The following is a 43,084-nucleotide window of genomic DNA, read 5'->3' as shown; positions in this document are numbered from 1 at the left end:
CCGCCGCCAAGAATCACGCCCCGCAACGGCGAAACGTCCGAAAAATCCCGGCCCCACGCCAGACTGATGTGCTCCAACGCAGGTTGGACATTGTTGGTCGGATCGAAATCGACCCACCCCAACACCGGACAAAACACCGATACCCAGGCATGCGACGCGTCAGCGCCGATCAATCGTGGCTGGCCGGGCGGTGGCTGAGTCAGCAGATAGCCACTGATGTAACGTGCTGCCAACCCTCTTGACCGCAAACACGCGAGCATCAAGTGCGCGAAGTCCTGACAGACACCGCGCCGGGTTTCCAGGACCTCCACTAGCGGCGTCGCAACCTGCGTCGCTTCATCGTCAAACGTGAACTCGCTGAAGATTTTTTCCATCAACGCCTGTGCGCACAACAGCAGTGGTCGCCCCGGCGGGAAGCAACTGGCCGAAAAATCGACGAACGACTGCTTGAGATGGACATAGGGCGATTCAAAGCGATAACGGCAGGCTTCGAGAATATCCGCCGACACTCGCTTGGCACTGTAAGTCAGCGCGCTCTGGGTGTCGCTCCAGCAGGCTGACTGATTGAAGTCCAGCAGCGGACGCCTGAGCACCTCCACCTTCAGCCGGGCGTTGACCTGCAACTCATCATGCGGGCGCTCGAAGGCAAGGCGTGTCAGTGGGTTGCCGAACACATCCAGCTCGTCGCGACGGCTGGTCGGCACCGGGTTGATCAGCAGTTGCCGCTCGGTACATACCTGCCAAGGATTATGGCGTGGCCACAAATGCGCCAACTGCTGCGCCAGCGAAACCGGGCTGTCGTAGTGATAATGGGTGTCGTGAAGAATCAGGTAATGAGCGCTCATCAGACAGACACCGTACGTTGACTGACATCATCGACATGGGCGAAATGGCGCAACGCCAGTCGGTCGGACACTTGCCCACTGGTGTCACCAATGTCTTGCAGCAAATCAGCCAGGCCATCGAGCACGGCCTTCAGACTACTTTCGCCGAACAGCGGATTCTCCAGCGTGCCGAGATCGAACGCTGCCAGACGCTGAATCAATACCGAAAGACTGGCGTCCCGAGGGGCGCCGAAGTCTTGATTCAAGCGGGTCAGCGAACGCGACACCAACTTGAGCTGGAACAACACCGCGTGTGGGTTTTGCTCATCGAGCAGCAGCAGGTCGAGGACTGGAATCAACTGCGGCAGTGCCAGATACCGCGAGCGATAGGTAATGCTGCTGTTGCCCAGTTCCAGTAACCATTCAAGCCCTGCCTGATCGAACACCGCGTCGCTGCGCAGGAACGCCGCCAGGCTGGTGCTGAGAAATTGCAGGCGCTCGATGCGTCGACCTATCATCAGGAAGCTCCAACCTTCATCGCGCGTCATGTCATCCAGGGCGAAACCGGATAACGCCGCCAGCGACATCACCAGCCGATTGAGGAAGTCCAACAGCTCACCGAAATCCGGCGTGTCGGTTTCCAGGTCCATTGCTTCGCGCTGCAACTCTACCAGCGCCTGCCAGTTTTCCCGAGACAGCTTGCCGCGCACCTGGGAAGCCGCCCACTGCAAGCGTTGCAGATTGGCACGCAAGCTCGACGGCCAGTCCTCACCCAGCAATGCCTGTAGCAAGCGATCGCTCAGATCATCACCTTCTCCGGGCTCTTCAACCTCAGGCAACAAATGCAGACGCTCGCCCAAATCGACGGCAGCTTGCAACGCCAGCGCGTCGTCATCATCCACGTAACGCGCCAGCATGATACGCAGCAAACGTGCGCTGTCGTCGCAACGCTCGCAATAACGACCGAACCAGAACAGGTTCTCTACCACCCGCGACGGCAAATAAGGGTCGCGTCGGATCAAATCGTGAACCCCCAGCGCACGCCGACTTTTCCAAGGCTCGCTGCCTTGGGATCGCTCGCCGAGAACCCAGGTGTCTTTACTCGCGCCACCGCGCTGCATGGAGACCACGTCAGCGTCGGCGTCCGCAGCTACACGGGTCAAACCACCTGGCAGAACGCGATAACCCTCGGCGCCAGCCACCGCGTAGACACGCATGCCAATGGCCCGCGGCTGCAATTGACCATCATCGGACTGCCAAATCGGTGCCTGAGACAGCTGCGCCAGCTCTTGTGCCACGTACGCATAAGGCCGGGCCTGCATGCGTGCGGCCAAGGCCTGACGTTGTTCTGCGTTGAGATCACGACCGAACACAGGAGCGAAACTCTGTGAGGGGAATGCCGGTTTGATCAGCAGCTCAGGGAGTTTTTCCAATGCTTGCGCAAGCACTGGCGGCTCGCCGCACCACCACGTCGCAACCGATGGCAGGATCAGCTCTTCGCCAAACAGAAATTCGTTGATCTTCGGTAAGAAGCCCAGCAAGCCCGGCGACTCCAGTACGCCGCTGCCCAAGGCGTTCGCCACCAGTACCCGACCTCGGCGGACGGCTTCCAGCAAACCGGGCACGCCCAATGCTGAATCGGTGCGCAGCTCCAACGGATCGCAGAAGTCGTCGTCCAACCGACGCATGATCGCGTGAACCCGGCGCAGGCCGCTCAGGGTTTTCAGGTAAACCGTGGCATCACGGACGGTCAGATCGCCGCCCTCGACCAGCGGATACCCCAACTGCCTGGCGAGATACAGATGCTCGAAATAGCTCTCGTTGAAGCGCCCCGGCGTGAGCAAGACCACCAGCGGCGCTTCGTTGCTACCCGGAGCCTGACGTGCGAGGGTTTCCTGCAGCGAACTGAAGAAGCCAGACAAATGCTGAACCTTCAAATCGCGGTACAACTCAGGAAACGCGCGCGAGACGATCAGCCGGTTTTCCAGCGCATAACCAGCACCCGATGGCGCCTGCGTACGGTCAGCGGTGACCCACCAACGACCGTCTGGAGTACGCGCCAGATCAACGGCGTACATGTGCAGGAAAATGCCTTCCGGTGGCGTCATTCCCTGACACGGCCAAAGAAAATTGTTATGACCAAACACCAGCTCAGCGGGCAGCAGCCCTTCGGCGATCAGCCTCTGTGGACCATACAAATCAGCCAGCACCGCGTTGAGCAACCGCGCACGCTGCGCGATGCCGGCCGAGAGCTGCTGCCACTCCTGTGCAGGAATCAAATGCGGCAGTAAATCCAGCTCCCACGGGCGATCCGCACCTTTTGGGTCGGCGTAGACGTTGTAGGTGACGCCGTTTTCCTGAATTTGTCGGGTCAGCAGCGCCTGGCGTTGAATCAGTTGCGCGGGGGTGCTGCGTTGTAGGTGCTCGTACAGACGCACCCAATGCGCACGCACAGCACCGCTGGCGTCGAGCATCTCGTGATAAGTACCCGCTGATAGAGGGTAGCGGTCAAACAGGTCGGGCATGGAGGGCTCGGCAGACGACTCATTAGGGCTTCAGATTAGCGCAGGCAATGACATACGGATTTATCGCTTCCATGCAGCATTCGTAGGGTCAGGCCGCCTGAAGAAATGACACTTCAGACGGCTGCCTGGACTGGTTTCAATGCAGACGCATGTCCAGCGTCATGGGCATTTCATCGTTGATGGATGGCGGCTCGATCACCAATTTGCCGGGGGTATGGCCGACGCGGAAAAACCGCGAAAGGCGCCGACTTTCAGCTTCATTGGCGTTGACCGGCAGGGTTTCATAGTTGCGACCACCCGGATGCGCGACATGATACTCGCAGCCACCCAATGAACGCTGCATCCAGGTATCAACGATGTCGAAAACCAGCGGTGCGTGGACAGCAATGGTCGGTTGCAGACAATTCGCGGGTTGCCAGGCGCGATATCGCACGCCTGCAACGAATTCACCGACGCGCCCTGTCGGCTGCAAAGGCAAAGGAATGCCATTGCAGGTCAACTGATAACGCTGCGGCGGCATGCCATTGACCTTCAGTTGCAAGCGCTCCAGCGAAGAATCCACATAGCGCACGGCGCCGCCCGCAGCGCCCTCTTCACCCAGCACGTGCCAAGGCTCAAGGGCCTGGCGTAATTCCAGCTCGATACCGCTGACCGCGTAATCGCCAACTTTAGGGAAGCGGAATTCCAGATGCGCCTCGAACCACTGCGCACGCACCGGATAACCGGCCGCATTGAGATCGACGATGACATCGGCGAAATCCTGATTGATAAAGTGCGGCAGCATGAAGCGGTCGTGCAGCTCAGTGCCCCAGCGCGCGAGCTTCGCGGGCGCGTAGGGTTCGCGCCAAAACTTGGCCACCAGCGCCCGCAACAGCAACTGCTGCGCCAAACTCATTCGTGCATGGGGCGGCATTTCGAAAGCACGCAACTCCAGCAGGCCAAGACGCCCTGTGGCGCCATCCGGCGAATACAGCTTGTCGATGCAGAACTCGGCGCGGTGAGTGTTGCCAGTCACGTCGATCAACAGGTTGCGCAACAAGCGGTCTACCAGCCAGGGAGGGCTTTGCTCACCCGGTTTGGGCATTTGCGAAAACGCAATTTCCAACTCGTACAGCGAATCGTTGCGCGCCTCATCCACACGCGGCGCCTGCGACGTTGGCCCAATGAACAGGCCCGAAAACAGGTATGACAGCGAGGGATGATTGTGCCAATAGCTGAGCAAACTGCGCAGCAGATCGGGCCTGCGCAGGAACGGTGAATCCCCAGGCGTCGCGCCACCCAGTACAAAGTGGTTACCGCCACCGGTGCCGGTGTGACGTCCATCGATCATGAATTTTTCGGTGGTCAAGCGCGTCAAGCGTGCTTGTTCATAAAGAAACTCGGTGCGCTCGGCCAACTCGTCCCACGTGGCGGACGGCTGTACGTTGACTTCGATTACGCCCGGATCTGGCGTGATGCGAAAGTTCGACAGACGCGGGTCACTCGGCGGCTCGTAGCCTTCCAGCAATACCGGACAATCAAGCTCCTGGGCGGTCGACTCAATGGCAGCGACCAGTTCCAGATAAGCCTCCAGGCCTTCCAGCGGCGGCATGAACAGGTACAACCGCCCGCCGCGCACCTCCGCGGCCAATGCCGTGCGCGTCAGCCAATCAGCAGACTGATCAATAGCCGGCATGCGTTCAGCGTTAGCATCCGGGTTTTCCTTCAGGCCATCGACGTTCGCTTGCAGCGCATCGCGATTGGGCAGATCAGGAAAGTCCTGGTTGTGATCGGTCGGGTGGATGTACGGGTATTCTGCCGCCTTGACCCACGGTTGCGAGGCCAGCGGCAAACGATAACCCAGCGGCGAATCCCCCGGCACCAGGCGACAATGTTCATCGCGCAGGAACCACCGCCCACTCTGCCAGCGGTCATCGGCAGCGTTACGCGCCAGTGGCATCACGTATCCGATGACTTTATCCAGCCCCTGCGAAAAGACTTTATTGAGCCGCGCACGCTCCAGTTCGTCGCCCAGACGAGAGTCTTGAGCGCTGACGTTTTTCGGCAACGCGCCTTCTCGCCACAGGTAATAGAAATTGTCTTCAAAAGCTGGAAACACATAGCGCGCAGGCAGTTTCAGTCGCTCGGCGATGGTGCGCAGGAAACGTCCAGCCATATCGCTAGTGGCGCCATAATCCTCATGCTCATCTGCGATCAGCGCGGTATTGCGCCAGACTGGCTGACCGTCGCGCCGCCAGAAGCAGTTCAATGACCAGCGCGGCAGTTGCTCACCGGGGTACCACTTGCCCTGGCCGAAATGTACGAGCCCCTGCGGCGCATAATGCTTGCGCATGCGCTGGAATAATTCGGCAGACAGGATGCGTTTTTTCGGACCCAGCGCGGCTGTGTTCCATTCGGCGCCGTCACGGTCATCGATAGAGACGAACGTGGGCTCTCCGCCCATAGTCAGGCGCACATCATCGCGCACCAGATCGCGGTCGATCTGCCGGCCCAGCGCCTGAATGTCGAGCCACTGCTCTTCGGTATAAGGTTTGGTAACGCGTGGAGCCTCCCAGATCCGCTCCAGCGACATGTCATGGCTGAACTCGGTTTTGCAAGGCTCGACCAGCCCACTGATGGGAGCCGCCGATGTAGGATCGGGGCTGCAAGCCAGCGGGATATGGCCTTCGCCCGCAAACAATCCAGAGGTCGCATCAAGACCCACCCAGCCTGCGCCTGGCAAATACACCTCGCACCAGGCGTGCAGGTCGGTGAAATCAACATCCGTACCCGACGGCCCATCAAGGGCCTGGACGTCAGCTTTGAGTTGGATCAGGTAACCGGAGACGAAGCGCGCCGCCAGCCCAAGGTGTCGCAACAATTGCACCAACAGCCACGCGGAGTCGCGGCACGAGCCCGACGCGTTTTCCAGGGTGAACTCAGGCGTCTGAATGCCCGGCTCCATGCGGATCAGGTAACCGATGTCCTGGGCGAGGCGCTGATTGAGCCCCACCAGAAAATCGATGGCCGGAATGGGAGTGCGATCAATGCTGTCCAGATACGCCTGAAACATCGGCGTCAGCGGCAGCTTTTCCAGATAAGGCGCCAGCTCGCGCTGCTCCTCGCCTGCGTAGGTAAATGGAATCTTTTCGGCGTAGGGCTCAAGGAAAAAGTCGAACGGATTGAAGACCGCCATTTCGGCGACCAGATCGACTTCGACTCTTAATTCGGAAGTCTTCTCCGGGAACACCAACCGCGCCAGGTAGTTACCCTGCGGGTCCTGTTGCCAGTTGATGAAGTGGTTTTCAGGCAGGACTTTCAGCGAATAGGACAAAACCCGAGTACGGCTGTGCGCCGCCGGACGCAAGCGTACGATTTGCGGACCTAGCTCTACCGCACGTTCGTAGCGGTAATGCGTGACATGGTGCAAAGCAATATGAATCGACACGGCGTGCCTCCTGCGAGCCTGGACGGTAGCGGAACCGCGCAAGACTTATGCCATCCGGACAAAACCTGCGGCTCCTGCATAGATGCTGCTCGCTCAGCTAAGCACAGCACCAAAATCGCGCCAGCGGTGGCTGACTGTGCAAGGGTCGCACGGAAATGAGGCAGAGCATAATTCTGAAGGCATACGTACGATCTTGAGTCGCCAAGCCTCAGGGGTATTTGCCTGAGTCCAACTTGCGCAGAAGCAGCACCAGCTTCAGAACCACCGCAAAAAGGCCCACAGCCAGTAAATGAAAAAACATGGTAAGCCAATACAGCCCAAAATCATTAACTGCCGAATAATTACGCTGACGAATAAATCTGTGTGTCTCAGCAACGACTTCACTTACAAGGCCAGCATATATCAAATAACACCAGTATCCGATCGCAGACGTCAAGAAAACCAGGAGAAACAGATAAAAAAATCTCCTTATTACCAGACCTTCACTATCTAAAGCCGCAGCTTTTTCTGCCTGATCCCTAAGTCTATTATTGATGGCGATTTCTCGCTTTGAGATTTTATTCTTACGCCTTACATTCGAATTTACGTCGATGGCAAACCTACCCACTTCACCGCCCCCATACTGATGCACAGAGGCACGCTGACGTCGGAATTCTCTAAACTCTATGTAAAACTGTCTATGTCGATTGCTATTAAAGGAAAGCAAGCCTAATAACGGAAAAGAAATTGCAAATGCATACACTAGGAAATTCGGCTGATACCCCATAGCAGGAACAACGATCAAAAGGCAAAGTATCAAAATACCTATCGAAACTTTCAGCCATAGACCTCTCCCTCCTGTGATCATAAAATTACAGTGAAACACTATTGCCGCGCACGAAAAGCCTGACACCACCAGAAAACGCTCCCCCGCTGAGATCGAAAATTCCGTCAAATAGGTAGCCACCACAATCCATAGCGCGAAAGCCACCGACAAACAGGCAATAACTATATTGCAAGCACATACCGGAAGATAACTCCGACGATGCGCTTCCATTTCCAAATAATTACTCATCAGTAACTTCCTGATAAATACGGTACTTTCAATTCGATCCCTTGCCTGACTTCGTGCGACGGAAAAACCATCCCGCAGTTGTATGGAGTTCACCCTTTTTCCCTTTGTGCCTAGTCAGAGCGCAGGAGAATAGTCAGCCGCCCTACGTGACGATGTAGGAAGTTCTTCTTTGTTCCGTATGAACTGTCTCGATCTATCTTCAACGTATTGCGATCAAGCCTGTAGTACGAAAAGGTGCGCGGCGACAATTCGTCGACCACTGTTTTTCAGGGAGCGGTAATGGCAATCGATATGTTTTTGAAGCTGGGCGATATCAAAGGTGAGTCCAAGGACAGCGCTCATCGAGACGAAATCGACATCCACTCATTCCAGTGGGGTATGTCGCAGTCGGGCTCGATGCATCAGGGCGGCGGAGGTGGTGCTGGCAAGGTCAGCATCAACAACCTTAGCCTGAACAAGTCGCTGGATAAGTCTTCGCCCAACCTGATGATGGCCTGTTCAAGCGGTAAACATTATCCAGAGGCAACGCTCACGGTACGCAAGGCTGGCGGAAGCAGCCCGGTGGAATACATGATCATCACGCTAAAGGAAGTGATGGTCGCGTCCTATAACACCGATGCAGGCAACAGCGACGAAATTCAGAAAGAAGGCATCGCGCTCAACTTTGGTAAAGTCGAAGTCAGCTACCAACCCCAAAAAGCCGACGGCAGCAAAGACGGCGGAGCGATCAAGTACGGTTGGAACATCCGCGAAAACATCAAGATTTAGAAAGCAAAACGCCAGCTTGAAAGCTGGCGTTTGTTTTACCGAGTACAACAGTGCTTAACGCGGGAGTGCCCGCTGCGGGCTTTCCCTTTTTATTCGCTTTGGCAGAATCGAATTCGATTACCGAAAGGGTCGTAGACTTCCAGGACTTTTCCCCAACCCTGCTCAACAATGTCCGGACGGCCGTACCCGTAGCGCTTGGCAAGTAACTCATCACGGAGCAGCTCGATATTTTGCATGGGGACAAAAATCGTCGATCCGGGGCTCGCATCGCCATGATGCTCGGAAAGATGTAATTGGAGAGAGTTGCGTGTTATCCCCAAGTACAGCGGTAAATGCGCTTCGAACCGATGCTCAAACTCCACACTGAAGCCCAGAAAATCAAGATAGAACTCGCGCGCCTTGGTTTCGTCAAACATCCGTAATATTGGGATGGGTTTGTCGAACGTGACATTCGCAGCATTTTTTTTCTGAGGGAGTAACGCTGAAGCGGTATTCCAGTCCTTGTAACCCAATTGCTGCGCCACCAGCTCAAGAGCACCGGAGTGAGACACCTCCTGATTGCGCACCTTCAACGAGGCGCGCAGCCTGTTAGCCATTTGTTTGGCTTTCTCAATTGACAGCATCATTCCTCCTGGAGTCGAGATCGAAGCATCTTGGTGCTCGCGTTGCCAAACCTCAACTCTTAAGAGAAATGCGACATGGTTTGGGAAAAAAGATGCTTTCACCTTTCCTTTCGGGAGCGAGCGGCTGGCAGCATCGGCGCGCTGCTGATCTTACACAGCCGCTACCACGGGCGAAAGCAATCCCAGATGCCTGACTGATTCACCACGACTGCGGCCCCTAGGAACCAAAGTCACTTCATCCCCAACCGCGCTGAGCCAAATCGGCTCGTCCGATTCTAAAAAATCAGCTAATAAAAACGCTGTAGCCAATTCTTGTTATCACAACCACTCCAACATCCTATCGGTAGCCCCAAACAACGCTGGATCACCGTTGCCCGCTGCTTTTGGGGTGCAGATAGATCACATACCCATCGTGTTAGCGGTCACAAGATTAAAGTCGCCTTGAACGGGGACACTTCCCATTTATGTGCTCACACTATCTCTCTGTACATTGTTTACACATAACCACTGGAAATGAAACGCCGAGGCCAGCTCTCTAATTGAGCAGTTCAGTGAACCGGGTGCGAAAAGGTGACCTTTATCGCAGCGCATTCAAAGCCGCGCATTGATTACACCCCCTATGTTTAGCTCCCTACTTAGTAGCTGACTAGCAGTCTAAATACATATAAATCAACTCATTAGACGCTCGATTGAAATCATCGTTGAAAAATTGGTGTTTTTTGCCCCCCGGTCTATAGTTGATTCTGGCCCTGATAGCCCAAAGGTCAGATTTCAAGGAAAGGCATAATAATGGAAAACATACACAAACAGTCACTCATAGCATTTGCCGTTTTCACGACAGCACTAACAGGATGTACGAATATTGACTTCCGAGAGCCGATCACCTCATACAATCAGGGAATGTCGACTTCAGGGGCAATTCTTTCGACCTATTACTCAGGTTTAAACGATGCGGCAAGAACAACCTACCTACTACAAGCAAAGTACACAGAACCCCCACAGGAAGTTTTTGAACAAGTCGGATCACAAAGAACAGGTTTAGTGTCAGTATTCCCCCCTGAAGCCATAAAGGCCAGGCTGGACGCAGTCAGTTTAATCAATCAATATGGCTCCAAACTCGCCCAATTGGCAGGCACTAACTCTCCGGAGCGAATCAATAAAGGAGTGGTCAACATTGGTACCGCCTACACTGGCCTCGCGAACAATTTCAGTGATGCCGCGAAGCTTGGCAATAATGATACAAGTGTGAAATATATCCAACCCGTTAGCTCTATCGTTGGCGTTCTTCTCGCTAAATACGAGGACGACAATAGGGATCGTCTTCTCGCTGATGCAGTTAAAGCAGGCCATGGCCCGGTAGATACCATACTTTTGCTACTTGAAGCCGATATACCCATTATGTACTCTTTAGCCAAGTCAAATGCTAGCGCTCAACTATCAGCGGCCACGACCTACTACAATAAAAATCGGCTTAATATTTCTTTCCCTGAAAGATCTGCAAGGCTTGATGAAATTTCCTCTCTAGCCAAGACATATCAAATATTGACTATCACGCAGCCCACCGATGTAGTGATCGCCATGCGCGAAGCTAACGCAGCACTTTTAACTTATGCTGAAAACCCGAAAGACAAAAATCGCATAGTGACACTTACCTCTGAACTTGACACTTTCAATAGCCGAATCGCACCTATCGCACAGGCTTTAAATCAGTTAAGGAGCAACTGAAATGGGAAAAATAATCGTTGACGACACGTTCGACACTAGCGGTCTTGACTCCAACCAAAAGATAGATATTCCTGAATTATTTAAGGTAATTGACGCAACCTACCTTATGAACAGGGACGGACAATACACAAGTGATCAGAGGGCAGAGTTTCTGACAAAAGGCGATAGGCTTTTGGAGCAAGCAACTCAAATTGTTAAGGTGTATTTTGAAAAGGGCGTTGAGGAAATAAAAACTGCCAATAAAGAAATCAAGAAAACAAAAAACTCCATCAATCAATCGTTGCTAGATATTGAGAAAACTGCAGATACTATTGAGCAGTTAGGCACACTCATCAACTCTTTGTCTGCCGTCATTAACCTTCTCCCATAGCTATTGATCTGCCAGTAACATTAGTGGAATGACACCTACCGAAGAAAGTTTTTTTGCTGTCTTTCTTCGGATCAGCTTTAAAATATGCACAACCACTCTCTTATATTATTCGAAGCACTATTCACATTTAATTATGCTTGCTTCTATTATTTGGAGGTCAAGCCATCTATTTAACCACTCAACCATGTGCCATATGACACTGCAAAAATGGAGAAAGCCCCCTACTGCTATCGGAGTAGTTTTCTTCCTCTGTGTGATCAGTCTTCTACGGTCAGATCAAAGTCAGTTACCAGCCTCAAAAAGCCCACGGCAATAAAAACGGCAGGCCGATCAAGCATGGTTAGAACATCCGCGAAAACATCAAAATCTGAAACGCAAAACGCCAGCTCGAAAGCCGGCGTTTGCTTGACCGAACAAGACAGCGCCTAACGCGGGAATACCGGCTTACGCGCAGGCTTACCTTTACCGCTAGCCTTGCCGCCCTTGGCCGCGTCCATTCGTTCTTTGGCCGCTTGCTTGTTCCGGGCCATGGCTGCAGCTTTGGCTTCTTCGCGTTTATCCCACGGTTTGCTGCCATCGCTGGCGCGCGGCGGCAGGCCGGTGTGCTGGGTTTGAATCAGCGTGGTCTTGCCGACCTTGTGGCTGCCGGACGGCGTTGAGTTTTTGCGACGGGCGCTCTGGTAGGCGTCAGTTTCCGGCTGATACAGCGGAATCAGCTGGTTCTTGCCTGACCCGATCAAGTCGGAGCGGCCCATGCGCTCAAGTGCTTCGCGCAGCATCGGCCAGCCCTTCGGATCGTGATAACGCAAGAAGGCCTTGTGCAGGCGGCGTTGCTCCTCGCTTTTAACGATAGTGACCGCATCGCTCTTGTAGGTGACTTTGCGCAGCGGGTTTTTGCCCGAGTGGTACATGGCGGTGGCGGTGGCCATCGGGGATGGGTAAAACGCCTGTACCTGATCGGCACGAAAACCGTTGCCCTTGAGCCACAGAGCGAGGTTCATCATGTCTTCATCGGTAGTGCCGGGGTGAGCCGCAATGAAGTAGGGAATCAGGTACTGCTCTTTGCCTGCTTCCTTGGAGTACTTCTCGAACATGCGCTTGAACTTGTCATAGCTGCCGATGCCCGGCTTCATCATCTGGTTGAGCGGACCTTCCTCGGTGTGTTCCGGGGCGATCTTCAGGTAACCGCCGACGTGGTGCGTCACCAGTTCCTTGACGTATTCCGGCGACTCGACGGCCAGGTCGTAACGCAGACCGGAAGCAATCAGAATCTTCTTCACACCCGGTAATGCACGGGCGCTGCGGTACAGCTGAATCAGCGATGAGTGGTCGGTGTTCAGGTTTGGGCAAATGCCTGGGAATACGCAGGACGGCTTGCGGCACGCGGATTCAATTTCCGGGCTCTTGCAAGCGATGCGGTACATGTTCGCGGTAGGGCCGCCGAGGTCGGAAATGACGCCGGTGAAGCCTGGCACCTTGTCACGGATCTCTTCGATCTCGCGAATGATCGACTCTTCGGAGCGGTTCTGGATAATCCGGCCTTCGTGCTCGGTGATCGAGCAGAAGGTACAGCCGCCAAAGCAACCACGCATGATGTTCACAGAGAAACGGATCATGTCGTAGGCCGGGATTTTTTCCTTGCCGTATGCAGGGTGCGGGACGCGCGCGTATGGCATACCGAACACGTAGTCCATTTCTTCGGTGGTCATGGGAATCGGCGGCGGATTGAACCAGACGTCGACTTCGCCGTGCTTCTGCACCAGCGCACGCGCATTACCGGGGTTGGTTTCCAGATGCAATACGCGGTTGGCGTGGGCATACAGGACCGAGTCGTTGCGCACCTTTTCCATGGACGGCAGACGAATCACCGTCTTGTCACGGGTCATGCGCGGGCTGGCAAGGATCTGAACGACTTTGGCTTCGTTAGGGTCTTCTACCGGCCCCTTGTCTTGCTCGATGGCGCAGGCTTCGGTGTCCTGGGTGTTGACGTACGGGTTGATGATCTTGTCGACCTTGCCCGGACGGTCGATGCGCGTGGAGTCGACTTCGTACCAGCCCTGCGGCGTATCGCGACGGATGAACGCTGTGCCACGCACATCAGTGATGTCTTCAATCTTATGGCCGTAGGACAGACGCTGCGCAACCTCGACAATCGCGCGCTCGGCGTTGCCGTACAGCAGGATATCAGCGCAGGCGTCGATCAGGATCGAGTTGCGCACCTTGTCCTGCCAGTAGTCGTAATGCGCGATCCGGCGCAACGAAGCCTCGATGCCGCCAAGCACGATTGGCACATGCTTGTAGGCCTCTTTGCAGCGTTGGCTATAAACCAGGCTTGCGCGGTCCGGACGCTTGCCAGCCATGCCACCTGGGGTATAGGCGTCGTCGGAGCGGATTTTCTTGTCTGCGGTGTAGCGGTTGATCATCGAGTCCATGTTGCCCGCTGCAACACCAAAAAACAGATTCGGCTCGCCGAGCTTCATGAAGTCGTCTTTGGATTGCCAGTTCGGCTGGGCGATGATCCCGACGCGGAAGCCTTGCGACTCCAGCAGCCGGCCAATGATCGCCATGCCAAACGATGGATGATCGACGTACGCATCGCCGGTGACGATGATGATGTCGCAGGAGTCCCAGCCAAGTTGGTCCATTTCTTCCCGGCTCATTGGCAGGAAAGGTGCTGGCCCGAAACACTCGGCCCAGTACTTCGGATAGTCAAATAACGGCTTGGCTGCTTGCATGTCAGGACCTACGTGTTTGCACGTTGGAAAATCGCGGGCGCGGAATATAGCATAAATTTTGATCAAGTCCGACGGTGGTGGTCGGTTTTACCAGACCAGTTGCTAGCACAGCGCTCACTGTCATTTATGACAGTACCGGCACACAGGGCAAAAGACTAATCTGAGCACGGGCTGCTTCAAGAACCATTCACCAGGAGACACTGCCCATGCCAAGCACGATGCATGCGCATACGCCTTCGCTACAGGTTATCGACAGTCGAGGGCTGGCGGTGCGTCACACCAACTATCACCGGACCCTGGTCGGCGAGCGCGCGCAGGCGCGGGTTGAGCGACGACAATATGATCCGGCCGCAAGACTGACTGCGACCTGGGATCCGCGTTTGTCTGCCCGACTTGATGACGATCCGGCAACTCACCCCAACCTTGCCAACATATTCAGCCTTTCTGATGCGCCGCTATCGGTTGAGAGTGCCGACGCCGGCTGGCGTGTGACGCTGCTGGGCGAGGCTGGGCAGATTGTCGAAAGCTGGGATGCACGCGATAGCCATTGGCTCAGTGAGTACGACGAATTCCTGCGGCCGTTGGCCACTCGCGAACAGGCCAGCGGGCAATCCTGGCGCACCTGCGAACGCTTTCTATATGCCGACAGCTCTGGGCAAGCTGCGGCTGACAACCTGTGCGGTCAACAGGTGCGTTGCGACGATGGAGCAGGTTGCCAACAGGTACAAGCCTGCAGCATTACCGGGCAACCCTTGCAGGAGAGCCGACGCTTTCTGAATAACCTGGAACTGCCGGACTGGCCTGAAGACCTGACGCTTCGGGAGGACCTGCTGGAGCCCGGTGGCGGAGCAGCGACGAGTTTCACTTATGGTCCAACAGGCGAGACGCTCACCCAGACCGATGCAATGGGTAACAGACAGGTATTTACCTATGGCATATCGGGACGCCTGGCGAAAATAAGCCTGATACCCAAGGGCGAAGCCGAACAATTGTTGCTGCATGAGCTGAAATACAACGCTTTTGCTCAAATCGAATCACAGACAGCCGGCAATGGCGTAGCGAGTCGCGCCCTGTTCGATCCAGCGGACGGACGCCTCTTGGAGTTAATCGCCACCCGCAAAAACACCGAGCGGCTGCAACACCTGCTCTACAGTTACGACCCGACAGGTAATGTGATCCAGATTGAAGATCAAACACAGCCGACCCGACACTTTCGCAACCAGCGTATCGAGCTGGTCAGCCGCTACGAACATGACAGCCTTTATCAGCTCATCAGCGCGACGGGGCAGGAAATTGCAGGTGCAACGATTCGTCCCGAACTGCCCGAGCTTGCACTACTGCCGCTGGATACCAGCCAGTTGCTTAACTACACCCAGCACTACCAGTACGACGAGGCGGGCAACCTGACCGAACTCAGGCATGAAGGCGCGCAACCCTACACCCGCAGCATGGTCGTCGACACCAACAGCAACCGCACCTTGACCTGGAGTGAAGGCGAAGCACCACCGGACTTCTCGACGCAATTCGACGCCAATGGCAACCTCCAGACGTTGACCGCCGGACAACCGCTGCGCTGGGATGTGCGCAACCAACTGCTTGAGGTCAAGGCAATGACCCGCACAGTCGGCGCCGATGACAGCGAACGCTATGCCTACGACGCCACTGGCATGCGCCTGCGCAAAACCGCCACGGCGCAAGCGAAAACCGTGCAGCACACCCGCGAAGTACGCTACTTGCCGGGCCTAGAGATCCGCACCGACAGTGCTACTGGCGAGCGGCTCGAAGTGATTTCCCTCCAAGCCGGACGTACAAATGTGCGCCACTTGCACTGGGTCGAAGGCAAACCCGACGCAATTGCCAATAATCAACTGCGTTACAGCGTGGACGATCACCTGAGCTCAAGCGCTCTGGAGCTGGACAACGAAGCGAGGTTAATCAGTCACGAAGGTTATTACCCCTTCGGCGGAACGGCCTGGTGGGCTGCGCGCTCAGTCGTTGAGGCGAAATACAAAGTTATCCGTTATTCCGGCAAGGAGCGTGATACGAGCGGGCTTTATTACTATGGGTTGCGTTATTACGCGCCGTGGTTATTACGGTGGATTAATCCGGATCCTGCTGGCAGTGCCTTTAACGGGTATCGAATGGTTGAAAACGGACCCATGAATCGAGTAGATGTGCTGGGTCTGGAGGGCACTGATGTTACTTCTGGCCTGATTACCATCGGGGTCATTATCGCCAGCGCACTGTTCGCACTCGGTGCAAAACGATACAAAACCCACCGTGAGACGATTGAAGCTCAGTCCGCATTTCTTGCGGGCAAACAGTATCAGTACAAACTAACAGATCCCGAACTCAAGAAATTAAGCGTTTTTATAACAAAATGGCCTGCATTCGAAGAGGAGCATTTCGAATTCAGCCAAGGCAGCTCAGGCCAGATTCATGCTTATTATCTTGGAGCTCCCGAACATCACAAGGCCTTCGAGGGAAGCGGTAGCCCGTCGACACATTTGACGATAGCGAACAATAAGGGGATTCCCTACGTTGACTTGCGAGGTAAGCAGGCCGTACTCGCCACACCCCATCAAATAAAGAGCCCGGCAGCAAGAAGTCTAGATTTCACCCCTTATTCAGCACCAAGCCTTACTTCAGCCTTAGAAAGGGCTACTTACAGAAAAAGCTCTGTAGGAAATCCGAACAAAAGGGTCTCGATTGATAAAGTCCCGCAAGCCCCTTTATCAACCCATTCATCGCCTCGCACCTCGATCTCGCCCATCGCAACGATAGGTGACTTTTTCAGCTCTCGTCAATTCAAACTCGCTGAAGCCCACTACCCCAATGACGACTTGCGGGCAGCTGTCATAAAAGCGGTTGAGCGACTCAATACTCGGGGAAAACACGATAAGTCATTACACAAGGTAGGCAAAGAAGAAATCTCTCTCGACCTCCTCGGCGTAGGTGGAGGCACAGGCAGAGGCGGAATACGGTTATTGCTTACAAAAGCCAAGAAGGGACAACTTTGGAGCCCGAGTCGAATTGGAGATACCCACTAGGGACTGATAAAAACCAGAGCATTCCTCATAAACGCATTACTCATCGTCAAAGTTATAACTACCCGGCGCCAGGTTTTCAAAACGGGTGTACTTACCGATAAACGCCAACCGTGCCGTACCGATAGGCCCGTTACGCTGTTTGCCGATGATGATCTCGGCGATGCCTTTGTGCTCGGTTTCCGGATGATACACCTCGTCCCGGTACACAAACATGATGACGTCGGCATCTTGCTCGATCGCTCCGGATTCGCGCAAGTCGGAGTTGATCGGGCGTTTGTTCGGACGTTGTTCCAGGGAGCGGTTGAGCTGCGACAAGGCAACAACCGGGCAGTTAAATTCCTTGGCCAGCGCTTTGAGCGAGCGGGAAATCTCGGAAATTTCGTTGGTCCGGTTATCGCCGCCTGAACCAGGGATCTGCATCAGTTGCAGGTAGTCGATCATGATCAGCGCAATATCGCCGTGCTCACGTACTAGACGTCGAGTCCGCGCACGCATTTCCGACGGGCTGATACCTGCGGTGTCATCGATAAACAGCTTGCGGTCGTTGAGCAGGTTGACCGCAGAGGTCAGCCGAGGCCAATCATCGTCTTCCAGGCGGCCCGCACGGACCTTGGTCTGGTCGATGCGCCCCAGGGAGGAAAGCATACGCATGATCAGCGATTCGCCTGGCATCTCCAGCGAGTAGACCAAAACCGCCTTGTCGCTACGCAGGACCGCATTTTCCACAAGGTTCATGGCGAACGTGGTCTTACCCATCGATGGACGACCGGCGACGATGATCAGGTCGGATGGCTGCAGGCCGCTGGTCATGCCATCCAGGTCGGTGTAACCGGTGGACAAGCCCGTGATCGCATTATCGGTATTGAACAGGGTGTCGATGCGATCAATGGCTTTGGTCAGCAGATCGTTCACGCTAACCGGACCGCCGGTCTTGGGCCGTGCTTCGGCGATCTGGAAGATCTGTCGTTCGGCCTCATCAAGGATTTCAGCGCCGGAACGACCTTCAGGGTTGAACGCACTGTCGGCAATTTGGGTGCTGATACCGATCAGCTGTCGCAGGGTCGCGCGCTCGCGAACAATCTGCGCATAGGCCTTGATATTGGCGACCGACGGAATGTTTCTCGCCAGCTCACTGAGGTAACCGAGGCCACCCACTTGAGAAGTCTGGCCCTCTTTGTCCAACTGCTCAGCCAGCGTCACCACGTCGATAGGGCTGTTCTGATCGGCCAACTTGGCGATAGCGCGGAAGATCAAGCGGTGGTCATGCCGATAGAAATCGCCATCCGATACCTGATCCAGCACCCGCTCCCAGGCGTTGTTGTCCAGCATCAAACCACCGAGCACAGCCTGTTCGGCCTCGATGGAGTGCGGCGGCACCTTCAGGGCAGCGGTTTGCAGATCATATTGCTCAGGGGCGGAAATATCGTTCATGGCCACACAGAATCAGGGGTTTGAAATCAGGACAAGCAGAAAGACAAAAGGCACGACCTGAAAACAGGATCGTGCCCGATGTTAACCGGCTGACGCACAAGTCGCCAGACGATTGGACTCCCACACAAGCGTGCGGGAATCAAACTGCTTAAGCAGCCACCACAACAACGCGAACGGTAGCTTCAACATCGCTGTGCAGGTGCACAGCAACATCGAATTCGCCGACGTTACGGATAGTGCCGTTCGGCAGACGAACTTCGCTTTTTGCAACTTCGACGCCAGAGGCGGTCAGTGCATCAGCGATGTCGTGCGTACCGATCGAGCCGAACAGCTTGCCTTCGTCACCGGCAGTGGCAGTGATAGTCACTTCCAGCTCAGCCAGTTGGGCAGCGCGAGTTTCGGCAGAAGCTTTCTTGTCTGCAGCGGCTTTTTCAAGCTCAGCGCGACGCTCTTCGAAAGCAGCCAGGTTGGCAGCAGTCGCAGCGGTGGCTTTGCCGAAAGGCAGCAGGTAGTTACGACCGTAGCCAGCCTTAACGTTTACTTTGTCGCCCAGGTTGCCCAGGTTGGCGATTTTTTCCAGCAGGATCAGTTCCATTTGGTAATAACCTCTTAACTTTAACCTTCACCGTTCGCAGAACCGTTATCGGCATCTTTCGACGCCAACCGGCCGCGAAAATCAATCAGGCTGTCGACAATGGCAAACACCACCAGCAACGGATAGATCAGCTGCATGAACAGCAACAGCGTTACGTACAACCCCACCAGCCAGAACCGGGTCAATCGCTTTGCAGCGACCATTCCGTGAATCAAGGCCAGGCCTGCGAATACCAGCGGTACACTGCACAACGGTGTCAACATCGCCAGTTGCGGACCGAAATTCGGGCCCACCAGCATGCACACCAACAGCACCAGCATTGGCACCCGCGGGAGCTTCAGACTGCGAAATTCGCGCCCGAAACCACCAGGGTTGTACAACAACGCCTGCCAGTAACGCCCAAGAATCAGGCACAACACGCTGACGATTTGCAACAACGCCGCTATCAGGCCATTGAGGACCGGTGCAATCAGTGCTCCAAGACGCGCTCGCTCTTCTACCGACATTTGTTGGTAGATCTCACCGAAGACGTGGGGCAGGAGTTTTTGTAACTCCAGCGCCATGGCTTCGATGGGCTCGCGGAAAACCGCTCCCAGAACCACTGCATACAACAATCCAACCGCTACGCTGACCAGCAGCACACGGACCCAAGACTCGCTGGCGCGTAAAACCGCAGCCAACCCCAACGAACCGAGCAACACCATTAGCGTGCGAGGTTCACCGAAATACCACCAGACCAAAGCCGGTAGCAGAGCCCAGGCGAGGACACCAACGGCATCACTCAACCCGCGTCGCAGGAGCACAAGGCAACCTGCGGCAGCACTCACCCAGAACAACAGCGGCAACGCCGCACATCCAACCACCACAAGGATGGCTTGCATGCGGCCGCGCATGATTAAGTCAGCCAACGCGCGCATGCGATCTATCCCTTACTGCTTTGTCGACTACCTGGTCTCAGCGGCCGTGGCTGTCGGTGTAGGCCAGCAGGGCCAGGAAGCGGGCGCGCTTGATAGCGGTAGCCAGCTGACGCTGATAACGAGCTTTGGTACCGGTAATACGGCTTGGAACGATCTTGCCGGTTTCAGATACATAAGCTTTCAGAGTGTTGAGATCTTTGTAATCGATCTCCTTCACGTTTTCAGCTGTGAAGCGGCAGAATTTACGACGACGGAAGAAACGTGCCATGTAATAGGCTCCTCAAAAGGTCCGTGGATTACTCGTCAGCGTTATCGCTGTTGTCGCTGTTGTCGCCGTCATCGCCATCGGCGCTGTCGGAGTGCTCAGGACGGTCGCGACGCTCACGGCGCTCGCTGCGGTTTTCTTCAGCCTTGAGCATTTCGGACTGACCGGTAACGGCTTCGTCGCGACGGATGACAAGGTTACGGATCACGGCGTCGTTGTAACGGAAGTTGTCTTCCAGCTCGGCCAGAGCCTTGCCAGTGCATTCAACGTTCAGCATCACGTAGTGAGCCTTGTGAACATTGTTGATTGCATAGGCCAGTTGACGACGGCCCCAATCTTCCAGACGGTGGATCTTGCCGCCGTCTTCTTCGATCAGCTTGGTATAACGCTCAACCATGCCGCCGACTTGCTCGCTCTGGTCCGGGTGAACCAGAAAGATGATTTCGTAATGACGCATGAATGCTCCTTACGGGTTGTAGCCTGCCGCCAAAAGCGGTCAGACAAGGAGTGAATAACACTGGTTTGTCTTGCACAGGGACAGGCACATGAGCGCCTGCCGCCACAGCAAGGGGCGCAATTGTAGAGAAGGGTCGTGAGAGGCGCAAGGCAATTGGTGATTATTTGAGCAACGGCAGCTAGCAGGCTGCAAGCTAGGGATGGATCGCTTGCAGCTTGCTGCTTATCACTTGCGCAATGCGGCAGCCTTGACGCTGCGCTGGCGCAACGCCTCGAACAGGCACACGCCAGTAGCAACGGACACGTTCAAGCTGCTGACGCTACCTGCCATTGGCAGACGCACCAAATAATCACAGTGTTCACGGGTCAGGCGGCGCATGCCTTTGCCTTCGGCGCCCATGATCAGGATGGTCGGGCCGGTCAGGTCCTGCTGATACAACTCTTGTTCAGCTTCGCCAGCCGTACCGACCACCCAAAGCCCGCGCTGCTGAAGCTTTTCAAGCGTGCGTGCCAGGTTGGTCACGGCCACCAGCGGAATCACTTCCGCCGCCCCGCACGCCACTTTACGCACGGTCGGGGTCAGCGTAGCGGACTTGTCCTTGGGGACAACGACAGCCAGCGCACCCGCCGCATCAGCGGTGCGCAGACACGCGCCAAGGTTATGCGGATCGGTTACGCCGTCGAGCACGAGAATCAACGGCGCGCCTTCGGTTCGATCCAGCAGCTCGTCGAGCATCGCCTCGCCCCATACCTGGCTCGGACTGACATCGGCAACCACGCCCTGGTGAACGCCTTCAACCCAGGCATCCAGCTCACGGCGCTCGGCCTGACCGACAGAGACCTTATTCTGCGCGGCCAGCTCAATGAGTACCTGAACACGAGGATCGCTACGACCCTCGGCCAACCAGATCTGCTTGACCCGTTTCGGGTGATGACGCAACAACGCTTCTACGGCATGCACACCGTAGATTTTTTCCAGCTGACTCATGACTTGGCCTTAGGTTTACGCACCCCGCTGCCACTGGCAGCCGGAGCCGAGCCCGACTTTGGCGGGCCCTTACGATGTTTGCTCGGTTTGCCGGAAGCCACAGGTGTGGCGCCCGCCTTACTCGACTTTCCCGACGGCGCCTTGCTACCGCCCTTCGCTTCTGCCAACAAAGCCTTCTTCAGCTCGCGGCTTTTGCGAACTTCTGCGTTTTTCGCCGCAGCGTCGCTCGGCCGGTAGGCTTCGACTGCCGCAGGCGCCTTGGTTTTGGATGAAGAACCGCGACGGCCGGACTTGTCAGGCGCTGGGGCTTTCCCTTTTTCCTCAGGCGCAGCGGTCGGCTCGGAAGTACGACGCTTACGGCCAATCGGAGCACTGGTGGTTTTTTCCGACATTTCGAAGTCAATTTTGCGTTCGTCGAGATCGACGCGCATGACCCGCACTTCAACGGTGTCGCCCAACCGGAAGCTGCGCCCTGTGCGCTCGCCCGCCAGACGGTGATGAACCGGATCGAAATGGTAGTAATCGCCCGGCAACGCAGTCACATGCACCAGGCCTTCCACGTAAATGTCGGTCAATTCAACGAACAGACCAAATCCAGTCACTGCGGTGATCACGCCTGGGAAAGACTCGCCAACGCGGTCCTTCATGAACTCGCACTTGAGCCAATTGACCACGTCACGCGTGGCTTCGTCGGCGCGGCGCTCGCTCATCGAGCACTGCTCGCCCAATTGCTCCAGCGCAGCCTCATCGTACGGGTAGATCCGCGCTTTCGGAATTGTTGCAGCTCCGGCACGACGAACGTGCGGCGTATCTTGCTTGGAGCGAATCACGCTGCGGATCGCACGGTGCGTGAGCAAGTCAGGATAACGACGGATCGGCGAAGTGAAGTGGGTATACGCCTCGTAATTCAGACCGAAGTGGCCGTGGTTATCCGAGCTGTAAACCGCTTGACTGAGGGAGCGCAGCATCACGGTCTGAATCGGATGGTAATCCGGGCGGTCCTTGATGGTCTCCAGTAGCGCCTGGTAATCCTTGGGCGACGGGCCATCTTTGCCTTTGTGCAGCGACAAGCCCAGCTCACCGAGGAAGGCGCGCAGTTTTTCCAGACGCTCCGGCGGTGGGCCGTCGTGGACGCGATACAGCGCCGGAATCTCATGCTTTTTGAGGAATTCAGCCGTGGCGACGTTCGCCGCCAGCATGCACTCTTCGATCAGCTTGTGAGCATCGTTGCGGGTCGTCGGGCGAATTTCCGCGATTTTGCGCTCAGTACCGAAGATGATCCGGGTTTCCTGCGTTTCAAAATCGATAGCGCCGCGGGTATGACGTGCGCCGAGCAGCACTTTGTACAACGCATAAAGCTGCTTGAGGTCCGGCACCACGTCGCCGTATTCACCACGCAACTGCTTGGCTTCGGCAGTCTTCGAATGCTCAAGAATGGTGCTGACCTTGTTGTAGGTCAGGCGCGCGTGTGAATGAATCACCGCTTCGTAAAACACATAGTCGGTCATTTCGCCGGTCTTGGAGATGGTCATCTCACAGACCATGGCCAGACGGTCAACATGCGGGTTCAGCGAGCAAAGGCCATTGGACAGTTGCTCTGGCAACATCGGAACCACACGCTCGGGGAAATACACCGAGTTACCGCGCACTTGCGATTCAGTGTCCAGCGCCGAACCAAGTTTCACGTAGCTGGAAACGTCGGCGATCGCGACATAAAGCTTCCAGCCACCCGAGAACAAACGCAGTTTACCGGGCTTGGCTTCGCAATAAACCGCATCATCGAAGTCCCGGGCATCTTCACCGTCGATGGTGACAAACGGCAAATGGCGCAGGTCGACGCGGTGTTCTTTGTCTTTGTCTTCGACTTCCGGCTTGAGCTTGGCGGCTTCTTTGAGCACAGCTTCGGGCCAGACGTGAGGAATGTCGTAGGTGCGCAACGCGACATCGATTTCCATGCCGGGCGCCATGTAGTTGCCCACCACTTCAACCACATCACCTTGCGGCTGGAAGCGCGGAGTTGGCCAGTGAGTGATTTTAACCTCAACGAACTGGCCGATCTTCGCGTTGCTGTTGCGGCCCGGGGTCACCAGCACTTCCTGCTGGATCTTCGGATTGTCCGGGATAACGAAGCCAATGCCGCTTTCTTCGAAGTAACGACCCACAACGGTTTCATGCGCGCGGGAAATCACCTCGACGATCACGCCTTCGCGGCGACCACGACGGTCAAGACCGGAAACGCGCGCCAACGCACGGTCGCCGTCGAACACCAGGCGCATTTGCGCCGGACTCATGAACAAGTCGTCAGAGCCATCATCAGGAATGAGGAAACCAAAGCCGTCGCGGTGACCACTGATGCGGCCCAGGATCAGGTCGAGCTTGTCTACCGGCGCGTAGGTCCCGCGACGGGTATAGATCAACTGCGCATCGCGCTCCATTGCACGGAGTCGACGACGCAGCGCTTCGAACTGATCTTCTGTCGTCAGGCCGAACTCTTCGACCAACTGCTCGCGACTCGCGGGGGACCCACGTTCGCAGAGATGCTGCAGAATCAGCTCACGGCTGGGAATAGGGTTTTCGTATTTTTCCGCTTCACGAGCGGCCTCGGGATCGAGGGACTGCCAATCGGCCATTAGAATGAGTTCACCTTATCTGTATGCATTTAGTTTGGCATATACCCGATTGAAACGCGAAGACACCATTTGTTGGGTATTTTCGCTATTTCAAAAAAATTCACAGTTGGGGGGTTTACAGCCCCCAATCTCCTCCGTAAGATGCGCCCCACAACGACGGCAGCGCCACGTTGTAGTTGAATTCAAATGATTTTTCAATTGAAATCAACGAGTTGCCCAGATGGTGAAATTGGTAGACACGCCAGCTTCAGGTGCTGGTGACCGCAAGGTCGTGGAAGTTCGAGTCTTCTTCTGGGCACCAATTCAACAAAACCGAGCCCAGGCTCGGTTTTGTGCTTTCTGAGACTTGAAAAACATTCAACTGAATGAAACAGAGCTGAGCATAGATCAGTCTGTCGTCCTCGCCCACTCGCCTGCCTTCTCAATGCCACGTCTGGCAACACGCTTACCCGCGAGATACAACTACGCTCATCACATCTTTGACGCCTTAAAAAATAATCGCAGCTCAAAGGCACGCCCAATAGAGCATCGCCGCCCGCCCCCGCCAGTCCGCCACTAAATTTCTGTTGCAATCCCCAGATAAATCTAATTAAATCAGCGCATTGCCCAGATGGTGAAATTGGTAGACACGCCAGCTTCAGGTGCTGGTGACCGCAAGGTCGTGGAAGTTCGAGTCTTCTTCTGGGCACCAAACAAACAAAACCGAGCCAAGTGCTCGGTTTTGTGTTTCTGACAGACAGGCTCCAGAACATCAAGCGCGGAACTGGCCCAAACTGGCCTTTAGCTGCGCAGCCAGCTTATCCAGCGTCTTGCCGCTTGCCGTCGTCTCGACTACCGCCTGCGCCGCACGCTCAGCTTGAGCATGGATCACCTCCACGCGCCCCCTCACCGCATGCGCACCCTCAGCCTGATGCGCCGCAGCCTGCGTCGCCAGCCCAATTGCCGCGTGAACCTGCTCCACCGACGCCTGCACCGTCTTTTGAAGACGCGCACTGTCACGCAGCACAGCCAACCCTTCTTTGGCCTGACGCCCCGCCAGCCCAATCGCAGCAACAGCTTCCTTGGCACCGGACTGCAACGCACCGATGTGCGCCTGAATATCACCCGTCGAACTTTGCGTTTTGCTCGCAAGCGCCCGCACCTCGTCCGCCACGACGGCAAACCCACGGCCGGTTTCGCCGGCACGCGCAGCCTCGATAGCAGCGTTGAGTGCCAATAAATTGGTCTGCTCAGCAATACCGTGAATCACTTCCAGTACCACTTCAATCTGTTCGCTTTGCTGTGCCAGGCGCTCGATCACTTTCGAGCCGGTTTCGACCTGGCCCGCCAATGCTTCGATAAGACCACCCACCTGGTTCGAGGTGCGCGTGGTTTCGTCTGTAGCCTGACGAATATCTATCACCTGCCTGAGCGCTGCTTGCATCGCGTCGCTTTCCGACTGCGCTGCGTCCGCCATTTGCGCCAACGCTTTCAAACTGGCAGCCACCTCATCACGCTGCAACTCAGCCGCCACATTGGCACTGGCATTGCGCTTGCTGAGCGCGCCAATCTCCACGCCAGTCTGCTGAGCCACATCACCCGCTTCGCGCACAATGGGTTGAAGCTTGTCGACAAAACGGTTCACGGCCGAGGCCATGTCGCCGATCTCATCATTGCTGTTGAGTTTTACTCGCTTGGTCAGGTCGCCCTCACCTGCCGCCAGGTCGTTCAGCGCACTGATAAGCAGATGAAGCTTGTTAACCACTCGATACCCCAATACAACGGCCAGGGCCAGCAACACGCCCAAGCCAACCAGCACCAGCCCCACACCGATTCTCCAACGCAATGTCTCGGCCGCCTCTTGAACCGTCGCCGTGGTATTGCTAGCCATCGCCGACGCGGCGGTCTGCGCCGATTGCAGACGAGTGCGTAACGCGGCAGAACTCTCCGCTGCGGCGCCTGCCAGACTGTCAGAGACCAATTGTTCGCCATTGCCAATCAAGGCAGTGAAGCGCGTGTCCAGCGCCGCCAGGTTTGCTTCAACCGTAGCAGTGGAAACCCCCATGCGGACCTTGCCGATCTCTACGCCATTCGGGCTGATTGACGCCTCCACGTAATACACGGATGGATCGTTCTTCGCAGCGTTCAGCACTTTGTCCATGGCGCGATCACCCTCGCCTTTGGCGAGCAATGCCTTGATCGATTCGTTTTCCCGGTTGAGGTAACGGGTCAGATGCTCACCCTGAGCATCGTCATACACCACGAACAACACATTGGGATTGCGCTGGGCACGACGCGCGAATTCGGAAAGTGTCGGGGTGTCGCCATCCCACATTGCACGGGGTGCAACCGCCGCCAGCAACTCGGCCATGTCAGTCGCCGAGTCTTTGAGGTCTTTCTCAAGCGTCCCACGCAATTGTTTCTGCTCGTCCTTCAAGCGGGCAGATAATCCGATACTCAGGCGCTGACGCGTGTTTTGCGAAAGACTGTCCAAGCTCGCAGTGACCTCGCTACTTGCCTGCTCCAACTCGGACGACAAATGCTGCGAATCCACACCCAGGCGGGTCGCCAAATCAGCTTCCAACGCCGTTACCGTGCTCCGGGTCAGGGCAACCGCCACAAGCACCTGCACCAAAAGAGCGATACCCAGAGCAATAAAGACGGGCCGCAGCAAACGGCTGCGTAAAAGCGATAGGATGGCTGACACGGCAATTCCCTCACAACAAACGCCATTAAAATGGTGGCATTTTTTCTAACGGAATTTACAGCAAGTGCCGTGCCGTTACTGCAAGCTGTTTAAAGCAGATAAAACAAAGGGCCGCCTAAGCGACCCTTTGTTTGTATTTCAATAACTTATCAAGCGAACGGATGACGCAGAACGATGGTTTCGTTGCGATCCGGGCCTGTCGAAATAATGTCGATCGGCGCGCCGACCAACTCTTCAAGACGCTTGATGTAAGCACGGGCGTTGGCAGGCAGCTCTTCCAGGGTCTTGGCGCCCAGCGTCGATTCAGTCCAGCCTGGCACTTGTTCGTACACGGGCTCCAGACCGATATAGCTGTCGGCGTCGGTGGGTGCGTCGATCACTGCACCATTTTCGTTCTTGTAACCCACACAAATGTTGATGGTTTCAAGACCGTCGAGCACGTCCAGCTTGGTCAGGCATATGCCCGAGATGCTGTTGATTTCGATAGCGCGACGCAGGATCACGGCATCGAACCAACCGCAACGACGAGCACGACCCGTGGTCGCACCGAACTCGTGACCGCGCTTGGCGAGAAAAGCCCCAATGTCATCGAACAGCTCAGTCGGGAATGGACCCGAACCGACGCGCGTGGTGTAGGCCTTGGTGATGCCCAGGATGTAATCCAGGTACATAGGCCCCATGCCCGAACCGGTAGCGATGCCGCCAGCGGTGGTGTTGGAGCTGGTGACGTACGGGTAGGTGCCGTGGTCGATGTCCAGCAACGAACCTTGAGCACCTTCGAACATGATGTCTTTGCCAGCACGGCGCATGTCGTGCAGCGCAGCGGTAACATCCAGCATCATCGGTTTGAGCAACTCGGCGTATTCCATGCACTCATCGAGTGTTTTCTGGAAGTCGATTGCCGGCTCTTTGTAGTAATTGACCAGCACAAAGTTGTGGTAGTCCAGCAGCTCACCCAGCTTGGCCGCGAAGCGCTCACGATGGAACAGGTCGCCAATGCGCAAGCCGCGACGCGCAACCTTGTCTTCGTAGGCAGGGCCGATACCGCGACCGGTAGTGCCGATCTTGTGCTCGCCACGGGCCTTCTCACGCGCCTGATCCAGCGCCACGTGGTAGGACAGGATCAGCGGGCATGAAGGGCTGATGCGCAGACGCTCGCGCACCGGAATGCCTTTTTCTTCCAGCTTGGTGATTTCACGCATCAGCGCATCGGGCGCAACCACAACGCCATTGCCGATCAGGCACTGAACACCTTCGCGCAAAACACCGGATGGAATCAGGTGCAGAACGGTTTTTTCGCCATCGATCACCAGCGTGTGACCGGCGTTGTGGCCGCCCTGATAGCGCACTACCGCGGTAGCATGTTCGGTCAGCAGATCAACGATCTTGCCTTTGCCCTCATCACCCCATTGGGTGCCCAGGACTACGACATTCTTACCCATAACACTTGTCCTCATTCACGCAAACTTGGTGCCGGCAGCGGCCGGCAGGGAAACTCAAGAGGCCAGCGGCATTACCTGCCAACGCTCGCCATGCTGAATCAATTGCCGGTCGCAATCGGCCTCGTATGCGGCCGAGACCTGCTGGCCTGGCAACGCCTGAACCACTCGCTGACCTTCGCTACGCAGCTGACAAACTGTCTGCCAGAGTGCCGCATCAGTGCTATCAGGCATCCAGATACCGCCAGACGGTAGTTCGATCTGCGCCTGCCCCAATGTGACCAGGGTTTTCAAATCGGTGGAGAAGCCCGTCGCCGGACGTGCCCTGCCGAAGTCTGCGCCGATGTCGTCATAACGACCGCCCTGGGCGATGGACTGACCAACACCGGGCACGAATACCGCAAACACCACACCTGTATGGTAGTGGTAGCCACGCAACTCGCCGAGATCGAAGTACAACGGCATGTCCGGAAAGCGTGCTGACAGACGCTCGGCGATTTCCAGCAGATCATCCAGCGCGTCAATCACCGGCGCCGGCGCTTGCGCCAGCCGATCACGAGCAGCCACCAACACTTCACGCCCACCACACAGATCGACAAGTGCGCGCAACATCGCGGCCAGATCGTCAGGCAGCTTGGCCGTCAATGCGATCACCTCATCAATTGCCTTGCGCTGCAGCGCATCGAACAATTGCTGTTCCACCTCTCCCGACAGCCCGGCAGCACGCGCCAGACCACGGTAGATACCCACATGCCCCAGGTCCATATGGATGTCAGGCACGTCGGCCAGTTTCAGCATCGCCAGCATCAGGCTGATGACTTCGACATCACTGGTCGGGCTGGCGTCGCCATACAACTCGGCGCCCAGTTGGATCGGGCTGCGCGAAGAGGACAAAGCCCGCGGTTGGGCATGCAGCACACTGCCGGCATAGCACAAACGGCTCGGACCTTCGCGGCGCAGGGTGTGCGCATCGATACGCGCAACCTGTGGCGTGATGTCCGCACGAAAGCCCATCTGCCGACCCGATTGCGGATCGATGACTTTGAAAGTGCGCAGATCCAGATCCTGACCAGCGCCTGTGAGCAGTGATTCCAGGTATTCGATATGCGGGGTGACGACGAACTCATAGCCCCAGCTTTGAAACAGATCCAACACCTGACGACGCGCGACTTCAATGCGCGCAGCTTCCGGCGGCAATACTTCTTCGATGCCATCCGGCAGCAGCCAGCGGTCAACCGTTGCCATTACGCCTTCCCCTATGATCCGGGCGGCCACAACCCTTGGGCGAGCCTTGAGTGAAGCAGACAGCGGCCTACGAAGCCCACTGTCCTCGAAAAAACTGCCGCGCACGGAATACGCCACGGCCAATCAATCGTGTAGACGCAAAAAAGCCGGGAATTTCCCGGCTGCCGCATCATACACACGTTTTACCGCGCGATCACCCCGCCGGACGGTTTTGCCGCCCGGCGGCGGCTATTAATCACCGTCAGCGATTACGGCTTGGCCTTCTCCAGATAGCGGAAGAAATCGCTGCTCGGATCTAGCACCAACACGTCACTCTTGTTCGCAAAGCTTTCACGGTAGGCGCGCAGGCTACGGTAGAACGCGTAGAACTCCTGATCCTGACCGTAGGCCTTGGAATAGATCGCCGAGGCTTGTGCATCACCATCACCACGGGCCTCTTCAGACTCACGATAGGCCTCGGCCAGCAGCACACGACGCTGGCGATCAGCGTCGGCACGAATACCCTCGGCCAGTTCGTTACCCTTGGCGCGGTGCTCACGTGCTTCACGTTCACGCTCGGTGCTCATGCGCTCGAACACGCTGCGGTTCACTTCTTTGGGCAGATCGATCGCCTTGACCCGAACATCGATGACTTCGATGCCCAACTCTTTCGCGGCCATCGTATTCAACGAAGCAGTGATATCCGCCATCAACGCATCACGCTCACCCGACACAACTTCGTGCAGAGTGCGCTTGCCGAACTGATCACGCAGGCCGGACTCCAGGCGACGCGACAGACGTTCATCGGCGATTTGCTTGAGACCGGATGTCGCGGTGTAGAAACGCTCAGCGTCCTTCACGCGCCATTTGGCGTAGGCATCGACCATGACGGCTTTCTTTTCCAGCGTCAGGAAACGCTGGGTAGGCGCATCGAGGGTCAGCAGACGACCGTCGAATTTACGCACCTGGTTCACATAAGGAACCTTCACATGCAGACCCGGTGGAACATCGGACTGAACCACACGACCGAATTGCAGCAATACCGCGCGCTCAGTCTGAGAGACGATGTAAAAGCTGTTCCACGCGACAATGGCCAGCACCACACAGACGATCAATGCAACCAGAGATTTATTGCTCATCAGCGAGTCTCCCTAGTACGCGTGTCACGTTGCTGTTGCATGTCCGCTGCCCTGGAGCCTGGGTCAACTGCCGTGGCGGCTGCGCCGGGTGCAGCACCGGTACCGTTACGACTGCTTTCGATCATTTTGTCCAACGGCAAGTAAAGAAGGTTGTTCTGACCTTTGTCGCCAGTCACGAGCACCTTGCTGGTATTGCTGAAGACTTCCTGCATGGTGTCCAGGTACAGACGCTCACGCGTGACTTCTGGCGCCTTGCGATACTCGGCAACCAGTTTGGTAAAGCGGTCGGCTTCACCCTTGGCGCGAGACACGACTTCGTCGCGGTAGCCGTTGGCATCTTCGACAATGCGCTGAGCTTGACCACGGGCTTCCGGGATTACGCCGTTGGCGTAGGTTTCAGCCTGATTGCGCGAACGTTGCTCGTCTTCACGGGCGCGGATCACGTCATCGAACGCTTCCTGAACCTCACGAGGCGCAGCAGCGCTTTGCACGTTCACTTGGGTCACTGTGATGCCGGTGCGATAGGTATCGAGGAAGCGTTGCAGACGCTCCTTGATCTCGCTGGCCATCAGTTCACGACCCTCGGTAAGCACCTGATCCATCGCGGTCGAGCCAACGACATGACGCAATGCGCTTTCAGTCGCATGTTGCAGGCTCACTTCCGGCTGATCGACGTTCAGCACGAAGTCCTGCAGGTTGGTGATTTTGTATTGCACGGTCAGTGGCACTTCAACGATGTTTTCGTCTTCGGTGAGCATCTGCCCTTGCTTGCTGTACGCACGTTCACGCGTCACGTTTTCGAGGTACTTGCGATCAAACGGCGGGAAATAGATATTCAAACCCGAACCGACTGTTTCGTAATACTTGCCAAAGCGCAGCACGACAGCCTGCTCTTGCTCATCGACCACATAAATGGCGTTGTAGAGCCAGATCGCGAGAAGCACGACAAGGCCGATACCGAGCAGCCCCATGCCGCCGCCTTTTCGGGAACCACCACCGCCGCCGCCATCGCCACTGCGTTTCTTACCACCACCGAACAACCCATTCAGGCTTTCCTGCAGCTTTCGGAAGGCCTCGTCGAGATCCGGTGGCCCCTTACGGTCGCCGCCCTTGCGCTTACCACCCCAAGGATCCTGATTATTCGAGTTGCCACCCGGCTCATTCCAAGCCATAGCGCTCTCCATCTGATAAAGCAAAGACGCGCCCGCGGCGCGCCGACCAATGCTACAGAATGCCTGCGAAAGCGATACAAGCGCTTTCCCAGGCTTTTATTGCAAAGTGTGTTGCTCGATGAATTCCAGCGGCTGCAGTCCTTCGCGACTCACCAGGCGATTGAATTCAACTCGCGGTAAACGTACTGCTAACAGGCTTGTGCCGTCTTCGTCATGCTCTTCACTCTGCACGGCACCCAGTTGAAAAAACTGAGCCCGCAGTCGAGCAAAACGCTGAGACAAGCGCAAGGTGCCGATGAACAAATCGTCACCCAACAGTTCGGAAATGGCTTGCTTGAGCAAATCAAGACCGCGACCATCACGGGCTGATACCCAGACCCTCTGCGGCTTTCCATCAGGATCGCGCTGAATCTGAGGCTCGACCCCTTCAAGCAGATCGAGTTTGTTATAGACCTCTAGTATCGGCAAGTCCTGGGCCCCGATCTCACCCAACACCGCCATCACCTGCTCGATCTGCTCCATGCGTTCAGGCGCATGAGCGTCAATCACGTGCAGCAGAAGGTCCGAGTTGCTTGACTCTTCAAGCGTCGCCCGAAAGGCCTCGACCAGTTTGTGTGGCAGATGGCGAATGAATCCCACCGTATCAGCCAGCACGATTGGCCCGAGGTCATTGAGTTCCAGACGACGCAAGGTCGGATCAAGGGTAGCGAACAGTTGATCAGCCGCGTAGACGTCAGAGTCGGTAACCGCATTGAACAGCGTCGATTTACCGGCGTTGGTATAGCCCACCAGTGAAACCGTAGGGATGTCAGCGCGTGAACGGCCGCGACGGGCCTGGTCACGCTGGCTGCGGACCTTCTCGAGACGACTTTTGATCTGGCGCACGCGCACCCGCAACAGGCGACGGTCGGTTTCCAGTTGGGTTTCACCGGGACCGCGCATGCCGATACCGCCACCCTGGCGCTCAAGGTGAGTCCAGCCGCGAACCAGACGCGTACTCATGTGGTCAAGCTGTGCCAGCTCGACCTGCAATTTGCCTTCATGAGTACGCGCACGTTGCGCGAAGATATCCAGAATCAACCCCGTGCGATCAAGCACGCGACACTCGAAAACGCGTTCGAGGTTGCGCTCCTGACTGGGTGTAAGGACGTGATTGAAGATGACGATATCGGCCTTTTCGACTTTGACCAGATCGCGTAACTCCTCGACCTTGCCGCTGCCGATCAGATACTTGGCCGTTGGCCGATGCCGTGGCACGTTGATAAACGCGACGGTATCGGCGCCTGCCGATGAAGCAAGTTCCTGGAACTCCTGCGGATCTTCGCGCGCCTCAGGGTCCTGACCATCCAAGTGAACGAGGATAGCCCGCTCACCACCTCCGTGGCGCTCAAAGAACAAAGCAGACTCCTATCAGGCGTTACCTGGCTCACCATCGCCCGCTTCGGATTCGGTTGCGCTAGGCAGACGAATTGGACGAACCGGTACAACAGTAGAGATGGCGTGCTTATAAACCATTTGGCTGACAGTGTTTTTCAGCAAAATGACGAACTGGTCAAAAGACTCGATCGTGCCTTGCAGCTTGATACCGTTTACCAGATAGATCGAAACCCCCACTTTTTCTTTACGTAAAGTGTTCAGGTAAGGGTCTTGTAGCGAATGCCCTTTTGACATGTGCCGCACTCCTTTAAGGATCAATAGAATAATTCGAAAATTTAGCTTGGGCCGTTACCCCCCAAGGATAGACGGCTATTGCAAGGACTCAGCTCAATATGGAGACCGATCCCAGGTATTTCAAGGTGCGTGGCAGATTGTCGCAAGCCAGGCTGTCCAACCAGTGTAAATCTTCCCAGCTTCGCAACCAGGTGAACTGCCGTTTGGCTAACTGTCGAGTGGCGATGATGCCTCGTTCCTGCATCTCGTCGCGGGTCAGCTTGCCATCCAGATGGTCCCAGACCTGGCGGTACCCTACAGCTCTTATAGACGGTAAGTTCGAATGCAAGTCACCCCTCGAACGTAACGCTACAACTTCTTCTACGAATCCTTGGTCAAGCATTTGCGTGAAACGTTGCGCGATGCGGTCATGCAATACCTTGCGATCCACCGGAGCGATCGCCAGATTTGCGACAGTATAGGGCAATTGATGACGGCCCGAAGCGGCTGCTTCAGTACTTTGCGCACTTTGTTGCTCACGATGTGTCGTCATGCTCAATCCGCTCACCCGATACACTTCCAGCGCACGAGACAATCGTTGCGGATCGTTAGGATGAATACGTGCCGCCGACACCGGGTCGATGGCTGCCAATTCATCATGTAGCGCCTGCCACCCCTTGCTTGCAGCCTCCGCCTCCAATTGAGCACGAACCTCTGGGTCCGCCGCTGGCATGTCCGCCAAGCCCTCCAATAGAGCCTTGAAATACAACATCGTGCCACCCACCAACAGCGGAATTTTTCCGCGCGCGGTGATATCCGCCATGGCGCTCAAGGCATCGCTGCGAAAATCAGCAGCCGAATAGCTTTGCGAGGGGTCGATAATGTCGATCAAACGGTGCGGAAACTCGGCCAGAATCGCTTTCGACGGCTTGGCGGTGCCGATGTCCATACCCCGATAAACCAACGCCGAGTCAACGCTGATCAGCTCGCAAGGCAGGACTTTGGTCAGCTCGATGGCCAGATCGGTTTTACCCGCGGCGGTCGGCCCCATCAAAAAAATGGCCGGAGGCAAAGCACTCATCAGCGACCGCGCAAGAATAGTTTGTCCAGATCATCCAGGCCTAGCTGGGTCCAGGTCGGTCTGCCGTGGTTGCATTGACCGCTACGTTCGGTGTTTTCCATGTCGCGCAACAGGCCGTTCATTTCCGGGATTGCCAAGCGCCGATTAGCTCGGATCGCGCCGTGGCAAGCCATGGTACCGAGCAGTTCGTTCATGTGGGCCTGCACTCGGTCACTGGTGCCGTATTCCATCAAGTCAGCCAGCACGTCCTGGACCAAACGATTAGCCTCGGCCTGCTTGAGCAACGCAGGGATCTGCCGGATCGCCAGGGTTTCTGGACCAAGACGCTGCAGTTCAAAACCCAATTTCTGGAAGGTTGCGAGGTGCTCTTCGGCGCAATCGGCTTCACGTTGACTCACCGCCAACGATTCAGGCACCAACAGTGGCTGGCCGCTCAGGCCTTCGCTGGCCATGGCGACCTTCAGGCGTTCGTACATGATCCGCTCATGAGCGGCGTGCATGTCCACCAGCACCAGGCCATGGGCGTTCTCGGCAAGAATGTAGATACCCTTGAGCTGAGCCAACGCATAACCGAGCGCAGGCACGTCGCCATTGGACTCGGGCAACGTAACAGGAACAGCACCATCAACCTGCACTGCACTCGGCAGCGGCGCGAAAAACTCTCGATAAGCAGCCTGCGCCTCGGCGGCGGGCAATACTGCCCCAGGACGCGGCGTGTACTGATATTGATAACCGGCACCGCTGCCCGACCCCGCAGGTCGGCTTGAAGCATCACCTTGTGGTTGCTCCAGCAGACTATTGGCCAGCCCCATTTCGCCCTGGGGGCCGAACTCACCCGCTTGCGGGCCGGTCGGGCGCACCAGCGCAGTTACAGATGTCGTACCCGCCAGTTGATCTTCTGGACGCACATCACCGAGCGCACGGTGCAGCGTGCCGTAAAGGAAGTCGTGAACCGTACGCCCGTCACGAAAGCGCACTTCGTGTTTGGTCGGGTGAACATTGACGTCGACCACTGCCGGATCAACTTCAAAGAACAGCACAAACGTTGGATGGCGGCCGTTGAACAGCACATCGCGATAAGCCTGGCGCACGGCATGGGCGACCAGCTTGTCGCGAACAGCCCGGCCGTTAACGAAGAAATACTGCAAGTCGGCTTGACTGCGCGAGAAGGTCGGCAACCCGACCCAACCCCATAGTTTCAGGCCATTGCGCTCAACCTGGATCGGCAGCGCCTGCTCCAGAAAGCCCGACCCACAGATAGTCGAAACACGCCGGGCACGGGCGACGTCATCATGCGCTTCGTGCAGGCTGAGAATGGTTTTACCGTTGTGCCGCAGATGAAATGCCACATCGAAACGCGCCAACGCCATGCGCTTGATGACTTCCTGCAGGTGGTCAAATTCGGTTTTTTCGGCCTTCAAAAACTTGCGGCGTGCCGGCGTGTTGAAAAACAGATCGCGTACTTCCACCGAAGTCCCGACCGGATGCGCGGCGGGCTGTACCCGGGATGCCATGTCCCGGCCTTCGGTCTCCACCTGCCAGGCCTGATCGGCATTACGCGTGCGAGACGTCAACGTCAGGCGTGCGACCGAGCTGATCGACGCCAGTGCCTCCCCTCGAAAACCAAGACTCATCACGCGCTCAAGGTCTTCCAGGTCGCGAATCTTGCTGGTGGCGTGTCGCGCCAGCGCCAGCGGCAGATCATCCGAAGAGATACCGCCACCGTCGTCGCGCACACGCAGCAACTTGATGCCGGCTTGCTCGACGTCGATATCGATGCGCCGTGCGCCGGAGTCCAGGCTGTTTTCCAGCAACTCCTTGATCACTGACGCGGGACGCTCAACCACCTCGCCCGCAGCGATCTGGTTTGCCAGACGTGGGCTGAGCAGTTCAATGCGTGCGGTTTTGGCCTCGGGATTGTCTGGTTGCATGACCGCAGCTTCGAATCCAGATTCATCCAACAACAAATCGGTCACGGCTCACCCGCCAGGTCCGTGCTCGGAATCTTCAGGTCCTGGCCGACTTTCAGCTCATCGGACTTAAGCTCGTTGGCATTGCGCAGGGCCCCCGCACTCATGTCGTAGCGCGCCGCCAACATGGCCAAGGTTTCGCCCGGGCGCACCACGTGGTTACGCGCGCCCATCGCGAGTTTGCCAGTATCGCGAAGCCAGGCGATGTAAGTGCCTTGCGGCGGATTCTGCTGGAAGAACTGCCTCACACCGGCAGTGATCGAACGGGCCAACGCTTGCTGGTGGCTGGCGCCTTGCAGCTTATTGGCCTCGGCGGCATTAGAGATGAATCCGGTTTCGACCAGGATAGACGGGATGTCCGGCGATTTCAGCACCATGAATCCGGCTTGCTCGACGCGGGACTTGTGCAGCGAGGTTACTCGACCGATGTTGCTCAAGACCTTTTGACCGACATTAAGGCTGGAGGTCAAGGACGCGGTCATCGACAGGTCAAGCAACACACCTGCAAGCATCCGGTCTTTATCGTCCAGGCTCACAGCGCCCGCGCCACCAATCAAGTCGGAACGGTTTTCACTGTCTGCCAACCAGCGAGCGGTTTCAGAGGTCGCCCCGCGTTCGGATAGCGCAAACACCGACGCGCCGAATGCCGCAGACGAAGGCGCGGCGTCGGCATGAATAGAGACAAACAAATCGGCGCCCTTGGCCCGAGCAATCTCGGTGCGCTTGCGCAGCGGAATGAAGTAGTCGCCGGTGCGTGTCAGTTCGGCGCGATAGCCTTTCTCGGCGCTGATCTGGCGCTGCAGTTCCTTGGCGATCGACAGCACCACGTTTTTCTCTTTCTGCCCTTGCCCGCCAGAAGCACCAGGGTCTTCGCCGCCATGACCGGCGTCGATGACGACAACGATGTCGCGCTTACCGTTCGGCACAGGCATCAGCTTGATTTCAGGCTTGGAAGGGCTTACAGGCACAGCAGGTGCGGTGTTGGCAGCGGTGTCCGGGATGGTCGAGATAGGCGTCGGATTGGCGGCCGCCGCGCTATCGAACAGGTCAACGACCAAGCGGTTGCCGTACTGCTGGTTCGGCGCCAGGGTGAAGCTTTTCGGGATCACGGCCTTTTTCAGATCGATGACCACGCGCAAACTGTCCGGCGTGCGTTGAGCCGAACGCATGCTGGTGATCGGGGTGTTAGCGCTGGAAACGTTCAGCGAACCACCCAACGTCGCGCCATTGATGTCGATGACCAGGCGATCAGGCGATTCCAGGGTGAATACGCTGGCCTGAACCGGACCAGAGAGGTCGAAAACCAGCCGTGTGTTATCCGGTGCGCGCCATAAGCGGACACTTCGTACCTGTGAAGCAGCCAACGCATCGAGAGCCAATGTCGTCAGCAACAATCCCATCACAGTAACCAGCGCGCGCATGCGCATACCTAACCCCATATCTATTTGAATTTCAACGCCAAAGCGGCACACCACGCCTCGCCACGCGAGCCTTCCGGGCTTAGAGTCAGCGTTCGACCTTCATCATGCGGCCTAATGGTAATGGTCAGGTCAGGCTTTGGCAAAAAGCCTGCCCCTAGACGAGGCCACTCAATCAGGCAGAGCGCTTGCCCTTCAAAATAATCGCGGATGCCCAGGAATTCTAGCTCTTCTGGATCAACAAGTCGGTAAAGATCAAAGTGATACGCGCGATATCTCCCAATTTCGTAAGGTTCGACCAGGGTAAAAGTCGGGCTTTTTACTGCGCCCACATGGCCCAGTCCACGAATGATTCCGCGCGAAAGCGTGGTCTTGCCTGCGCCAAGGTCGCCCTCAAGAAAAATAATCCCATTAGATTCAGTCACTTGGGCTATTTGTGCGCCAAAATCCGTCATGGCTTCTTCACCGACCACGTGCAGGGTTAGCTCAGACACGGTTGTTGCTCCTCCAGCAGCGCACGGATTACAGGAATCAGATCAGCGGCAGCCAGTCCTCGACCCAACTGACCCACTTGCTCGCCTGCTTTGGCGTGCAACCAGACCGCCAGACAGGCAGCGTCGAACGCCGACATTTTTTGCGCTATGAATGCCCCGATAACACCCGCCAGTACATCACCCAACCCTCCCGTCGCCATCGCGGGATGGCCGTGATCGCACAAAGCGAGATCGCCCTTCGGGTTAGCAATCAGGCTGCCCATACCTTTGAGCACACACACGGCGTTGAATTTCTGCGCCAGAGCGCGCGCCGCTGCTGGACGGTCGGCTTGGATCTCCTGGGTGCTGACGCCCAACAACCGCGCCGCCTCGCCAGGATGCGGCGTAATCACGCAATCCTTGGGCAACTGCACTCGCCCTTCAGCCAATTGATTAAGCGCATCGGCGTCCCATACTTGCGGCCGGTCCGCGTTAGCGGCGGCCGATAACAAGCTGCGCCCCCAACTGTGCTGCCCCAGGCCGGGACCGACCACCAACACAGTTGCAGGCTCGATCAACGCCATGAGCTGATTGGCCGAACTGATACCCGTACTCATGACTTCGGGAAACCTGGTCAATGCAGCCGAGACATGCTCGGGGCGGGTCGCCAGCGTGACCATTCCCGCACCGCTGCGTAGGGTGCTTTCGGTGGACAGCAACGCCGCGCCGGCAAAGCCATGATCACCGCCAATGACCAATACCCGCCCAAACATGCCCTTATGAGCCGTGCGAGGACGCGGCGCCAGCTTCGGCAAATTAAATGTATCGAGACGTTTAACGCTCACAGGTACGTGCGCAACGATCGCAGGATCGGCCTGAAGATCGTCAAAGACCAACTCGCCCACTAGATCTGCCGCATCTGCGGTGAACAATCCCACTTTGAGGCCGATGAACGTGACGGTCAGGTCCGCACGCACGGCCACACCAAGGGTGCGCCCGGTATCAGCGCTCAAACCCGAAGGAATATCGACGGCAGCGACTAGCAGACCGCTGTCGTTAATGGCCTGGATAGCGCAGGCATAAGGCTCGCGAACATCGCCATTGAGGCCCGTTCCGAGCAAGGCATCCAGCACGACGCCTTCCAGAGATTGTTGCGTCCATGGCGCAATGCCAACTCCCGTGCCGAGCGCTTCTTTATAAGCATCCTTGGCATCGCCGGTCAGGGCCGAAGTGTCACCGACGGCCAATACCTTGACCTGCCAGCCTGCACGCTGCGCCAGCGCGGCAACCAGATAACCATCGCCTGCGTTATTACCGCGCCCGGCCAATACTGTCATGTGAGCGGCATCCGGCCAGCGACGACGCACCGCGCGCCATGCCGCATGAGCGGCGCGCTGCATCAGTTCGAAGCCTGGCGTGCCAGCTGCGATCAAGCGAGAATCGAGGTCGCGCGCTTGCGCGGCACTGTACAGTGCGTCGGGTAATGGGGGTTTGCTGTACAACATACGTTTATGCGCTCCGATGTCTGGCAGAATTATACGCACCTGCGCCCCGGTGTCCTCTTCGCATGACCGCTATCACTGTTGATCCATCCTCATCCTCGACATTGTTGACGAGCACTGAACTGAACGACCTTGCCCAATCGATCAAGGTGTGGGGCCGTGAGCTGGGTTTTCAGCAGGTCGGTATCTCAGGGCTGGACCTGGCGGAACATGAGCAACATCTGCAGCGCTGGCTCGACGCCGGTTATCACGGCGAGATGGACTATATGGCAGCCCACGGCAGCAAACGTTCGCATCCCGACGAACTGGTGCCGGGTACGTTGCGAGTGGTTTCCCTGCGCATGGACTATCTGCCGGGCGATACCGAAATGGCGCACAGGCTTACCGAGCCAGAGAAAGCCTACGTTTCGCGCTATGCACTGGGACGCGACTATCACAAATTGATCCGCAAGCGCGTGCAGCAACTGGCCGAACGCATTCAACAGGCCATCGGCCCATTCGGCTTCAGGGCATTCGTCGACAGCGCACCCGTACTGGAAAAGGCCATTGCCGAGCAGGCCGGGCTTGGCTGGATCGGCAAAAACACCTTGGTGCTCAACCGCAAGGCCGGCAGTTACTTTTTCCTGAGCGAATTGTTCGTTGACCTGCCGCTGCCGGTCGATCCGCCGCATACGACCGAACATTGCGGACGCTGCACAGCCTGTCTGGATATTTGCCCGACAAATGCATTCGTCGGCCCCTACGTGCTGGATGCGCGGCGTTGTATTTCTTACCTGACCATCGAACTGAAAACCTCCATACCCGAAGAGCTGCGCTCGATGATCGGCAATCGGGTGTTCGGCTGTGACGACTGTCAGATTGTCTGCCCGTGGAACCGCTTTGCTCGGCCAACCGACCAAAACGACTTCAAACCACGACATAACCTCGACAACGCCGGATTGGCCGAGCTGTTTTTGTGGGACGAGCAGACGTTCCTGAGCAATACCGAGGGTTCGCCATTGCGGCGAGCGGGATATGAGCGCTGGTTAAGGAATCTGGCGGTGGGGCTTGGCAATGCACCGTCGACGATTCCCGTGCTTGAAGCGCTGCGCGCACGGCAAGCGCACCCATCAGAGATGGTTCGCGAGCATGTGGAGTGGGCGCTCAACCAGCATCAGCAGCGTCACTGACCCGCGAGAGCCTGCGAACAGTTTGCGCAGGCAATGCATCGATTAACGGGGCCTGCCGTGTTCGCGAGCCAGCCCCGCTTGAGCAGAATGTCTTCGTCAATGTCCATTTGCGTAGACAAACCTGGGCAGTTCACGGCAGAAAATCAGACCTTGATGAAGTGCTCGCGATAGAACCGCAGCTCGGCAATGGATTCGCGAATATCGTCCAGCGCCAAGTGTGTGCTGCCCTTGTTGAATTTCAGCTCCGGCGACCAGCGCGCAGCCAGCTCCTTAAGCGTCGACACATCCAGGTTGCGGTAATGGAAATAATGTTCCAGCGTCGGCATGCGCTTATAAAGAAAGCGACGGTCCTGACAGATACTGTTGCCGCAAATCGGCGAACTGCGCTCCGGCACCCATTGCTTGATGAACTCCAGCGTCATGGCCTCGGCTTCGTCGTTGGAGATCGTGCTTTCGCGAACCCTTTGCGTCAGGCCAGAGCCCCCGTGCTGACGGGTGTTCCACTCGTCCATGCCTGCCAACAGCTCGTCGCTCTGATGCACGGCAATCACCGGACCTTCGGCCAGCGTGTTCAATTCGCTGTCGGTGATGATGGTGGCCATCTCGATGATGACGTCGTTATCGGGGTCCAGACCGGTCATTTCCAGGTCGATCCAGATCAGGTTTTGCTTGCTCTGCATATATTGGCTCCTCAACGTAGGCGCGCAGTTTAGCCTAGCCGGGCGTGCTAGACTCGCCGCGTCTCAACCTACCAGTCGCATTACGCAACATAAAACGGAACATCCATGGCCAAACGCCAACTCAATCGTCGTCAAAACTGGCGCATCGAAAAGATTCAAGGCGAGCGCGCAGCCCGTGCCGCCAAGCGTGAATCCCAGACACTGGAATCACTAGAAGGCGGCGACCTTGGTCCCGAGCAAACAGGCTTGGTCATTGCGCACTTCGGTGTGCAGGTGGAAGTCGAGGCGCAGGAAGGTGAACTGAGCGGTCAGGTGTTCCGCTGCCACTTGCGCGCCAACCTGCCAGCGCTAGTCACGGGTGATCGTGTCGTCTGGCGCGCTGGCAATCAGGGCATTGGCGTGATCGTTGCGCAATTGCCACGTGGTACCGAACTTTGCCGCCCGGACAGCCGCGGCCAGCTCAAGCCAGTGGCGGCCAACGTCGACTTGATCGTGATCGTGTTCGCACCAATGCCAGAGCCACACGCCAACCTGATCGACCGCTATCTGGTAGCGGCCGAGCATGCGGGGATTCGCCCGCTGCTATTGCTGAACAAATTCGATCTGATCGATGAGCAGAACGCCCCGGCGCTCAACGCTTTGCTGGCGGTGTATCGGCAGTTGGGTTATCCGGTGCTGGAAGTCTCCGCGCATCACGGTGATGGCATGCAACAGCTACAAGCGCAGTTGGATGGACACATCAGTGTGTTCGTCGGGCAATCGGGCGTGGGGAAATCATCGCTGGTCAACAGCCTGCTGCCTGAAGTCGGCACACGGGTCGGCCCGCTGTCGGAACTGTCCGGTCAAGGCACGCACACCACGACTACTGCCCGGCTGTTCCACTTCCCGCGTGGCGGCGACCTGATTGACTCTCCCGGCATTCGTGAATTCGGTCTGGGCCATGTCAGCCGCGCCGATGTGGAAGCCGGCTTCATCGAGTTCAACGACCTGATCGGCACCTGCCGCTTCCGCGACTGCAAGCATGACCGCGAGCCCGGATGCGCGCTGCTCAAGGCATTGGAAGACGGCCGAATACAGCAACAACGAATGAACAGCTAT

Annotated in this window: 32 protein-coding genes and 2 tRNA genes; 8 read left to right on the top strand and 26 right to left on the bottom strand. The window is 56.7% G+C overall.

From position 1 onward, the window contains the following. The 4 genes from VGC62_RS20375 to VGC62_RS20360 all read right to left on the bottom strand — a co-directional run. Positions 1-845, bottom strand: an 845-nt coding sequence (locus VGC62_RS20375; protein ID WP_331188878.1) for a transglutaminase family protein, incomplete at its 3' end; no start/stop codon positions are given. After that, positions 845-3,349 (bottom strand): circularly permuted type 2 ATP-grasp protein, encoded by a 2,505-nt coding sequence (locus VGC62_RS20370; protein ID WP_331188877.1) that lies wholly within the window; start codon positions 3,347-3,349, stop codon positions 845-847. The genes VGC62_RS20375 and VGC62_RS20370, both read right to left, overlap by 1 nt. Before the next feature lie 136 nt (positions 3,350-3,485). After that, on the bottom strand, positions 3,486-6,776 hold the full coding sequence (locus VGC62_RS20365) for a transglutaminase family protein (protein ID WP_331188876.1): 3,291 nt from the start codon (positions 6,774-6,776) through the stop codon (positions 3,486-3,488). A 208-nt stretch (positions 6,777-6,984) separates the two neighbouring features. Next, positions 6,985-7,830: a hypothetical protein gene (locus VGC62_RS20360; protein WP_331188875.1), complete on the bottom strand. Its 846-nt coding sequence runs from the start codon at positions 7,828-7,830 to the stop codon at positions 6,985-6,987. Between the two features lie 279 nt (positions 7,831-8,109). Here VGC62_RS20360 and VGC62_RS20355 point away from each other — a divergent pair, with 279 nt between their 5' ends. Then, positions 8,110-8,598 (top strand): type VI secretion system tube protein Hcp, encoded by a 489-nt coding sequence (locus tag VGC62_RS20355; protein WP_331188874.1) that lies wholly within the window; start codon positions 8,110-8,112, stop codon positions 8,596-8,598. An 89-nt stretch (positions 8,599-8,687) separates the two neighbouring features. Here VGC62_RS20355 and VGC62_RS20350 read toward each other — a convergent pair whose 3' ends face one another. Continuing rightward, positions 8,688-9,221, bottom strand: coding sequence for a glyoxalase superfamily protein (locus VGC62_RS20350; protein WP_331188880.1), 534 nt, complete (start codon positions 9,219-9,221; stop codon positions 8,688-8,690). Positions 9,222-10,010: 789 nt separating this feature from the next. On the opposite strand from VGC62_RS20350, the gene VGC62_RS20345 reads away from it, so the two are divergent. Both VGC62_RS20345 and VGC62_RS20340 read left to right on the top strand, forming a co-directional pair. After that, a complete protein-coding gene (locus VGC62_RS20345) occupies positions 10,011-10,946 on the top strand; it encodes a hypothetical protein (protein ID WP_331188873.1) in 936 nt (311 codons plus the stop codon). 1 nt (position 10,947) lies between these two features. After that, positions 10,948-11,316 (top strand): hypothetical protein, encoded by a 369-nt coding sequence (locus VGC62_RS20340; protein WP_331188872.1) that lies wholly within the window; start codon positions 10,948-10,950, stop codon positions 11,314-11,316. A 425-nt stretch (positions 11,317-11,741) separates the two neighbouring features. Here the strand turns inward: VGC62_RS20340 and VGC62_RS20335 are convergent, their stop codons facing one another. Beyond that, positions 11,742-14,051 (bottom strand): YgiQ family radical SAM protein, encoded by a 2,310-nt coding sequence (locus VGC62_RS20335; protein WP_331188871.1) that lies wholly within the window; start codon positions 14,049-14,051, stop codon positions 11,742-11,744. Positions 14,052-14,257: 206 nt separating this feature from the next. Between VGC62_RS20335 and VGC62_RS20330 the strand changes: the two genes are divergently transcribed. Beyond that, positions 14,258-17,101 carry an RHS repeat-associated core domain-containing protein gene (locus tag VGC62_RS20330; RefSeq protein WP_331188870.1) on the top strand — a complete coding sequence of 948 codons (2,844 nt, stop codon included), beginning with the start codon at positions 14,258-14,260 and terminating at the stop codon, positions 17,099-17,101. A 36-nt stretch (positions 17,102-17,137) separates the two neighbouring features. Here VGC62_RS20330 and dnaB read toward each other — a convergent pair whose 3' ends face one another. The 7 genes from dnaB to rnr form a co-directional block, all read right to left on the bottom strand. Next, positions 17,138-18,532 carry a replicative DNA helicase gene (gene dnaB, locus VGC62_RS20325; RefSeq protein WP_331188869.1) on the bottom strand — a complete coding sequence of 465 codons (1,395 nt, stop codon included), beginning with the start codon at positions 18,530-18,532 and terminating at the stop codon, positions 17,138-17,140. Positions 18,533-18,680: 148 nt separating this feature from the next. After that, positions 18,681-19,127, bottom strand: coding sequence for a 50S ribosomal protein L9 (rplI, locus tag VGC62_RS20320; protein ID WP_331188868.1), 447 nt, complete (start codon positions 19,125-19,127; stop codon positions 18,681-18,683). Between the two features lie 20 nt (positions 19,128-19,147). After that, positions 19,148-20,044 carry a hypothetical protein gene (locus tag VGC62_RS20315; protein ID WP_331188867.1) on the bottom strand — a complete coding sequence of 299 codons (897 nt, stop codon included), beginning with the start codon at positions 20,042-20,044 and terminating at the stop codon, positions 19,148-19,150. Between the two features lie 37 nt (positions 20,045-20,081). Then, on the bottom strand, positions 20,082-20,312 hold the full coding sequence (gene rpsR, locus VGC62_RS20310; RefSeq protein ID WP_037015707.1) for a 30S ribosomal protein S18: 231 nt from the start codon (positions 20,310-20,312) through the stop codon (positions 20,082-20,084). Between the two features lie 28 nt (positions 20,313-20,340). Continuing rightward, a complete protein-coding gene (gene rpsF, locus VGC62_RS20305; RefSeq protein ID WP_122851041.1) occupies positions 20,341-20,766 on the bottom strand; it encodes a 30S ribosomal protein S6 in 426 nt (141 codons plus the stop codon). Positions 20,767-20,991: 225 nt separating this feature from the next. Beyond that, a complete protein-coding gene (gene rlmB, locus VGC62_RS20300) occupies positions 20,992-21,753 on the bottom strand; it encodes a 23S rRNA (guanosine(2251)-2'-O)-methyltransferase RlmB (RefSeq protein WP_331188866.1) in 762 nt (253 codons plus the stop codon). After that, the gene (rnr, locus tag VGC62_RS20295; RefSeq protein ID WP_331188865.1) at positions 21,750-24,383 is read right to left on the bottom strand and encodes a ribonuclease R; all 2,634 of its coding nucleotides are present in this window, start codon (positions 24,381-24,383) and stop codon (positions 21,750-21,752) included. Before rnr ends, rlmB begins: the two co-directional genes overlap by 4 nt. Before the next feature lie 214 nt (positions 24,384-24,597). Between rnr and VGC62_RS20290 the strand changes: the two genes are divergently transcribed. Then, positions 24,598-24,684 (top strand) — tRNA-Leu (locus tag VGC62_RS20290). A gap of 303 nt (positions 24,685-24,987) precedes the next feature. Then, positions 24,988-25,074: transfer RNA gene (locus VGC62_RS20285), tRNA-Leu, on the top strand. A 60-nt stretch (positions 25,075-25,134) separates the two neighbouring features. Here VGC62_RS20285 and VGC62_RS20280 read toward each other — a convergent pair. The 12 genes from VGC62_RS20280 to VGC62_RS20225 form a co-directional block, all read right to left on the bottom strand. After that, positions 25,135-27,069, bottom strand: a complete 1,935-nt coding sequence (locus VGC62_RS20280; protein WP_331188864.1) for a methyl-accepting chemotaxis protein — start codon at positions 27,067-27,069, stop codon at positions 25,135-25,137. 149 nt (positions 27,070-27,218) lie between these two features. Further along, positions 27,219-28,511: an adenylosuccinate synthase gene (locus VGC62_RS20275; protein ID WP_331188863.1), complete on the bottom strand. Its 1,293-nt coding sequence runs from the start codon at positions 28,509-28,511 to the stop codon at positions 27,219-27,221. Between the two features lie 54 nt (positions 28,512-28,565). Then, positions 28,566-29,753 carry an ATP phosphoribosyltransferase regulatory subunit gene (locus VGC62_RS20270; RefSeq protein WP_331188862.1) on the bottom strand — a complete coding sequence of 396 codons (1,188 nt, stop codon included), beginning with the start codon at positions 29,751-29,753 and terminating at the stop codon, positions 28,566-28,568. Positions 29,754-30,001: 248 nt separating this feature from the next. Further along, positions 30,002-30,871 (bottom strand): protease modulator HflC, encoded by an 870-nt coding sequence (gene hflC, locus VGC62_RS20265; protein ID WP_331188861.1) that lies wholly within the window; start codon positions 30,869-30,871, stop codon positions 30,002-30,004. Beyond that, complete coding sequence (hflK, locus tag VGC62_RS20260) at positions 30,871-32,043, bottom strand: FtsH protease activity modulator HflK (RefSeq protein ID WP_331188860.1); 1,173 nt, start codon at positions 32,041-32,043, stop codon at positions 30,871-30,873. The genes hflC and hflK overlap by 1 nt, the downstream gene beginning before the upstream one ends. Positions 32,044-32,139: 96 nt before the next feature. Continuing rightward, entirely contained in the window at positions 32,140-33,441 is a 1,302-nt protein-coding gene (gene hflX / locus VGC62_RS20255) for a ribosome rescue GTPase HflX (protein ID WP_331188859.1), read from the bottom strand. Positions 33,442-33,453: 12 nt separating this feature from the next. Continuing rightward, entirely contained in the window at positions 33,454-33,714 is a 261-nt protein-coding gene (gene hfq, locus VGC62_RS20250) for an RNA chaperone Hfq (RefSeq protein WP_331188858.1), read from the bottom strand. 88 nt (positions 33,715-33,802) lie between these two features. After that, a complete protein-coding gene (gene miaA / locus VGC62_RS20245; protein ID WP_331188857.1) occupies positions 33,803-34,774 on the bottom strand; it encodes a tRNA (adenosine(37)-N6)-dimethylallyltransferase MiaA in 972 nt (323 codons plus the stop codon). Then, a complete protein-coding gene (gene mutL / locus VGC62_RS20240) occupies positions 34,774-36,705 on the bottom strand; it encodes a DNA mismatch repair endonuclease MutL (protein WP_331188879.1) in 1,932 nt (643 codons plus the stop codon). The genes miaA and mutL overlap by 1 nt, the downstream gene beginning before the upstream one ends. 41 nt (positions 36,706-36,746) lie before the next feature. Next, entirely contained in the window at positions 36,747-38,171 is a 1,425-nt protein-coding gene (locus VGC62_RS20235; protein WP_331188856.1) for an N-acetylmuramoyl-L-alanine amidase, read from the bottom strand. 14 nt (positions 38,172-38,185) lie between these two features. Continuing rightward, positions 38,186-38,656 (bottom strand): tRNA (adenosine(37)-N6)-threonylcarbamoyltransferase complex ATPase subunit type 1 TsaE, encoded by a 471-nt coding sequence (tsaE, locus tag VGC62_RS20230; RefSeq protein WP_331188855.1) that lies wholly within the window; start codon positions 38,654-38,656, stop codon positions 38,186-38,188. Then, positions 38,644-40,140, bottom strand: coding sequence for an NAD(P)H-hydrate dehydratase (locus VGC62_RS20225; protein WP_331188854.1), 1,497 nt, complete (start codon positions 40,138-40,140; stop codon positions 38,644-38,646). Before VGC62_RS20225 ends, tsaE begins: the two co-directional genes overlap by 13 nt. A 62-nt stretch (positions 40,141-40,202) precedes the next feature. Between VGC62_RS20225 and queG the strand changes: the two genes are divergently transcribed. After that, on the top strand, positions 40,203-41,306 hold the full coding sequence (gene queG / locus VGC62_RS20220; protein ID WP_331188853.1) for a tRNA epoxyqueuosine(34) reductase QueG: 1,104 nt from the start codon (positions 40,203-40,205) through the stop codon (positions 41,304-41,306). Positions 41,307-41,449: 143 nt separating this feature from the next. Here the strand turns inward: queG and orn are convergent, their stop codons facing one another. Further along, on the bottom strand, positions 41,450-41,986 hold the full coding sequence (orn, locus tag VGC62_RS20215) for an oligoribonuclease (RefSeq protein WP_331188852.1): 537 nt from the start codon (positions 41,984-41,986) through the stop codon (positions 41,450-41,452). A 105-nt stretch (positions 41,987-42,091) separates the two neighbouring features. Here orn and rsgA point away from each other — a divergent pair. After that, positions 42,092-43,084, top strand: a 993-nt coding sequence (rsgA, locus tag VGC62_RS20210) for a small ribosomal subunit biogenesis GTPase RsgA (RefSeq protein WP_331188851.1), incomplete at its 3' end; no start/stop codon positions are given.

Source organism: Pseudomonas sp., from assembly GCF_036404235.1.
Lineage (GTDB): Bacteria > Pseudomonadota > Gammaproteobacteria > Pseudomonadales > Pseudomonadaceae > Aquipseudomonas.
Note: the sequence above shows the minus strand (reverse complement) of the source record. Positions and strands in the feature narration are given on the sequence as shown.

Bases quoted from the DNA above. Each gene is read 5' to 3' on its own strand.
- VGC62_RS20370 (WP_331188877.1), bottom strand. From the start codon at position 3,349: ATGCCCGACCTGTTTGACCGCTACCCTCTATCAGCGGGTACTTATCAC.
- VGC62_RS20360 (WP_331188875.1), bottom strand. From the start codon at position 7,830: ATGAGTAATTATTTGGAAATGGAAGCGCATCGTCGGAGTTATCTTCCG.
- VGC62_RS20355 (WP_331188874.1), top strand. From the start codon at position 8,110: ATGGCAATCGATATGTTTTTGAAGCTGGGCGATATCAAAGGTGAGTCC.
- VGC62_RS20350 (WP_331188880.1), bottom strand. From the start codon at position 9,221: ATGCTGTCAATTGAGAAAGCCAAACAAATGGCTAACAGGCTGCGCGCC.
- VGC62_RS20345 (WP_331188873.1), top strand. From the start codon at position 10,011: ATGGAAAACATACACAAACAGTCACTCATAGCATTTGCCGTTTTCACG.
- VGC62_RS20340 (WP_331188872.1), top strand. From the start codon at position 10,948: ATGGGAAAAATAATCGTTGACGACACGTTCGACACTAGCGGTCTTGAC.
- VGC62_RS20335 (WP_331188871.1), bottom strand. From the start codon at position 14,051: ATGCAAGCAGCCAAGCCGTTATTTGACTATCCGAAGTACTGGGCCGAG.
- VGC62_RS20330 (WP_331188870.1), top strand. From the start codon at position 14,258: ATGCCAAGCACGATGCATGCGCATACGCCTTCGCTACAGGTTATCGAC.
- dnaB (WP_331188869.1), bottom strand. From the start codon at position 18,532: ATGAACGATATTTCCGCCCCTGAGCAATATGATCTGCAAACCGCTGCC.
- rplI (WP_331188868.1), bottom strand. From the start codon at position 19,127: ATGGAACTGATCCTGCTGGAAAAAATCGCCAACCTGGGCAACCTGGGC.
- VGC62_RS20315 (WP_331188867.1), bottom strand. From the start codon at position 20,044: ATGCGCGCGTTGGCTGACTTAATCATGCGCGGCCGCATGCAAGCCATC.
- rpsR (WP_037015707.1), bottom strand. From the start codon at position 20,312: ATGGCACGTTTCTTCCGTCGTCGTAAATTCTGCCGCTTCACAGCTGAA.
- rpsF (WP_122851041.1), bottom strand. From the start codon at position 20,766: ATGCGTCATTACGAAATCATCTTTCTGGTTCACCCGGACCAGAGCGAG.
- rlmB (WP_331188866.1), bottom strand. From the start codon at position 21,753: ATGAGTCAGCTGGAAAAAATCTACGGTGTGCATGCCGTAGAAGCGTTG.
- rnr (WP_331188865.1), bottom strand. From the start codon at position 24,383: ATGGCCGATTGGCAGTCCCTCGATCCCGAGGCCGCTCGTGAAGCGGAA.
- VGC62_RS20275 (WP_331188863.1), bottom strand. From the start codon at position 28,511: ATGGGTAAGAATGTCGTAGTCCTGGGCACCCAATGGGGTGATGAGGGC.
- VGC62_RS20270 (WP_331188862.1), bottom strand. From the start codon at position 29,753: ATGGCAACGGTTGACCGCTGGCTGCTGCCGGATGGCATCGAAGAAGTA.
- hflC (WP_331188861.1), bottom strand. From the start codon at position 30,871: ATGAGCAATAAATCTCTGGTTGCATTGATCGTCTGTGTGGTGCTGGCC.
- hflK (WP_331188860.1), bottom strand. From the start codon at position 32,043: ATGGCTTGGAATGAGCCGGGTGGCAACTCGAATAATCAGGATCCTTGG.
- hfq (WP_331188858.1), bottom strand. From the start codon at position 33,714: ATGTCAAAAGGGCATTCGCTACAAGACCCTTACCTGAACACTTTACGT.
- miaA (WP_331188857.1), bottom strand. From the start codon at position 34,774: ATGAGTGCTTTGCCTCCGGCCATTTTTTTGATGGGGCCGACCGCCGCG.
- mutL (WP_331188879.1), bottom strand. From the start codon at position 36,705: ATGCAACCAGACAATCCCGAGGCCAAAACCGCACGCATTGAACTGCTC.
- VGC62_RS20235 (WP_331188856.1), bottom strand. From the start codon at position 38,171: ATGCGCATGCGCGCGCTGGTTACTGTGATGGGATTGTTGCTGACGACA.
- VGC62_RS20225 (WP_331188854.1), bottom strand. From the start codon at position 40,140: ATGTTGTACAGCAAACCCCCATTACCCGACGCACTGTACAGTGCCGCG.
- queG (WP_331188853.1), top strand. From the start codon at position 40,203: ATGACCGCTATCACTGTTGATCCATCCTCATCCTCGACATTGTTGACG.
- orn (WP_331188852.1), bottom strand. From the start codon at position 41,986: ATGCAGAGCAAGCAAAACCTGATCTGGATCGACCTGGAAATGACCGGT.